At 41.6% G+C, this 57671-nt stretch carries 61 protein-coding genes and 2 tRNA genes (2 of these 63 only partly in view); 30 read left to right on the forward strand and 33 right to left on the reverse strand.

Features of this window, described 5'->3' with window-relative positions; genetic code table 11:
- Window positions 1-546, forward strand: partial view of an excinuclease ABC subunit UvrC gene (gene uvrC, locus J2128_RS02990; RefSeq protein WP_209689528.1) — the final stretch only. Its footprint begins 1011 nt before the window's first position; the window shows 546 of its 1557 coding nt (coding positions 1012-1557); the start codon falls outside the window, past its left edge; it ends in the stop codon at window positions 544-546.
- On the forward strand, window positions 546-2489 hold the full coding sequence (uvrB, locus tag J2128_RS02995; protein ID WP_209689529.1) for an excinuclease ABC subunit UvrB: 1944 nt from the start codon (window positions 546-548) through the stop codon (window positions 2487-2489). Before uvrC ends, uvrB begins: the two co-directional genes overlap by 1 nt.
- 6 nt (window positions 2490-2495) lie before the next feature.
- Here uvrB and J2128_RS03000 read toward each other — a convergent pair whose 3' ends face one another.
- The 3 genes from J2128_RS03000 to J2128_RS03010 all read right to left on the reverse strand — a co-directional run bounded on the left by J2128_RS03000 (window position 2496) and on the right by J2128_RS03010 (window position 5539).
- Complete coding sequence (locus tag J2128_RS03000) at window positions 2496-3137, reverse strand: DUF5591 domain-containing protein (protein ID WP_209689530.1); 642 nt, start codon at window positions 3135-3137, stop codon at window positions 2496-2498.
- Window positions 3138-3178: 41 nt separating this feature from the next.
- On the reverse strand, window positions 3179-3628 hold the full coding sequence (locus tag J2128_RS03005; protein ID WP_348632354.1) for an FKBP-type peptidyl-prolyl cis-trans isomerase: 450 nt from the start codon (window positions 3626-3628) through the stop codon (window positions 3179-3181).
- Window positions 3629-3742: 114 nt separating this feature from the next.
- A complete protein-coding gene (locus J2128_RS03010) occupies window positions 3743-5539 on the reverse strand; it encodes a chloride channel protein (RefSeq protein ID WP_209689531.1) in 1797 nt (598 codons plus the stop codon).
- A 233-nt stretch (window positions 5540-5772) separates the two neighbouring features.
- On the opposite strand from J2128_RS03010, the gene J2128_RS03015 reads away from it, so the two are divergent.
- The 7 genes from J2128_RS03015 to J2128_RS03045 all read left to right on the forward strand — a co-directional run bounded on the left by J2128_RS03015 (window position 5773) and on the right by J2128_RS03045 (window position 12684).
- Window positions 5773-6444, forward strand: a complete 672-nt coding sequence (locus J2128_RS03015; RefSeq protein WP_209689532.1) for a peptidylprolyl isomerase — start codon at window positions 5773-5775, stop codon at window positions 6442-6444.
- A gap of 337 nt (window positions 6445-6781) precedes the next feature.
- Window positions 6782-8347, forward strand: coding sequence for an ABC transporter substrate-binding protein (locus J2128_RS03020; RefSeq protein WP_209689533.1), 1566 nt, complete (start codon window positions 6782-6784; stop codon window positions 8345-8347).
- A gap of 32 nt (window positions 8348-8379) precedes the next feature.
- Window positions 8380-9147: a class I SAM-dependent methyltransferase gene (locus J2128_RS03025; RefSeq protein WP_209689534.1), complete on the forward strand. Its 768-nt coding sequence runs from the start codon at window positions 8380-8382 to the stop codon at window positions 9145-9147.
- Window positions 9131-10093 carry an ABC transporter permease gene (locus J2128_RS03030; RefSeq protein WP_348632355.1) on the forward strand — a complete coding sequence of 321 codons (963 nt, stop codon included), beginning with the start codon at window positions 9131-9133 and terminating at the stop codon, window positions 10091-10093. The genes J2128_RS03025 and J2128_RS03030 overlap by 17 nt, the downstream gene beginning before the upstream one ends.
- Window positions 10086-10997 (forward strand): ABC transporter permease, encoded by a 912-nt coding sequence (locus J2128_RS03035; protein ID WP_209689535.1) that lies wholly within the window; start codon window positions 10086-10088, stop codon window positions 10995-10997. The genes J2128_RS03030 and J2128_RS03035 overlap by 8 nt, the downstream gene beginning before the upstream one ends.
- Window positions 10994-11974, forward strand: coding sequence for an ABC transporter ATP-binding protein (locus tag J2128_RS03040; RefSeq protein WP_209689536.1), 981 nt, complete (start codon window positions 10994-10996; stop codon window positions 11972-11974). The genes J2128_RS03035 and J2128_RS03040 overlap by 4 nt, the downstream gene beginning before the upstream one ends.
- Window positions 11953-12684, forward strand: a complete 732-nt coding sequence (locus J2128_RS03045) for a dipeptide/oligopeptide/nickel ABC transporter ATP-binding protein (RefSeq protein ID WP_209689537.1) — start codon at window positions 11953-11955, stop codon at window positions 12682-12684. Before J2128_RS03040 ends, J2128_RS03045 begins: the two co-directional genes overlap by 22 nt.
- 146 nt (window positions 12685-12830) lie before the next feature.
- Here the strand turns inward: J2128_RS03045 and J2128_RS03050 are convergent, their stop codons facing one another.
- Together J2128_RS03050 and J2128_RS03055 are read right to left on the reverse strand one after the other, a co-directional pair.
- The gene (locus tag J2128_RS03050; RefSeq protein ID WP_209689538.1) at window positions 12831-14072 is read right to left on the reverse strand and encodes a Coenzyme F420 hydrogenase/dehydrogenase, beta subunit C-terminal domain; all 1242 of its coding nucleotides are present in this window, start codon (window positions 14070-14072) and stop codon (window positions 12831-12833) included.
- Between the two features lie 2 nt (window positions 14073-14074).
- A complete protein-coding gene (locus J2128_RS03055) occupies window positions 14075-15637 on the reverse strand; it encodes a molybdopterin oxidoreductase family protein (RefSeq protein WP_209689539.1) in 1563 nt (520 codons plus the stop codon).
- Window positions 15638-15761: 124 nt separating this feature from the next.
- Here J2128_RS03055 and J2128_RS03060 point away from each other — a divergent pair, with 124 nt between their 5' ends.
- From J2128_RS03060 to J2128_RS03070, 3 genes are all read left to right on the forward strand, one after another.
- A complete protein-coding gene (locus tag J2128_RS03060; protein WP_209689540.1) occupies window positions 15762-16310 on the forward strand; it encodes a DUF6431 domain-containing protein in 549 nt (182 codons plus the stop codon).
- A gap of 55 nt (window positions 16311-16365) precedes the next feature.
- Window positions 16366-16575 (forward strand): molybdopterin-binding protein, encoded by a 210-nt coding sequence (locus J2128_RS03065; RefSeq protein ID WP_209689541.1) that lies wholly within the window; start codon window positions 16366-16368, stop codon window positions 16573-16575.
- A gap of 176 nt (window positions 16576-16751) precedes the next feature.
- A complete protein-coding gene (locus tag J2128_RS03070; RefSeq protein ID WP_209689542.1) occupies window positions 16752-17669 on the forward strand; it encodes an HdeD family acid-resistance protein in 918 nt (305 codons plus the stop codon).
- Between the two features lie 74 nt (window positions 17670-17743).
- On the opposite strand, the gene J2128_RS03075 is transcribed toward J2128_RS03070, so the two are convergent.
- Both J2128_RS03075 and J2128_RS03080 read right to left on the reverse strand, forming a co-directional pair.
- Complete coding sequence (locus J2128_RS03075) at window positions 17744-18547, reverse strand: pyrroline-5-carboxylate reductase (protein ID WP_209689544.1); 804 nt, start codon at window positions 18545-18547, stop codon at window positions 17744-17746.
- 129 nt (window positions 18548-18676) lie between these two features.
- The gene (locus tag J2128_RS03080) at window positions 18677-19495 is read right to left on the reverse strand and encodes a sulfite exporter TauE/SafE family protein (protein WP_209689546.1); all 819 of its coding nucleotides are present in this window, start codon (window positions 19493-19495) and stop codon (window positions 18677-18679) included.
- A gap of 205 nt (window positions 19496-19700) precedes the next feature.
- Here J2128_RS03080 and J2128_RS03085 point away from each other — a divergent pair, with 205 nt between their 5' ends.
- Window positions 19701-20111, forward strand: coding sequence for a DUF6508 domain-containing protein (locus J2128_RS03085; RefSeq protein ID WP_209689548.1), 411 nt, complete (start codon window positions 19701-19703; stop codon window positions 20109-20111).
- A gap of 169 nt (window positions 20112-20280) precedes the next feature.
- Window positions 20281-21564 (forward strand): deoxyribodipyrimidine photo-lyase, encoded by a 1284-nt coding sequence (locus J2128_RS03090; RefSeq protein ID WP_245323282.1) that lies wholly within the window; start codon window positions 20281-20283, stop codon window positions 21562-21564.
- 61 nt (window positions 21565-21625) lie between these two features.
- Here the strand turns inward: J2128_RS03090 and J2128_RS03095 are convergent, their stop codons facing one another.
- From J2128_RS03095 to J2128_RS03120, 6 genes are read right to left on the reverse strand one after another with little or no spacing between them, the layout of a single operon-like run.
- Complete coding sequence (locus tag J2128_RS03095; RefSeq protein ID WP_209689553.1) at window positions 21626-21997, reverse strand: 4Fe-4S dicluster domain-containing protein; 372 nt, start codon at window positions 21995-21997, stop codon at window positions 21626-21628.
- Window positions 21998-22002: 5 nt separating this feature from the next.
- Window positions 22003-23085 carry a nickel-dependent hydrogenase large subunit gene (locus tag J2128_RS03100; RefSeq protein ID WP_209689556.1) on the reverse strand — a complete coding sequence of 361 codons (1083 nt, stop codon included), beginning with the start codon at window positions 23083-23085 and terminating at the stop codon, window positions 22003-22005.
- Between the two features lies 1 nt (window position 23086).
- Complete coding sequence (locus tag J2128_RS03105) at window positions 23087-23479, reverse strand: NADH-quinone oxidoreductase subunit C (protein ID WP_209689558.1); 393 nt, start codon at window positions 23477-23479, stop codon at window positions 23087-23089.
- Entirely contained in the window at window positions 23476-23919 is a 444-nt protein-coding gene (locus J2128_RS03110; protein ID WP_209689561.1) for an NADH-quinone oxidoreductase subunit B family protein, read from the reverse strand. Before J2128_RS03110 ends, J2128_RS03105 begins: the two co-directional genes overlap by 4 nt.
- Window positions 23920-23929: 10 nt before the next feature.
- Window positions 23930-24802: a respiratory chain complex I subunit 1 family protein gene (locus tag J2128_RS03115; RefSeq protein WP_209689563.1), complete on the reverse strand. Its 873-nt coding sequence runs from the start codon at window positions 24800-24802 to the stop codon at window positions 23930-23932.
- The gene (locus J2128_RS03120; RefSeq protein ID WP_209689565.1) at window positions 24799-26733 is read right to left on the reverse strand and encodes a proton-conducting transporter membrane subunit; all 1935 of its coding nucleotides are present in this window, start codon (window positions 26731-26733) and stop codon (window positions 24799-24801) included. The genes J2128_RS03115 and J2128_RS03120 overlap by 4 nt, the downstream gene beginning before the upstream one ends.
- Window positions 26734-27255: 522 nt before the next feature.
- Here J2128_RS03120 and J2128_RS03125 point away from each other — a divergent pair.
- Window positions 27256-27837: a nitroreductase family protein gene (locus J2128_RS03125; protein ID WP_209689567.1), complete on the forward strand. Its 582-nt coding sequence runs from the start codon at window positions 27256-27258 to the stop codon at window positions 27835-27837.
- A 455-nt stretch (window positions 27838-28292) separates the two neighbouring features.
- Here J2128_RS03125 and J2128_RS03130 read toward each other — a convergent pair whose 3' ends face one another.
- From J2128_RS03130 to J2128_RS12675, 3 genes are all read right to left on the reverse strand, one after another.
- Window positions 28293-28919, reverse strand: a complete 627-nt coding sequence (locus J2128_RS03130) for a hypothetical protein (RefSeq protein WP_209689568.1) — start codon at window positions 28917-28919, stop codon at window positions 28293-28295.
- A complete protein-coding gene (locus J2128_RS03135; RefSeq protein ID WP_209689570.1) occupies window positions 28919-29161 on the reverse strand; it encodes a hypothetical protein in 243 nt (80 codons plus the stop codon). The genes J2128_RS03130 and J2128_RS03135 overlap by 1 nt, the downstream gene beginning before the upstream one ends.
- 436 nt (window positions 29162-29597) lie before the next feature.
- Window positions 29598-29942: a transposase gene (locus J2128_RS12675; RefSeq protein WP_245323283.1), complete on the reverse strand. Its 345-nt coding sequence runs from the start codon at window positions 29940-29942 to the stop codon at window positions 29598-29600.
- Window positions 29943-30594: 652 nt separating this feature from the next.
- Here J2128_RS12675 and J2128_RS13005 point away from each other — a divergent pair.
- On the forward strand, window positions 30595-30723 hold the full coding sequence (locus tag J2128_RS13005) for a transposase (RefSeq protein ID WP_209690195.1): 129 nt from the start codon (window positions 30595-30597) through the stop codon (window positions 30721-30723).
- A 509-nt stretch (window positions 30724-31232) separates the two neighbouring features.
- Here J2128_RS13005 and J2128_RS03150 read toward each other — a convergent pair.
- Complete coding sequence (locus J2128_RS03150; RefSeq protein ID WP_209689572.1) at window positions 31233-31736, reverse strand: isoprenylcysteine carboxylmethyltransferase family protein; 504 nt, start codon at window positions 31734-31736, stop codon at window positions 31233-31235.
- Between the two features lie 633 nt (window positions 31737-32369).
- Between J2128_RS03150 and J2128_RS03155 the strand changes: the two genes are divergently transcribed.
- Window positions 32370-32753, forward strand: a complete 384-nt coding sequence (locus J2128_RS03155; RefSeq protein WP_209689574.1) for a hypothetical protein — start codon at window positions 32370-32372, stop codon at window positions 32751-32753.
- On the opposite strand, the gene J2128_RS03160 is transcribed toward J2128_RS03155, so the two are convergent.
- Genes J2128_RS03160 through J2128_RS03170 form a run of 3 tightly spaced genes read right to left on the reverse strand, consistent with a single transcriptional unit; the run spans window position 32737 to window position 34441 of the window.
- Entirely contained in the window at window positions 32737-33306 is a 570-nt protein-coding gene (locus J2128_RS03160) for a hypothetical protein (RefSeq protein WP_209689577.1), read from the reverse strand. The two genes, J2128_RS03155 and J2128_RS03160, sit on opposite strands and share 17 nt — an antisense overlap.
- 18 nt (window positions 33307-33324) lie before the next feature.
- Window positions 33325-33975: a hypothetical protein gene (locus J2128_RS03165; RefSeq protein WP_209689579.1), complete on the reverse strand. Its 651-nt coding sequence runs from the start codon at window positions 33973-33975 to the stop codon at window positions 33325-33327.
- On the reverse strand, window positions 33914-34441 hold the full coding sequence (locus J2128_RS03170) for a hypothetical protein (protein ID WP_245323284.1): 528 nt from the start codon (window positions 34439-34441) through the stop codon (window positions 33914-33916). The genes J2128_RS03165 and J2128_RS03170 overlap by 62 nt, the downstream gene beginning before the upstream one ends.
- Before the next feature lie 237 nt (window positions 34442-34678).
- Between J2128_RS03170 and J2128_RS03175 the strand changes: the two genes are divergently transcribed.
- On the forward strand, window positions 34679-35389 hold the full coding sequence (locus J2128_RS03175; RefSeq protein WP_245323285.1) for a radical SAM/SPASM domain-containing protein: 711 nt from the start codon (window positions 34679-34681) through the stop codon (window positions 35387-35389).
- 250 nt (window positions 35390-35639) lie between these two features.
- On the opposite strand, the gene J2128_RS03180 is transcribed toward J2128_RS03175, so the two are convergent.
- The 10 genes from J2128_RS03180 to J2128_RS03225 form a co-directional block, all read right to left on the reverse strand.
- On the reverse strand, window positions 35640-36089 hold the full coding sequence (locus J2128_RS03180) for a NusA-like transcription termination signal-binding factor (protein ID WP_209689581.1): 450 nt from the start codon (window positions 36087-36089) through the stop codon (window positions 35640-35642).
- A 4-nt stretch (window positions 36090-36093) separates the two neighbouring features.
- Complete coding sequence (locus tag J2128_RS03185) at window positions 36094-36381, reverse strand: 50S ribosomal protein L30e (RefSeq protein WP_209689583.1); 288 nt, start codon at window positions 36379-36381, stop codon at window positions 36094-36096.
- Window positions 36382-36421: 40 nt separating this feature from the next.
- A complete protein-coding gene (gene rpoA2 / locus J2128_RS03190; protein WP_209689585.1) occupies window positions 36422-37588 on the reverse strand; it encodes a DNA-directed RNA polymerase subunit A'' in 1167 nt (388 codons plus the stop codon).
- Window positions 37585-40236 carry a DNA-directed RNA polymerase subunit A' gene (locus J2128_RS03195; protein WP_209689587.1) on the reverse strand — a complete coding sequence of 884 codons (2652 nt, stop codon included), beginning with the start codon at window positions 40234-40236 and terminating at the stop codon, window positions 37585-37587. The genes rpoA2 and J2128_RS03195 overlap by 4 nt, the downstream gene beginning before the upstream one ends.
- Window positions 40237-40251: 15 nt before the next feature.
- On the reverse strand, window positions 40252-42078 hold the full coding sequence (rpoB, locus tag J2128_RS03200; protein WP_209689590.1) for a DNA-directed RNA polymerase subunit B: 1827 nt from the start codon (window positions 42076-42078) through the stop codon (window positions 40252-40254).
- The gene (locus J2128_RS03205; protein WP_209689592.1) at window positions 42075-43634 is read right to left on the reverse strand and encodes a DNA-directed RNA polymerase subunit B''; all 1560 of its coding nucleotides are present in this window, start codon (window positions 43632-43634) and stop codon (window positions 42075-42077) included. Before J2128_RS03205 ends, rpoB begins: the two co-directional genes overlap by 4 nt.
- A 27-nt stretch (window positions 43635-43661) precedes the next feature.
- Window positions 43662-43913, reverse strand: coding sequence for a DNA-directed RNA polymerase subunit H (locus J2128_RS03210; RefSeq protein ID WP_209689594.1), 252 nt, complete (start codon window positions 43911-43913; stop codon window positions 43662-43664).
- Between the two features lie 96 nt (window positions 43914-44009).
- A tRNA-Lys gene (locus J2128_RS03215) sits at window positions 44010-44083 on the reverse strand.
- Window positions 44084-44264: 181 nt separating this feature from the next.
- Window positions 44265-44882, reverse strand: a complete 618-nt coding sequence (locus J2128_RS03220; RefSeq protein ID WP_209689596.1) for a response regulator — start codon at window positions 44880-44882, stop codon at window positions 44265-44267.
- Window positions 44882-45262, reverse strand: coding sequence for a roadblock/LC7 domain-containing protein (locus J2128_RS03225; RefSeq protein WP_209689598.1), 381 nt, complete (start codon window positions 45260-45262; stop codon window positions 44882-44884). Before J2128_RS03225 ends, J2128_RS03220 begins: the two co-directional genes overlap by 1 nt.
- Before the next feature lie 349 nt (window positions 45263-45611).
- Here J2128_RS03225 and minD point away from each other — a divergent pair, with 349 nt between their 5' ends.
- From minD to J2128_RS03265, 8 genes are all read left to right on the forward strand, one after another.
- Window positions 45612-46403 carry a cell division ATPase MinD gene (minD, locus tag J2128_RS03230; RefSeq protein WP_209689600.1) on the forward strand — a complete coding sequence of 264 codons (792 nt, stop codon included), beginning with the start codon at window positions 45612-45614 and terminating at the stop codon, window positions 46401-46403.
- Entirely contained in the window at window positions 46404-46610 is a 207-nt protein-coding gene (locus J2128_RS03235; RefSeq protein WP_209689601.1) for a hypothetical protein, read from the forward strand.
- Between the two features lie 72 nt (window positions 46611-46682).
- A tRNA-Pro gene (locus J2128_RS03240) sits at window positions 46683-46757 on the forward strand.
- Between the two features lie 363 nt (window positions 46758-47120).
- On the forward strand, window positions 47121-47987 hold the full coding sequence (locus J2128_RS03245; protein WP_209689603.1) for a DUF89 domain-containing protein: 867 nt from the start codon (window positions 47121-47123) through the stop codon (window positions 47985-47987).
- A 68-nt stretch (window positions 47988-48055) separates the two neighbouring features.
- Window positions 48056-48511, forward strand: coding sequence for an NfeD family protein (locus J2128_RS03250; protein ID WP_209689604.1), 456 nt, complete (start codon window positions 48056-48058; stop codon window positions 48509-48511).
- A gap of 3 nt (window positions 48512-48514) precedes the next feature.
- On the forward strand, window positions 48515-49606 hold the full coding sequence (locus J2128_RS03255; protein WP_209689606.1) for an SPFH domain-containing protein: 1092 nt from the start codon (window positions 48515-48517) through the stop codon (window positions 49604-49606).
- Window positions 49607-49908: 302 nt separating this feature from the next.
- Window positions 49909-50088, forward strand: coding sequence for a hypothetical protein (locus J2128_RS03260; protein ID WP_209689608.1), 180 nt, complete (start codon window positions 49909-49911; stop codon window positions 50086-50088).
- 3 nt (window positions 50089-50091) lie between these two features.
- Complete coding sequence (locus J2128_RS03265; RefSeq protein WP_209689609.1) at window positions 50092-51372, forward strand: metallophosphoesterase; 1281 nt, start codon at window positions 50092-50094, stop codon at window positions 51370-51372.
- A 15-nt stretch (window positions 51373-51387) separates the two neighbouring features.
- Here the strand turns inward: J2128_RS03265 and J2128_RS03270 are convergent, their stop codons facing one another.
- The 3 genes from J2128_RS03270 to J2128_RS03280 all read right to left on the reverse strand — a co-directional run bounded on the left by J2128_RS03270 (window position 51388) and on the right by J2128_RS03280 (window position 53221).
- The gene (locus J2128_RS03270) at window positions 51388-51705 is read right to left on the reverse strand and encodes a sensor histidine kinase KdpD (RefSeq protein WP_209689610.1); all 318 of its coding nucleotides are present in this window, start codon (window positions 51703-51705) and stop codon (window positions 51388-51390) included.
- 92 nt (window positions 51706-51797) lie between these two features.
- Window positions 51798-52010 carry a PAS domain S-box protein gene (locus tag J2128_RS03275; protein WP_209689611.1) on the reverse strand — a complete coding sequence of 71 codons (213 nt, stop codon included), beginning with the start codon at window positions 52008-52010 and terminating at the stop codon, window positions 51798-51800.
- A gap of 197 nt (window positions 52011-52207) precedes the next feature.
- A complete protein-coding gene (locus tag J2128_RS03280) occupies window positions 52208-53221 on the reverse strand; it encodes a phosphate uptake regulator PhoU (RefSeq protein WP_209689613.1) in 1014 nt (337 codons plus the stop codon).
- A gap of 137 nt (window positions 53222-53358) precedes the next feature.
- Between J2128_RS03280 and J2128_RS03285 the strand changes: the two genes are divergently transcribed.
- The 4 genes from J2128_RS03285 to phoU all read left to right on the forward strand — a co-directional run.
- A complete protein-coding gene (locus J2128_RS03285) occupies window positions 53359-54246 on the forward strand; it encodes a phosphate ABC transporter substrate-binding protein (protein ID WP_209689615.1) in 888 nt (295 codons plus the stop codon).
- Between the two features lie 185 nt (window positions 54247-54431).
- Window positions 54432-56387, forward strand: coding sequence for a phosphate ABC transporter permease PstA (gene pstA / locus J2128_RS03290; RefSeq protein ID WP_209689616.1), 1956 nt, complete (start codon window positions 54432-54434; stop codon window positions 56385-56387).
- A 5-nt stretch (window positions 56388-56392) separates the two neighbouring features.
- The gene (gene pstB, locus J2128_RS03295) at window positions 56393-57157 is read left to right on the forward strand and encodes a phosphate ABC transporter ATP-binding protein PstB (protein WP_209689617.1); all 765 of its coding nucleotides are present in this window, start codon (window positions 56393-56395) and stop codon (window positions 57155-57157) included.
- A gap of 16 nt (window positions 57158-57173) precedes the next feature.
- Window positions 57174-57671, forward strand: partial view of a phosphate signaling complex protein PhoU gene (gene phoU / locus J2128_RS03300; RefSeq protein ID WP_209689618.1) — the 5' portion only. Its footprint extends 153 nt past the window's final position; the window shows 498 of its 651 coding nt (coding positions 1-498); it begins with the start codon at window positions 57174-57176; the stop codon falls past the right edge of the window.

Consider the following 57671-nt stretch of genomic DNA (forward strand, 5'->3'; position numbering starts at 1 on the left):
AATGTCAAAACCGTCTTCTTCGGCGGGGAGATTAAAGTAAGTGAACTTAAAAAACGTCTCCATCTCCCTGAAAATCCGGACGTAATAGAATGCTTTGATATATCTCATCTTTCAGGAACAAATACCGTAGGTTCGATGGTACAGTTCAGGTACGGGCGCCCTGACAAAAGGAACTACAGGCGTTTCAGGATAAAAACAGTGGATAAGATAGACGATTTCGCTTCAATTGCAGAGGTAGTAAAGAGACGCTATTCAAGACTGAAAAATGAAGGAGACACATATCCCGACCTTATAATCATAGACGGCGGGAAGGGTCAGCTCTCCGCCGCAAAAGGCGCTCTTGACGAAGTGGGCGTGAAAATACCCCTCATATCCGTTGCGAAAAAAGAGGAGGAAATTTTTGTCCCCGGGTTTTCGCATCCGCTTCCACTGAAAAGGACTGAAAAAGCCTCCCTTTTCATACAGGAGATACGCGATGAGGCGCACCGTTTTGCAATAACCTACAACCGTCTTTTAAAGTCCAAAGAGATAGAAGAGGATAAATAATGCATAAAACTGACTACCGGTTTAAACTTGTCAGCGGCTTCAGTCCGAAGGGCTCCCAGCCCGATGCAATAGAAAGCCTTTCGGACGGGTTAAAGGACAATAAAAGGTTTCAGACACTCCTTGGCGTCACAGGCTCAGGGAAAACGTTTACCGTTGCAAACATTATCCAAAACTACCAGAGGCCGACTCTTGTCCTCGCCCACAACAAAACTCTTGCAGCCCAGCTTTACAACGAGTTCAGGGAATTTTTTCCGGAAAACAGGGTGGAGTACTTCGTCTCATATTACGACTACTACCAGCCTGAGTCATACATCCCGCAGAGAGACCAGTACATAGAAAAAGATGCCCAGATAAATCCGAAAATAGAGCAGATGAGGCTTTCTGCCACGGCTTCGCTTTTATCCAGAAAAGATGTCATAGTCGTCGCATCAGTTTCAGCGATATACGGTCTCGGCAACCCTGAAAATTTTGAAAAGCTTGGTTTCGAGCTTAACACAGGCGACACCATAAAACGAAAAACAATTCTTAAAAAACTTATAGATATCCAGTTCGAAAGAAACGACACCGAGCTTATGCCGGGAAGGTTCAGGGTCAAAGGGGACACTATCGATATAATACCCGGGTATTATAACAACATAATAAGAATAGAGCTTTTCGGGGATGAAATAGAGAATATCTCGGAAATAGAAAAGGTCTCCGGAAAGAAAGTCGAAAGTCTTGATTATTTTTTCGTGTATCCTGCAAGACACTATGTTGTTCCAGAAGACGAAATAAAAGGGTCAATAGCCGGGATTAAGGCAGAACTTGAGGAAAGGCTTAAGGACCTCGGCCCGGTGGAAGCGCACAGGCTGAGACAGAGGACTCTTTACGATATGGAAATGATAGAAGAAACAGGGTTCTGCAAAGGAATCGAGAACTATTCCCTCTATTTTGACCACAGGAAAAAAGGTGAAAAACCTTTCTGTCTTCTGGATTATTTCCCCGGCGACTTTCTGATGATAATCGACGAAAGCCACCAGACCCTTCCCCAGGTCAGAGGGATGTACAACGGGGACAGGTCCCGAAAAGAGCCGCTTGTAAACTACGGATTCAGGCTGCCTTCGGCGTTTGACAACAGGCCGCTTGTCTTCGCAGAGTTTGAGCAGTACATGCACAGTGTTATATTTGTCTCAGCAACTCCGGGAAAATATGAATCAGAGCATTCCGAAAATACGGCTGAACAGATTATAAGGCCAACCGGACTTGTAGACCCCGCCGTCTTTGTAAGACAGACGGAAGGCCAGATGTCTGACGTTCTGGGAGAAATAAAAAAGACAATAGCAAGGAAAAACAGGGTCCTTATTACAACGCTCACCAAAAAACTTGCCGAAGAGCTTACCGACTTTCTTGCCGAAAAAGGTGTTAAAACCAGATATCTTCATTCCGATATCGACACAATCGAAAGGACGGAAATAATAAGGCAGCTGAGGCTCGGCAAGTTCGATGTTCTTGTCGGGATTAATCTTTTGAGGGAGGGTATCGACATCCCTGAAATCGGGTTCATAGGTATACTTGACGCTGACAAAGAGGGATTTTTGCGGGACGCAAGAAGCCTCATCCAGATAATCGGGCGTGCGGCAAGAAATTCGGATTCATACGTAGTTTTGTATGCAGACAAAATGACCGACTCCATGAAGACTGCCATCGGGGAGACTGAAAGGCGCAGGAGAATTCAGACTGAATACAACAGTGTCCACGGGATTACCCCAAAGACCATCGTAAAACCTGTCCGAGAAAAAGAGGTCGACATAACAGACGCAAAGCACGTCCCGAAGAAAGAAATTCCAAACCTTATAATAGAACTCGAACAGGAGATGTACTCGGCAGCGGACTCCCTTGATTTTGAGAGGGCAATAAAGCTAAGGGACAGTATAAAGAAGATTAAAAAGGAATCAGGAATTTAGAACAAATTATTTCAGCGACAAAAGACCTTCACGGAATTCGCTTATATATTCATTCATCGAAAGGCTCCCTTCAGGAAACGGGCAGTCTATATCATACATTTTTTCTATCATTGGATCAGAAGGCAACAGAATCATTTCAGTACCGGTTTTTCTGCATGCCTCAACAAGAGCCTTTCTGAAAGGCCCGATGCAATAGGCGATTCTTTTACTGTATGTGTCTCTTGTCTTCTCAAGATAACCTTCCAGCCTGTAGACCTCTATCCTGTGAAAATCCTTTCTTTCCCTGTCGTCCGTGCACTTGCCGAGCATATAGTGATAGTTTGAATAAGGATACATTAGTTCAAGCTCGGCGGGGACAGTCCCGCATGTACCGAATATTACAAGGTGATATCTTTCTTTTGTAAAGACATCATCGATTATCCTGTGAAATAGTTTATGGCTTGGGCTCTGGCTGTACGGTTTTCTCAGTGCGCACGGTATGAATATCGCAATCTCTTTTTCGGGAATTACATAGTCATTTATTATAAACCTGTATGCGTCCTCGAATTCAGTGCGGTAGAAAGGGGGATCATATATCTCAATTTTCTCTCCTTTTTTATCTAAAACGTATTTTCCGGTTTTATAGTCATTGTCCCTTATGTTCTGCATTTTAAAACCTGTATTATCCCCTGCAAATCTGCGAATAAACTTTATCTCTTCTCACTCACAATTTCTACCAGTTCAAGTTCATATATGAGGTCTTTTCCGGCCATAGGATGATTTGCATCTACTTTTATTGATTTGGTGGTTATATCAAGAATTTTTACAAGAGACTTCTGTCCTGTCGGAAGTTTTATTGTAACCAGATCCCCCGGTTTCGGGTCACACGTAAGATTAAGCCCGGATTTTCGCAGTTTGAAAACAAGGCGTTTTTTATATTCTCCGTATGCCTTATCGGCAGTAAGGACTACCTCTTTCTTCTCACCGGGTTTCATCCCGGTAAAAGCTTTTTCAAACACGGGATTTATCCGGCCTTCTCCAAGACATATTTTCTGGACATCACCGTCTTCAGAAGATTCAAATATTTCCCCGTCAGGAGTTCTGCTTGTAAATCTGACCAGTATAGTATCTTTCGGGCCTGCGGATTCTATAGAAAACACATCCTTTCCATTAAATTACCAGCGGCAAAAAAATAAAATTTGCCATTGAGACTGTTATAAGTCCAATTTTATACCTGCCGGAACCATCCTTCCCGGCAAAAAAAGGATAAGAATCTATTTTGATTTTTTCGTAAGGTTTACCGCTTTCGTATAAGAACGCATTATGTCGGTCGACGTAATAAATCCCAGTACTTTATCCGGGTTGTCTTTGTCTGTTACCGGAAGGTGATGAATGTCTTTTTCCATCATTATGATAAGCGCCTTTTCAAGGTTTGAATCCGGAGGTATCGTTATGACAGGATATTTCATAATCTCTCCGATACTGGATAATTTGTTGTCCTCAGGCCAGACGTCCCTGTATGTAACTATTCCGACAAGTTTTCCATTGTCAATGACCGGGAATCCTGTGTGATGCGTACTGTCCATCAGGTTCATTACTTTTTCCCAGGAATCCTGTGGTGAAAGACATATCAGTTCACCGGCTTTTCTCATTGCGCTTTCAGCAGATATTTCGTTAAGAATCTCAATCTGGTATTCACCCCTGTGGGCAGGAGACTGGGCCTTTGTTCTGAGCTGTTCACGAAATATCGTGCTCTCGCCGGTGAGAACTGTTGAAACCGCAACTGCACCCATCGCAGGCACAAGGAGGGAAAAGTCGCTTGTCATCTCGACTACCATTATCATTACCGCAATGGGTGCATTAGCTATCCCACCAAAAAGAGAGATCATCCCGACGATGACAAATGCCGGAATTGTAAACAGGGGGACTATCTGAGGCAAGAATATATGAAGTATCATTCCGAAGGCTCCTCCTGCGGCTCCTCCTATAGCAAGACCCGGAGCGAATACACCTCCACTTCCTCCTGAGCCTATTGTAAAAGAAGTAGTAAATATTTTTGTAAAAGGAAGAAGAACCAGAACAGCAAGAGGCAGCATATTGTAGATTGCAAGCTGCATAAAACCATATCCTGTCCCAAGGCTTGCAAGGGCGGTGATCATCGTCTCAGGACAGATATACGAGAAAACAATAACAAAGACTCCGATAAAAAAAGCACCGGTAACAGGCTTCAACACAACAGGAAGGTGTTTTTTTTCAAAAAAGTCAGCAAATACTTTCTTCGTCCCGTAAAAAACCCTTATGTATAAAAGCCCGACCAGAGCACAGATTATTCCAAGGACAAGGAACAAAGGTATCTGTGGGATTTCCCAGTGAATTGACGCTGTACCGAATATCGGGTCATATCCTTCAAAAAAACCGAATATCGAATAACCTATAATTGAAGCCAGAAATGAAGGCATAATCACATCAGATTCAAAGTCCCTCGTATAAAGGATCTCAGCTGCAAGAATTGCACCACCAAGAGGTGCCTTAAATATAGTGCCTATTCCGGCTCCAATTCCAGTAGCAAGTGCAATTCTTCTCTCACGAGGAGAGAGTTTAAGTGCATCGGCAGCAATTGAGCCAAAACCGGCGGAGATCTGCGCGGTAGGTCCTTCCCTTCCGGCGCTTCCACCCGTTGATATTGTAAGAATTGATGCCAGCGCTTTTATTATTGGGACACGCCATCTTATTCTTCCCTCGCCATGAAACGCCTTTATCGCTGCGTCAGTACCGTGGCCTTCGGCTTCCGGGGCAAAATTGTACACAAGAAGTCCCGATAAAAGAGCACCCATACAAATTATAGGAAGAATCAGCCATATTGTTGCGGGCGGCGCCCATTCAGATATCGATTCGAGAGACTGACCTTCAATAGGATAATGGTAATTCATAAGGTTTTCAAATACGAAATGAGTCCCCAGCTTCAGTCCGCTGAAAAACAAAAAAGCTCCTATTCCGGAGATTACACCTACAACGATTCCTATTATCATCGTCTTCTTAAAAGAAGAGGCATTCTCCACCATCCAAAACATTCAGGAAATAGTTTTGTTTTTTTGATTAATTAGATATACCATTCCAGACGCTGTCACTGTAAGAAGATAAGAAACATTTTTTGCTTATATTTAGTTTAGTACAGCAGTTATAGAGAATAAAGTATAATACAGTACATTAATTAGCAGAAAGAAAATAAGATTAACCGGTATAACTGGATACTAAAGTTCAGTTTATTATCAGGCTTGATTTTTAAAGCAGAGGCAATGTAACTATGAAAAAAACTACTCTTATGGTGGTACTGGTTTTTGCAGTAATACTGTCTGTTATTGCTGCGGCAGGATGTACCCAGAAGGATAATCCAGGAGGGCCGACAGACAACAACGCAACTCCCGGAGAAAGTCTTACATTAATGCAGACGACTTCAGCAACGGCAACACCGGGTGAAACTCTTTCCGGGCAGGATAACGGTACATCAAACGGAAACTTTACTTCCGATGAGTCGATGACTGCCAAAGCAGGTGATACCGTGTATGTATATTACAGGGGCACTCTTGACAACGGGAGCGTATTCGATGAAAGCATAAACGGAACCGACAGCCCGTTTACGTTTATTCTGGGAGAAGGTCAGGTAATATCAGGTTTTAATGAAGCAGTAACAGGCATGAAAGAAGGTGAAACAAAGACTGTCAGTCTTTCACCGGATGAAGCATACGGTGAATACAACCCAAGCCTTGTGTTCTTCCTCAACCGCAGCAAGTTCCCTGAAAATACTACTCTTAAAGCCGGGACCACGGTTTACCTTTCAGGCCAGGACGGTACGGTATTCCCGACAACAGTAGTAAATATTACAGATTCTGATGTCCTTCTCGATGCAAATTCACCTCTTGCAGGAAATAACCTTACATTTGAGATAACACTTGACAGAATAGAAAGACCAGAATAATTTTTTATCATTTTAATTTTTTAATCTGACAGGCAACAACTGTCATATATATTTTTCAGGATTCCGGAACAGAACAGGGCTAAAAATTTTACAGGCATAATCAATAAAAGTTAAAACAATATTTTTGATAATTATCAGTTTTTTGTATTTATTGGTAAATACAAGTGCATACAATTGGTGTTGAAAACCTGATTAAAATGGTACTTTGCATCAAAACACAACTTTATTAAGATAATTTTACATAACTAAAGTTAATCAGATTTAAGAAATGGGCATGACCTAAAAACTGTTATGTACAAAACTGGTTGAATCTGAGATGGTTTTTAAAAGGTGAATCATGAGAAATCTCTATCTAATTTTGGCTGTATCAGCGTTTGCTGCATCACTTTTTATTTCAGGATGCACTTCCACGACGCAGACGGAAAACAGCTCGGACAATATTCTTAAGGTCGGGGATATGTGGGACATATCATCAATAAATCCGGCCACATCAAGTCTATCAGGAGTTCTTGTTACAGAAAAATCTCTTATCACAGAAACTCTTGTAAGCGCTAACGACAATTTTGAACTTGTGCCCAACCTTGCCGAAAGCTGGGAACAGATCAATGATACCACATGGGAATTCAAATTAAGAGAAGGGGTAAAGTTCCATAACGGCAGGGAGATGACTGCCAAAGACGTTGTGGTCTCACTTGATGACACAATGGAGCTTTCACCAAGCACTGCATCTCTTATATCATATGATCATTCGGATGCTGTTGACAATTATACAGTAAGGATATATACGACTGAACTTAATCCGCTTGTCCCCGGTGCTCTGCACTACCCATGTACTGCAATTGTAAGCCCGGATTCATATGATTCGGACGGAAACTTTGTTAAACCAATAGGAACCGGACCGATGAAATTCAAATCATATGATGAGCAGACAGGTGAACTTGTCGTAGACAAGAATACAGACTGGTGGAAAGAGGAACCCGGATTTGACGGCATAGTAATCAAAGGTTATGAAAACTCTGAAACAAGGGCAATGCTCATTGAAAACGGAGATGTTGATTTTACATGCGACCCTCCGTACAGCGAAGTAAAACGCCTGAATGAAACAGACGGGATACACGTCGAAATATACAACACACCAAGAATTTACAAGCTTGACGCAAATCTCAAAAATCCGGATATGGCTGACCTCAATATGAGAAAAGCAATCTCATATGCAATCGACAGGGACGGTATTGTCAAGAATGTTTTATACGGTGTCGGAAGTTCAGCAGGCGGCGTATTTCTGCCTTCAATGGAATGGGCAAACAAAAGCCTGTCGCCTTATCCGTATGACCCGCAACTTGCAAAAGAATATCTTGCAAAATCCGGCTGGACTGATTCAGACGGAGACGGAATTCTTGACAAAGACGGAGAAAAACTTAAACTAAGACTCTTCACGTACACCGAACGTCCCGGGCTTTCACCAATGCTTGAAGCGATATCTGCAAACCTGAGAGACATAGGTTTTGAGGTTGACGAGACGGCAATGGAATACAGTTCCCTGTCTTCAGTAATGTCTGATGACAACTGGGACCTGTACCTGTCCGCACCGACCCTTGCATTTGTACCTGACCCTGAATATGTGCTTAAAAGCTGGTATACAACAAACGGGACATCCAACAAGGCAGGATACAGTAATCCGGCCGTTGATAAAATGATCGAAGAAGGTCACCATATAAACGATGTTAATGAGCGTTATGATCATTTCGGTAAAATCGAGGGGATTGTCTATAACGATCTCCCTACGATAAACGTCGCCTATTACGGCGTAGCTGTTGTTATGAAGGACAATGTGAACGGCTACAGGTTTGATCCTACTGCCCATGACTACAGAATTGATCCGTTTATGATAATTTCATCATAACTTTTTTTGAAGAATAATCCTGTGGTGAAAATATGGATGACATATCAATAAAATCAGAAATTGAAAATTCATGGAACACTGAAGCGGACTATTACGATTCACGTGTATCGCACGGTGTCCTGACAGGCGAAGAGAAACAGATGTGGATAAAGGCCTTTGAATCCGTTCTTCCAAAAAGCAGCCCTCCCCTCAAAATTCTTGACGTCGGCTGCGGTACCGGTGCAATGGGCCTGCTTTTGTCTGAAATGGGCCACGAAGTGACAGGAATTGATCTCTCGGTAAATATGATGAGTGTAGGCAAAAAAAAGGCGAAAAAATTCAATTCCAAAATGATTTTTCAAAAAGGTGATGCTGAAAATCCACCTTTTGAAGACAACACTTTCGATGGTGTCGTAAACCGCCACCTTCTCTGGACTCTGCCTCACCCAGATACGGCCCTGAAAAACTGGTGCAGGGTAATTAAACCCAAAGGCAGGGTTTTTGTAATTGACGGGGTCTGGAACGACCAGAAAATCTCCACCCGGATGAAAATGAAAATAGGCCTTTCTCTTGAGAACCTAATCGAGAGAAGCCCACACGGGGAAAGCCTTTACAGCAAAAATCTTAATGAATCCCTCCCAAACTGCGGCGGCGTACCTGAGGATAAAGCTAAGGAGTACTTCTCAAATGCAGGTCTTTCGGATATTAAAGTTATTGACCTTTCCCATATACGCAGAAACCAGAGAAAACGCCTTGAGTGGTATGAAAGACTGTACACATCATTGAGTTATTATTTGATCTGCGGTGAGAAAAGAGGCTGAAAACATGCACTACTATATAATTAAGAGAACATGCTATCTCATCCTGACTCTTTTGGTAGCATCTGTTTTCACTTTTGTAGTAGTAAATGCAATACCCGGGGAACCGGCTTTAGTCCTGACACAGCACCTGTTTATAGGATTTGATGAGGCAGCATCACCTGAACTTGTGTCAGACGTATCAGAACGTTTCGATCTTGACAAACCGCTGCTGCAGCAGTACACAGACTGGATATGGGGAATTTTGCACGGAGACCCCGGAAAATCCATACTGTTTAACAAGCCCGTAATAAAACTGCTTGCTTTGTCAGTGCCTCCTACAATAATCCTGACCACATTTTCCATGCTGTTTGCAGTCGCAACAGGTCTTTGCCTGGGAATTTACTCGGCAGTCCGCCAGAACAGGATAAGCGACCACATTATTCGTGCATTGACAGTCTTTTCAGTGTCAATGCCAGGATTCTGGGTTGCTGTCATGCTTATCCTTGTTTTCAGCGTATGGTTAAAGCTGACGCCGGTTGCAGGCTATGGCGGAACACAGTACATTATTCTTCCTGCAATAGCTCTTGGTCTTCACACAATGGCTTCAGTCACACGAATAATGCGTACAAGCCTCATTGAAACACTGGACAAACCATATGTAGTCTTTGCACGCGCAAAGGGACTCCCTGCAGGAAAAGTGCTTTTCAGCCACGCTTTTAAAAATGCAGTCCTTCCTGTGCTCACTGTAATAGGGATGTCATATGGTGCACTGCTTGCCGGGTCTGTTGTAATAGAAACAATATTTGCATGGCCCGGTGTCGGTGCTCTTTTGATGAAAGCTGTATCTGCACGCGATACAGTTCTTATCGAAAGCACTATTATGGTTATTGTATTTATGTTTTTGGTCGTAAACTTTGTAATAGATATTTTATATCACGTAATTGACCCGAGGATAAACTATGAGTGAATATCCCGGAAAAAAAAGAAAAAAAGATTTAACCTGTTATTTTAATCTGGATGAAGTAAAAAAATCGGACTGGTACTTCAGACTGAAAAAGCGCCGGGGTCTCCAGATTGTATTCGTCCTGATTGGAGTTTTGATTCTTTTAAGTGCCATAGCGCCGTATCTTGCTCCGCAGGACCCAAATGCCGCTGACCTTTACAGCAAAAACCTCGGCCCTTCACCGGGGCATATATCTGGGACAGACTACCTCGGACGGGACCTGTTCAGCCGTGTAGTCTTCGGACTTCAGACCTCAATGAAAATAGCCCTTACGACAGTTGCATTATCGTTTGTCATCGGCGTTGCAGTAGGAAGCTACTCCGGGTACAAAGGCGGTCTTGCCGACAATATAATCGCCAGAATCATTGACGTTTTTCTTGCTTTTCCGACTGTTATCCTTGCACTTGCACTTATAGCTCTTATAGGACCGGGAATTCTGAACATGGTGGTTATGCTTTCAGTTGTCCAGTGGGCATCCCTCGCACGTCTTATGAGAGGTCAGGTCCTGCATGAAAAAAACCAGGAATATGTGTTATCAGCACGTGCTTTTGGGTTCTCTGATTATTGGATTCTGACAAGGCATATTATCCCCAACTGTGTTATGCCTGTTGTTGTTCTCGCGACAATGGACATCGGTCATACAGTCCTTATGATATCGACACTTTCGTTTCTCGGCATGGGTATCCCATCTACAATCCCGGAATGGGGCTCTATGATAAGTTCAGGAATTTCATATATGCGTATAGCTCCTTTAAACGTAATTGTTCCGGGTATCGCAATAACGATTGTGACCCTTCTGTTCAACACGGCAGGCGAAGGCATACGTGACATAACAGATCCGAAATCAGACGGAGAAGGGTCGCTATGAAGCACGCCTCAAAAAATTCCGGGTATATTCTTGAAGTATGCGGACTTAACGTTACATTCAACACGAAAAGAGGTCCTTTAAGGGTATCACAGAATATAAATTTCAAAATACGCAAAGGCGAGATCTGTGTTCTGGTTGGTGAGACCGGGTCAGGAAAGTCGGTCATAGGTCAGGCTATTCTTCATCTCCTGCCTCCCGGTGCAGTCGTCAGTGGAAGTATAAAATATAAAGGAAATGAAATTCTCTCCCTTTCTGAGAAAAAATATTCCAGACTCCGGGGAAAGGAAATTTCACTTATACCGCAGAACCCGTCAGGCTCCCTTGACCCTGTCATGAAATGCTCAGACCAGATTTCCGAAGTCCTTGAGTACGTAAGAAAAATCCCTCATAATATGCACCATGAAAAGGTCATGGACATACTGCTGAAAACCGGTTTTTCAAACCCTTCATCAGTCGCGGAATCTTACCCCCATGAACTGTCCGGAGGCATGCGGCAAAGGGTTGCGGCAGGAATAGCACTTTCATCAGAACCTCATTTTCTTGTAGCGGATGAACCAACCAGGGGACTGGACTATGAAGCATGGAAATATGCCATCAGGATGTTTACCGGTTTGAAAGATAAACAATATGATTCAATCCTTCTGATAACCCATGACCTGGGACTTGCCCGTGCAGTAGGAGATATAATAGGAGTTATGTATTCTGGAGAAATAATCGAATTCGGGAACTGTAAAGAAATACTGGACAACCCGGACCATCCGTATACAAAAGGACTTGTTGCAGCCCTCCCTGAAAACGGAATGAACGCGATGCCCGGAATGTGCCCCGGATTTGACAGCCTCCCGAAAGGATGTTATTTTTATGAACGCTGTAATAATAAATGCGAAGCCGGCAAAAATAAACATCCTGACCTGAAAACGCAGGATTCCCGCGAAAACGAAAAGAGGTGTGTCAGATGCCACAGGTCCTTGAAGTGAATAATCTATACAAGACATATGGTCACGGGGATATCTTCCGCGATGTTACTTTCAGTCTTGAAGGCGGAGAGACTCTCGGGATATTCGGTATGAGCGGATGCGGAAAGTCAACACTTGGGAGATGTATAACCGGGCTTGACAAAAAGTTCAAAGGTGAAGTCTTTTTTGAAGGAAAAAGCATAAAGGAACTTTCCAAAAAGAAAAACGGTCTTAAAAGAGCCCTTGTGCAGATGATATTCCAGCACCCGGAGATATCCTTTGACCCTAAAAAAACTGTTGCAGAAGCCATAACAGAACCTGTGTACTATCATTTCGGGAGAAAGCCTAAAGAAGTCTTCAAAGAGCTTTACCCGCTTATAGAAGCCGTCGGATTAAAACCGGAACAGCTTTACTGCTATCCTGACCAGCTCTCCGGCGGAGAAATCCAGCGGGCGATGATGGTAAAAATATATTCCTTATCTCCAAAACTGGTTGTTGCCGACGAACCTACTTCAATGCTTGATATGTCGGTTCAGGCGCAGGTGCTAAACCTTATGAAATCCCTCCAGGAAAAGAGGCAAAATGCGTGCATCTTCATCTCTCATGACCCCGGGGTCATGCAGCTTATGTGTGACAGGGTGGCAATACTTGAAAAAGGGAATTTCATGATACTAAATAAACCGGAATACAAAAGTTACCTGGACAAATTCAATAAAAAATTTGAGATTTAAATGTTATTCTTATTTTTTTAGTTTATCTACAGATTATTCCCCTGTAAAATGGAGGAGATAATGCAACAGTTGACAGCTTAAATTATATTATTACGACATCAGAAACAATTCACTTTGACTGCCGGCAAAAAAATGTATTTATAAATTTACTCTTCTGCAAAGATGTTGAATATCTGATCAGAACCTGTGTCCGAAAGACGCTTTCTTTCTGTCGGCTCTTCAACAAGAGACAGAATAGGAAGGTCGAGGTTTACACCAGGTTCATATCCAAACATATCCTGCATCTCAAGCTGCAGGGCATGCATATACAGTGCGTTTGGAATATCCATTGCACAAAGCTCCTGGCACTGTCCACAGTTTACGCAGGAATCTGCAATATGCGAGTAGCGTATCAGGTGGAACATGAACGGAGGGTTGACAACTCCGGACTCAACGAGATACGGCTTCTTTGTGGAGCACTCCACACAGTAGCATATCGGGCAGTTCTCAATGCACTGGTAGCACTTTATGCAGCGTGAGGTCTGGTCCATTATGAAATTAAGGCGGTCTTTGCCGTTTCCAAGTTTTTCAAACTGTGCGTCACGGCATTTGTCACCGAGCTTAAGCATGGCATTCTCAACTTTGCCACGGATAGTTGTTGCAGGACCTTCAGGTGCGGCTGTCTCGATTGCCTTTCCGGCTGCCTTTGTGACAAGGTCGGCACCTTTGTCTGAACAGACTTCGATAAATGTAGCTTTCCCGGATTTGTCACCGATAACTCCCCAGTTACCACATGCAAGGTCACACTGGCGCGGAATTTTTGTCTTGCAGCGCTGGCAGTTCAGACGGCGTCCGTAACCTTCCTCTTCAAGTTCGTCTATCTTGATTCCCTTGTGTTCACCGTCTTTTGTAATTACAATGAACTGACCCTTATCTATCTCTTCTTTTGCGATATCATCGGGGTTTAGGCCAAACTTCTCCTGGATCATCTCGCGGGCCATGATTGGGCTGACTGAGCCACCGCAGTTAAGGCCTATTGTTATGATGTTGTCAAGATTGACCTGCTGTCTTTTTGCAAGTTCATAAAGTGCTTTCGCATCGCAGCCTTTCATTGTAACTGCTATCTTCATGTTCCTTGCGCCGTCAAAGTACTTCTTTATGAGTTTCGGCATGAGGAGCGTACCACAGTGAAGTGATCCTGCACACTCTGCAATCTTCTCAGGGTCTGTTATCAGAACAGGCTGTGCATCGTAGAGGTCAACACCTTTTTTCACTGCAAGAACTGCGTCTACTGAACCACTTTCAAGTGCAAACTTAAGAAGTGAAGTTACTGCTCCACCACACTCTCCTCTCTTGAGCGCTTCTTCATCTTTTGCCCATGCCCAGAGCATATCTCCTTTAGCTACCATATTCAGGCCTCCACTTTCTCAATTTTCGCAGCTATAGCCTTCTCGCCAGCCATAAGCATGCATACGCAGGTCTCACCTATGCACATGGACGGGACGAACACAACCCCTTTCTCCATGTCCTTGGTAATCATCACAGGCATAGTTAGTGATCCATTTTCTGTTGTGATTTTTACTTTATCTCCTGCAAGAATTTCTTTTTCCTTTGCATCTTCGCTGCTTATCTTGGCAAAGATCTGGGGAACCTCACGCACCAGAGACTTGCAGTTCTCGGAAAGTGTTCCCATACCACCAAAACCGTGCCAGATTGTTGCACCTGTTGCAAGTGCAAACGGATATCCCTCGGAAGTTGCAACAGCTGTCTCAGAAGCGTCTGCAATAACAGCTTCTTTTTCAGGAAGCACATATCCGTCTTTTTCCAGTGCCTCAAATGAGAGATCAGAGTATATCGTCTTGAAGATTGACTCTGCAGACTCAAATCCGAAATCGGCACCAAGTTTTGCTGCAACGTCAGCGATTATCTGCCAGTTTGCCTTTACGTTTTCAGCGGGCTCCTGTGCCTTTCTGACAAGCTGAATACGGCGTTCCGCATTTGTAACTGTACCGTCGACTTCTGCGAACACTGCTGCAGGAAGAACCACGTCTGCTGCTTTTGCTGTTCCAGTAAGGAATGAGTCCTGTACAACAACAAATTCTGCATCAAGCGGACCAAGGTCTTCGCCCATAACATAGTATGCCTTAATCGATTCCGCGAATGCATCAGTGTATGGCTTGTCTGCACCGAGAAGAAGAGCGCCGCGTCCGTTGGACTGTGCAGGAAGAGCGCAGAACACTGCATTTTTGGAGTCTGCAAGTTCTTTTGCAGCCTTTGCAACAGCTGCTTCGGCGGATGTCATTCCGATACCGTAAAGAACAACTCCGGCCTGACCTTCAACGAGTCCCGCAGCCTCAGAGATTGCAGCCGCTTCCGCACCGGGTGCAGCCTTGACAAACTCTGTCGCCATCTTTGCCATAGGGCTTGCATAGTTGTCTATGACGATTACCTTCGCACCTTTGTCTTTTGCATTTGCAATTCTTCTTGCAACGAGCGGGTGTGACTCGACGATGTTTCCTATTGCAACAATGCAGTCTGCTTTTGCAATTGCCGCAATATTTCCGGCTGAAGCGTCAACGCCGACTGCTGCCGGACTTGTAAAGTTTTCGGTCTTGAAAACTTCCTTTGCAAGCTTTCCAAGTGCATAAATATCTTCGTTTGTAGCATTTGCCGAAGCTACAACCATTACTTCCTCAGGCTTGAACGATTTGCACTTGTCTGCAATTACACCAAGTGCCTCTTCCCAAGTCGCCTCTGCAAGTGCATCTCCTTTTTTTATCATAGGAGTTGTAAGCCTTGCCGGGCTGTTGACAAGTTCATATGCAAAGTGTCCTTTCTGGCAGGTCTTTCCGTCGCATACCGGTGAGCGGTGGAAAGGTGCCGAACCCACAACTTTGCCGTCTTTCACGACAAGGTTAAAGGAGCAGCCTGTTCCGCAGAAGGGACAGACTGTTGGTACATATTTGAATTCCATAATCTAAACCTCTAACACAGAAATGTTTGGTATTTGTGATATATAATAACAATGTTTGGCTTTCCTAAACATACACAATAACGGTGGAAAATATTATATCTGATTGTAGTTTTATAATCAGGATATGAAAAAAGTTGCAATCCCGCCTATGGTCTCTGATATCATAGAAAACGGGGTTATAAACATCAACGGCTTTCTGTTCGATTCGCACGACATATGTCCTCACTGCGGGGGAGAGCTCAAAAATCACGATATAAAAAAGAAGAAATTTGTGACTATGCAGAAAAACGGTGAACCTGAAAATATTACAGTCAATATAAGAAGATTGAGGTGCAGAAACTGCAAAAAGCTTGTATATGCAGATTCTCCTTTCTATGATAATATACGTCTCGGATCGCCGATAGTTGATTTCTGCACTTTAAACCTGAGAATTCACCCTGCTAACCACATATCAAAGATACTGAGGAGTTTAAACATTCTGGTTAACCCTTCAACTATAAGAAGCCTTAAAAAAAATTCAAATCCAGGAGATATTCCTTATATAGAATTTCATGGAATCCTGTTTCCTTTGTCTCTTCTGAACATATCTGAGAGCCTTCGTAATGAAGAGATTTCTGAAGGAAATATGCTGATTTTCCAGATGACGGGAAGAAATACCGGGACAAAAAAGTAGTTAACCAAAATTATATATCCAATTATCCACGATAGATAGCTTAGAGGTAATTCAAATGAAATACAGCGCAAGAAATGTTTTGAAAGGAACAGTAAAGGAAGTTCACATCGGAGAAGTTGCAGCTGAAGTCATAATCTCACTTCCCGGCGGTTCTGAGATTGTATCAATGATAACAAAGGAATCCGTTGAAAAACTTGGCCTGAAACCGGGAAAAGAGGCATGCGCAATAATCAAGGCATCCAACGTAATTATCGGCACTGACTGACTTTTTCATAATTCAACACTTTTTATAAGCTGTTTTTGGGGATTTCCAAAAGAATAATAAATAAATAAGTATCCGGCTTTGATCCAGTCTTAAAAACATAACCTAAAAATAAGAATTTGGTCCAAAATAATATATACAATAACCCTTACCATGTTAATTTGAGGAGACATTCTGATTTGCCTAAGCTAGATGATTTTCTGGAACCCTTAAACAAAGGAGTATGGGAGGTAACCGTGCCAAAGGAATCTGTCACAGAACCTTTAAGCAAAGAGTGGAAAAATTCTTCAATTAATGTGCCATCTCCCGGGACAATAGCAAGCTACCGAAACGGTCAGTATCATGTCCATGAAACAGAGATGGAATGGAAAGTCCACCTTGACAGGCATGACCCTGAAAAACACCCGTTTCTGCACCTTGTCGATGACGCCCCCCTTCTTCTCATGATAGGAGACACGTTTATAACTCTTATTTCAAGCCTGAAGATAAAGAAGACTGACACTACAAATGAAATACTGGAAAAACAAAGCAGGGAATGGCGTCTTCAGGTAATATCAGGGTTATTTCTTATTTTAATAGGTGCGGACATTATATCTGATCCAATCGGAGTGTTTGCGCAGATAACTTCTGTCGTAATACCCCTGATACTGATAATATTCGGAGTTGCCGTAATAATAGGCGGTATTTTCAACCTGAAAAAAGAAAAATTCCTTGAGGGGGATGTTCCGGGTGGTATAATTATAATGTCTGCCGGCGTAATTGCATCTTTTCTGACACTGAAATTGTGGATTTTCATTCTTACAGTCGTTTTGTCAATATGGATGTTTGCAAGTGCCGTCTTTTTGCTGTGGCGTGTCCGGAAAGGGCGTTCAGCTGTACCTGAAGGATTTTACAGTCGCATGGTTATTGGAATTTTTTCACTGGTGCTTGTAATCTCTGTTTTTTATGTTCCCGGTTCAATCATCAGTATACTGATGATGACTGTAGGTCTGATAGTAACTCTTATCGGAATTGTTCTTACAGTAAACGGACTGCATCTGAAGTATATTATGAAAAAAAATGCAAAAAGACAAAAATATCTTAGAGAGAAAAAATAAATTCAGATTAATAAAATTTTTATCATCCGGAAATATTAATTAGCTGCCATTCCACAGAATCAGTGCAATTGCAACTAAAGTTTTTGTCCAAGATATTTATGCTTTAAATCCATACTCTGAAGGATTTCATCAAACAAACGTGGGGACTTTTCTTTTACGACTTTTACACCCTCATATGTTATTCCGCCCTCTGTGGAAACTGCCGAGACCAGTGATTCAGGAGTCTCTGCTTTTTCAGAGATAAGTTTTGCTGTACCAAAAAAAGCTTCTGTTAAAAGGCACTGTGCATCGGATACAGATATTTTCCCGCTTCTTGAAACGGCAGACGCATATTCCCTGATCAAAGAGGCTATTATTGCAGGAGAACTGCTTGTAAGATCTGACAAAAGCGGCACCAGGCTTTCATCCGCTCTAAAAGTTTTTCCTATATGGCCAAAAAGTGTTATAATGTCTTCTCTTGTTTTTGTGGGTACATTTTTCGGAAAAGTCAGGACTGTAACTCCGCATCCACATTCTGAAGTAATGCTTGGTATAACCCTGACCGCATCAAAACCGGACCAATTTTTGATCTTTTCCATTGAAACATCGGAAGCAATTGATACAACCGTTTTTTCGCTGTTCATGACTGATTTAATGTCCTCCAGAACTTTCTTAACTTCTCCCGGCAGTACGCATAAAAAAACCATCTCCGAATTTTCGGCAACATCTCTGCTGCAAAATGCAGTTTTTACTCCGGTATTTTCGGCAAGAAGGTTCATTTTTTCAGGAGTACGGTTGAAAACGATAATATCTCTGGGCAGCAGCGCTTTTGATTCAACAAATTTTCTTACCAGCATACTCCCCATACTTCCTGTGCCTATGAATCCTGCTTTAAACATATTCTCTTTTAAATGTTTGCCATTTAAACAAGATAAAGAATCAGTGAAAAGCAGTTGCAGGGCAGAGACTGATTCACCTAATGAAATACTACTGTAGGATACGGTTATAAAATAATAAAATAGCTTTTTTCAGATAATTCCAAGCATATCTGTCGTAAGGAAAAGCAGAAGGGCAATATAAACATATTTCACATAGTTCTGGTTGATTTTGTGCAACAGGTGCACACCGACCTGGGCCATAGGAACAGATATTAAAATAAGAATTACCCACCATGTCAGGTTTATATAACCCAAGGTAAAAAACGGAGAAATGTCTGCAATTCCTCCAAGTGTTATATATGACAAAAGACCCCCTACTGAAACTCCGATCACAAAAACGGATGTCGTTGCAGATGCTGTCTTTGACGGAAATCTGCAAAAAAGCATAAGAAGCGGGGCTAAAATCACCCCTCCCCCTATTCCTATCATGCTTGATACTACCCCTACCGAAAATCCTGCAATAATATATCTGCTTTTCTGGCATACGCACATATTAATGTCGGGATTTAATTTAACCGAAAAGAGCAGAAATGCCATTAATATCATAACTACTGCAAAAAACGGTGCAAGTACTGAAGAAGAGAGGTTCGAAGAGATTATTCCTCCGAGAATCCCTCCAAAAAATCCGCAAACAGCGGTAATTACTCCTATATCTTTTAATATGACCCCTTTTCTGTAGTGACCGTATGCACTGGACAAAGACGTCGGAAGGGTGACCGCAAGACTTGTCGCTATAGCGAATCTTAATGCTGTATCTGAATCCAGTGCAAAGGGACCTGACAAAAGGCTGTACTGCACGGGGACAAGTACAGTGCCCCCTCCTATTCCAAGCATTCCTGAAAAAAGACCGGCAAGAGCTCCTCCTATGCACAGAATAAAATATGTTACTAACCCGGAACCAAAGTCCATAGAGAAAACCTGACCTGTTAACACTAATTTGGAAGTACAAAACTAAATAATGCATGTTCTGACGAAATTCCCTTAAGCACAAAAAATTCATGGCATTTTCTTTATTATAGTTTTTTTAAAGTGATGATTCTTTATAAAACAACCAAAAAAACTCATTCTATAAATAAAAGATATTTACCATAAGACCCAAAACTTTAATCTGTAAATGAACAGAGAAGGAGAAATCCCTGCAAAAGAAAACTTTGAAGCAATAATAAAATGCACGAGTTCTCTCAAAGAAGGCTTAATTACTGAAAAAAACAGGGAAGAGATTGAAAATTCAGGAACATGCCGGGAAATTATGGAATTTACAAAAACACTTTATTATAATAACTGGCTGATAAACACCCGCTGGCAGGACTGGACTTCTGAAGCGGAATTTTATTTTGGAAATCCTGACAGGATATCAACGGCAGGTATTGAAACCCTTAGAAGAATTCTCACGGTTCACGTAAGAATAGACAGACTTTTTCCCGGAGAGATAGCCGATCTTATAAGCAGGGGTTATATCCTTTTGATTCTTGAAAGAATAAATGAGCTTTATGCAACAGAGTATTCCGATATCAGGGATAACTAAAAGATACAAACTAAAAACACAATTTGTTTACACTTTTTTTTAACTTCAGAATAATTATATTCATATTCAAAGCATAACACCAGGTTTAATGCTTTCGCATGAGAACTTACCCCGGGTAGCATACCTGAATAACAAAACTGTCAGAGAAGGTAAATATATCCTTTACTGGATGCAGTCCTCTGTCAGAACAGAATACAATTTTGCCCTTGAATATGCAAAGGAGATGGCATACAAAAAAAATCTTCCCCTTATTGTTTACTTTGGAATATATACTGGATACCCTGAATCAAACTTAAGGCACCTGAATTTTCTTTTATCAGGTCTCAGGGAGACTGTTGACACCCTGAAACAGGATAATATACAAACTTTTCTCAGGATAAACTCTCCCGAAAAAGGTGCAGTTGAACTGGGAAAAAATGCGTCAGTTGTCGTCACAGACTGCGGTTACCTGAAAATCCAGAGGAAATGGAGGGACTATACCTCAGAAAATCTTGAATGTCCTGTAATACAAGTCGAATCAGACGTAATTGTTCCTGTAAAAGAAGCATCGTTAAAGGAAGAATGGTCTGCTGCAACATTCCGGAGAAAAATAAACAAAAAAATTCCCCTATACCTGAAAGATTACGAAATAAAGAATTATCCTGTTAAAAGCTATAAATCCATACAACCAGAAAATTTTTTTGAAGACCTGAATATCACAGATATATTAAGTCTACCTGAAGTCAGAAAGGATGTAAAGCCGTCCAAATTTTTTCATGGCGGGTATTCCAACGCAAAAACAGTTCTTGAAAAATTTATTTCAGACAAAATTGAGTGTTATTCAGAATTCAGGAATTTTCCTGAAAAGAGCTGCCAGTCAAGCCTCAGCCCTTACCTTCATTTCGGCCAGATATCACCTCTTGAAATAGCACTTGAAATAATAAATTCGGGATTTTTGAATCCCGAAGAATTCCTTGAACAGCTCATAGTAAGAAGAGAACTTGCGATAAACTATGTCACATATAACAAAAACTATGATACGATAAAAGGCATTCCTGACTGGTGCAAAAGGACGCTAAATGAACATATTTCGGATAAAAGAAAAATTCTTTATTCTGTTAACGAAATGGAGACGGCAGAAACTCATGATCCTTACTGGAACGCAGCCCAGGAAGAGATGAAGATTACAGGTAAAATGCACGGCTACATGAGGATGTACTGGGGCAAAAAAATTATAGAATGGTCACGGTCACCAAAAGACGCTTTTAACACAGCCGTTTACCTGAACAACAAGTACTCGCTTGACGGAAGAGACCCGAACACTTACGCCGGTATTGCATGGTGCTTCGGAAAACACGACAGGCCCTGGAAGGAAAGAGAGATCTTCGGAAAAATCAGGTACATGAATGACAAGGGACTTGAAAGAAAGTTCGACATGTCAAAATACGTTGAAAAAGTTAAAAAATACCGGTAAGAACAAATTGTTCATTAAAAAAATCAAAAAAATAAGCTTTTAAAAAAATATTGGATTAGTCTTATTCCTCTGACTTTTCGGCTTGGGCCTTTGGAGTCCCCTTAAAGCTTTCAACGAGCGGACCGGAAATTACAGGCTCATGATACACGTTATTCAGTTTAAGACAGCTTTTAGGGCATGTTTCAACGCATGAATTGCATGATATGCACCTGAACCTGTCAATACTCCACGTAGCAGAACTCTTGTCAACAGTGATGGCGTCTGCCGGGCAGTGCATCCTGCACAGACCGCAGAAGATACAGTCATCTATGTTTATCTCGACCTGCCCTCTGGAATTCTCATATCTCTTTGCCGGCTCACTCGGGTACCTTAATGTTGAAGGACCTCTTCCGAGAGTCTTCAAAAGGATTTTTGTAATTGAAAACAACTGCATACATATCACCTCTCAGCGCATCCGATGCAGGGGTCAATAGTAAGAACTATCACCGGGACATCAGCCATCTCACAGCCTGCAAGCATCTTTACAAGGGCCGGAATATTTGCAGAAGTCGGTGTCCTTACACGATCACGCTGAATATTCTTTTTACCGTTGGCTTTGATGTAATGAATGCATTCCCCGCGGGGCTGCTCAACCCTTGAGAAATACTCTCCGTTAGGATTGCCTTTAACTTTTACATCAACGTCTCCGTCGGGAATATTGGCAACTGCCTGCCGGATTATGTCAACCGACTGCAGAAGCTCCTTTGCACGGACATTGCACCTTGAATAACAGTCGCCGCCGGTCTCAACCACCGGTGCAATGTCAAGATCGTTGTAGGCCGCATATCCGGTTTTTCTTACATCATATGATATCCCGCACCCTCTTGCAGTAGGACCTACGGCACCAAGTTTGTATGCATCGTCCTTTGACAGGAAACCTACACCTTTGGTTCTGTGGCGGACAGTATCATCATCGAAGAATACATTGCACAGGTCTTCCATCTCGGATGAAAGTATATCAAGGTCTTTTACCATTTCAGAAAGCTTTGAGTTGGAAATATCCTTTCTTACTCCGCCTACCTTGCATACGCCCTGGATTACACGGCCTCCTGTAGTCTCCTCCATTGCATCAAGTACCTTTTCCCTTAGTCTCCATGAGTTCATGAAAAGGTTTTCAAAACCCATTGCATCGGCAAAGAGGCCAAGCCAGAGCAGGTGACTGTGAAGCCTTGAATACTCGGACCATATAGTCCTCAGATAATCTGCTCTTCTCGGGACTTCAAGATTCATTATGTTCTCAATACCCTGGCAATAGGCGACGCTGTGGATAAAACTGCATATACCACATATCCTCTCTGCAATATAGACAAAGTCCTTATAGTCGCGTTTTTCAACAAGCCTTTCAAGACCGCGGTGAACATAGCCGATAGAGGGAATAGCCTCCACTACATGTTCATCTTCAAGGACAAGGTCAAGGTGAATAGGCTCAGGCAGAACGGGATGCTGGGGACCGAAAGGAACCACAATTCTTCTTGACGACATTTCAGTTTGCACCTCCTTTGGGTTCTGATTTTTTGACACGCGTCACGGATTTTACGTTAAACGGTGCTTTTATGCTTGTTTTTATCAGATTCCCGTTATAATCCAGGTTAATTCCTGTAATCTCAATACCGTAAAGGTCGTGAATCTCGTTTTCGTATATAAACGAACATGAATATACCCCGGAGATGCTTGGGACCTTTGTACCTTCTGTAAGCTTTATACGAAGATTTTCAAACATGTAGTCCTTGTCGAAGGAATAGTTTATCTCAAAGGTGTCGTCAAATTTTCCGCATCCGATTTGTACAAGGCGGTATCCTTTATCGGACATCTCCTGGACGCACTTCAGCAGACTGTCGATCTCTATCTCCATAATCTTTTCTTCTTCTATCGTCAATTTGACCCGCCTCCTTCCTTGAGAGCCTTGTATTTTTGATCAAGTATTCCAAGAGCCTTGACAACCCCGTCAATTATGGCTTCAGGTTTTGCAGAACAACCGGGGACATATACGTCGACTGGGATTATCTCACCGACACCCCCTGATACGTTGTAGCATTCCCTGAAGACTCCTCCGGAACATGCACAGATTCCTACTCCGACAACGACATTGGGTTTTGGCATCTGGTCATAGATGTTTTTTATAACTTCCTTGTTCTGCTCATTCACGCTCCCGGTTACAAGAAAGATATCCGCATGTTTGGGGTTACCTGTATTTATTATACCGAAGCGCTCTACGTCATAAAGTGGTGTGAGACTTGCAAGAACCTCAATATCACAACCGTTGCAGCTCGACGCATCGTAATGTATAATCCATGGAGATTTTGTTAAGTATGACATTCATTTCACCTCATATCAGATACAGTGCAAACAGGTTCACACACCCCAGTACAACAGTAACTATCCAGCAGCTTTTCAATGCAAGCTGCCATTTTACCCTTGACGTCGCATTGTCAATGAATATTTCAAGAACATAAACGACGATTACCGCCAGTATTCCGATTAAAGGCGCCGCCAGACCAAAGAACAGGAACAAAAATCCCAGCAGGAATATAAGCTCGTATAAATGGGCAAGTTCAGTCATCGCAAATGTCGAGCCTGAAAACTCAGTGGTCAGACCTTTTACAAGCTCCTGGTGGGCATGGTGTGATGTTGCAAGGTCAAACGGTGATTTTCCAAGCTTCATCGTGAGAATGTACACCATTCCGACAAAGATTCCCGGGAGAAATATTATCGGGGCAACCGGACTCTGGATGATTCCAGCAGTATCAAAGGAACCAGTTATCTCATAAAGTCCTATTGCAGCGATTATAATCATAGGCTCAACGGCCATCAGCTGTATAAGTTCTCTTTCAGCGCCGATATGCGCATATGGCGAACCTGTGGAATATGCACCAAGGACCACAAACACGTGTGCAAGCGTAAGTGCAAATATCACAAGAAGAATATCGCCTCCTGCAAAGAACAGCACTCCCGTTACTATCATGAATACCAAGTAACTGAATACCCAGAAATTCTGTGATCCGTGAACGACAATATTCTCCTTCTCAAAAAGTTTGAATATATCATATAAAGGCTGGAGTACAGGCGGACCTACCCTTCCCTGCATCCTTGCCGTCAGTTTTCTGTCAAGCCCCATTATTATTCCGCCTACAAGCGGGGAGAGAATAACAAAGAGCACTGCACAGATGAATGAATAACTTGTGAATATATCTGAAATCATGCTCCAATCACCACTCCTGTAATATTTAAGACGACAACTACAGCAAGGACTATCAGGAGGAATATGGTAAGCACTACCGAGAAATGAGCAAGGTCTTTCTCTCCGAACATATTTTCGATATAATAGTTTGAAAGAGTAACCTCTTTTGTTACGCCCATACTTCCTGCAAAACTAAGTCCTGCATTTGCAGGCCTTGCACCCATATACTGGCTCTTTATGGTTCTACCCTTCCCAAAGTGCCCGATAGACAACGGAAGCAGCAGGATTAAAACCATCATTATCAGCATGATTAAAATATTATTCAGACTGAGAAGTTCGGAAACCGATCCGTATACTCCGCCGATATAAGGCTCGATAAGATATCTTGAGATCAGCGGGAATGCCAAGCATGTGAAAACAGTCAGTCCGGCCAGGCTGTATAGAGTGAACATTTCATTTGACGTTGCCTCATGCTTTAAGGGTTTGTCCGAAGTGCCCTGGACTTCTATCAGTCTTCCCATCCATTTTGCCCAGAAGAATACTGTGATTCCGCTTCCGAAAGCTATCATCGCAATGAGGAGCACTCCAAAAGGCGGAATGGCGTTTACAAATGCATGTATCGTCGCCCATTTGGAGATAAGCATACCAAACGGAGCAAGGAACATTCCGGCCATTCCGATAAGCATCATGACTGCAATCTTTGGCATTGTAGAGATAAGACCTGACATGTCCTCAATATCCCTTGAATGCTTCTGGTGCTCGACAGACCCGACCGAAAGGAACAGAAGGGACTTTGCAACGGCATGGAATATTATCAGAAGAATTGCAGCCCATACAGCTTCCTGGGTACCAATTCCGGCACAGGCTACGATAAGCCCGAGATTTGCGATTGTAGAATACGCAAGGACTTTCTTGCCATTGCTCTGGCCGATTGCTATAGCTGAGGCCAGAAGGAATGTTGCACCTCCGATAACCGCTATTATTGCACCGGTAAGACTTGCTTCAAAGATAGGAGCGAATCTGACGATAATATATACACCTGCCTTGACCATTGTGCTGGAATGCAGAAGTGCCGATACAGGAGTCGGTGCCACCATTGCACCAACAAGCCATGATGAAAAAGGCATCTGTGCGGATTTTGTCAGACCGGCAAAACCTATCAGGGCCGCAGGCACCATTGCAACACCAGGGCCTGCAGCAATCAGGTCATTTAAGTAGATATAGCTGGCATCTCCGGTGTACAGCATTATGAACATGACCGCAACAGCAAAACCTACTCCGCCAACGGTGTTCAGAAGAAGTGCCCAGAAAGCATTTTTCCAGGCGATTTTATCTCTTGCATATCCTATCAGCAGGAATGAACATACAGTTGTAATCTCCCAGAAGAACAGTAACCAAACTATCTGATTCGAGAAGACAACACCAAACATCGCCGATAAAAACAGAAACACAATGAAGAAGAAAAGTTTCCTGTGATCTTTGATTTCCGGGTGCATTTCATGATATCCACGCATATAACCGACAGAATAAACGCAGATAAGACTTCCTATTATGCCTATTATCAGGGCCATTATCACCGAGAACTCATCAACAAAAAACTCGTGAGAGAGTGCGGCATCAAAAGGCGTAAAATGTTCAGAGTATGTAAGTATTGCAGCCTGAACAACAGCAAGGACTGCAATAAGATAATGCTTGAACTTAATACTTATACCGATAATAAACAAGGAAAGCGCAAGTTCAGCAACAATCATTACCGAACCCAGTAAACTGGATCCAATAGAGACATAAGTTATACCTTTTCCGAAACTCTCCACAAAAAGGTAAACCGATCCTGCTGCCGTAATTAAAGCAGCAATTTTTACAACTGTATCCCGAACTTTTCCGTTTGGGAGCAGAAGCATAAGAATTGCCGCTATTAGCGGAAACAGGATTAAAAAGATTAGTACATCCACATAAATCCCTCTAACTAATATTCAATTTTAACTCTATATATCACTTACAATCTTTGCAATGTAAACCCCGTAAATCATAGCTGATTCGTAATAACTGCCAATATTTAATCCTATTTTTAGGAACAAACATTTTTTTGCACAAAACTATCACACGTTAAACCACAGACATAGTCTTTCATATTTGAATATTTTATTAACGATTAAGTTATCTAATTTATTAGATCTCAACTAAAACAGTCATACATTTTGTTTTTTAAGATTTAAAGCACAATCCTGAGAGAGATATATCTTTTTTTGAAGTTTACAACGACAGCTATAAATTCCTGTTGATATGCCGGAGAACCAAATCAACTAAAAAATATTGTGTATGTGATATGTCTTATCAGGGCCTGATGGCTTGAAAAACAAAACTCCTCTCCGAAAAATCTGCGCAATGAAAACCCTTGTTTTTAATCTTACACTTTTTTCAGGAATAGCCGGATCACTTTATGACCATAAAATGACTATTAGAAAAAGGTTATCATGACTGCTGAAAACGAGGTAATATATGCAATTAAAAACCGGAGAAGCATCAGGTTTTTCAAAGAAAAGGAAGTCCCTGATGAAATTATCAAAGAGCTTATTGACTGCGGGATACACGCACCTTCAGCCCTTGCACTCTACCCGTGGAGATTTGCTGTAGTAAAAGACAAAAAACTGATGAAAAAAATTTCCGACTACGTAAGACCAGTTATAATCGACAGTCTTAAAAACGCTAAAACAGGTGGAATGACAAAAAAATACCTTGAGATGGCCGGTGAAAAAAACTTCTCCATATTTTACAACGCTTCCTGTCTTCTGCTTGTTCTCGGAAGGGACGATGCAATAAGAGCAGATATCGACTGTTCACTGTGCGCACAGAATATTATGCTTGCCGCACATTCCATCGGCCTTGGCACATGCTGGATAGGCTCAGCTGGTCATCTTGAAAAAAGCCGGGATTTAATGTCCAAACTAAAAATTCCTGAAGGTTATCACTTAGTTGCATCCATTATCCTCGGTTACCCTGACGAAAAAAGGGAGATGCCAAAAAGAGAGAAACCTGAAATTGTCTGGATCAAATAAAAAAAATTGAATGACATCCCGTGCCCTGCAAAGATCCTACAACAACTGAAAAACAGCGGTTAAAAAGCAAAATCCTGTTTTTGACCTCGTATAAAACATTACAGAATTTATCAGGATTTACATTGCCATTCCGTCTTTAAATAAGATAACCAGCTCCAGTTTTCCTTACTCCAACGTTTTAATAGTTCTTCTGTTTATATATCCTCCCCTTTTGGACATTCCGTGCGGTCAGCTCTCTCATATGAAGGTTGGACAGGCTTTTATCTGCTGAAAAATTCAGAAAAGAGCCCTGACCACAAAGGTCCGAACATTTATCAGTTAAAAAAGTCCTCTTCATATAAAATCACTTTTAATTCTCTATTCTCTTCAGCGATATCCAGCAGCAGTTCCTTCTTATACTTAACTTAAGAAATACTCCGGCACCGTGTTGGCAGGGTTTACATGATCTCCACATTTCAGTAAACCTGCCAAGTTGAAAAAGTTCCTGCAAATGCAAGGAACATGGCATATATTATCAGAACTGACAGGACAACAATTCCAATTGAAAATAACAGGCTCTTTTTAGAATAATCACGGAGAATATAGGATGCAATAAAAACCGACCAAATCAACCCGTATAATTGAAAAAAATAATTTATCACTGCAACTTCATAAGAAAGCCATTTCACAAAGGATACTATTAAGATGGCAATACTTTCTCCCACATACATAGGAATGACAAAGGCAGGAAAAGCAACACAGGAAACTTTAAGAGCCTTTTCAAAATCAAGGTTTATTTTGAACACCCTCATCAGACTATAGATTAAAACAGGAAAAACCGCTGAATAAAGTAGATATTTCAGGTGATCAACGAAGAATACACAAGAATGGAATGGCGCTAAATACGCATTTGGGAACGGCCCAAAATAGAATGAACAGAAAAAAATAGAGATCATGACTCCGAATGCAATAAATCCTGCTATTATCCAGTAGAGAACGGACTGTACCAGTCTTTCATTCCTGACTATATCAGCAGTCCGGGCCGGAGAGAAAAAAAGAAGAAATGTCCTCTTTAAAGCATTTTTGACAGATAATAAGATCATTATTCTTCCTCATGACAGGGACCCCAGACGGGATCCCAGTTTATTACGCCTGCAACCGTGAAGTCGGAGTCATCACTAATCTTATCCTGTTCCAATGCTGACTCTGAAGATCTCAATAATATTTGATATGGTTCTATCTTGTCAACAATATTCCCTAATCCTGTAACCCGGGGGAGCCTTCCTCCTTTAGGTATTAAAGACAGGACATCAGATGAATAAACAACAGCACCAGCAATTTTCATTCCACCTGATGGATAGCCCCAATGATATGTAAAAGCATTGACTTTTTGGCAATCAGTATTGATTCTGAATCGATAATCTAAATCAAATGATAATGTGTAGGTATCATCCCGATAATTTTCCAACATGAACTCAGATACTTCAATATCTGTATGTACTAAATATCCAACTGAATCAGGATGAATTCCTGTTGAATTTAAAATATTTCAAAAATCGGCTCTGTAGAAACCCTTAATGACTTTTTTCAATGAGCATATTGTGAACGATAATTCTTGTCTTAATTTCTTTGAGTTGATTGTAATATTTCCTTGAGCGTAAAGTCTCTCCATACTTACGTTTAATCATCGAAAAAACGCATTCGACAAGATTTCTCTGCCCATATTTATTTAGATCAATATTTTCAACCATTTCAAACCTGACTTCTCCGGAGTGGATCTTTCAGTCCCATTTTCTTACAGGAATTTGAGAATCTGCGCCGATATACCCCCTGATATATTCATGAATCCTTTCTGCATCATAGCCTTTATCCATCGTAAAACATTGGCTTTTTGTTACTCTTTGAGTCTGGTTGATCAATGATTTTACATGTTTTCTGTCATTTACCGGGAATTTTGAAAATTTCCAGCCCAGAACCAGCAAACTCTTTGAATCAACTGCAATTGACGTTTTTACAAAGCTCTTACGTGTTTTTCCGATGCGCTTTGAATAATAATGGCTCGCATAATCACTGGTAAACCCGGTTGCATCAATTGATGTAATTGAGACTTTTTTCCCTTTCTGCAACAATTTTCTGATTGTTTTCGTTAAAATTTTAGCAAAAATCCGGGTAGGAAATCTTGAAAAAAATTTATGGAGAGTCGTGAAAGGAGGGATTTCCTGTAAGTTTAATAATTTCCGTATCGGGGTTAAAATCTCCAAAATGTCACAAAAATCGCGATAATTAACTCCTATTTCTTCCTTTAAAATGATTAGTGAGAGAAGCTGGTGATGGTTAAATTTCTTCCGGGAAAAAACAGATGACCGAAGAGGTACATTTGATTCCCTTATTATCTCCTGAGAGATTTTCACAAGATTGATGTACCTGTTCTGCGACATTTATTACGGAGTTCCTCTTTTATTTGTGGTTAAATAATATTGGAACTCCTGTACGATCGATCTTTCGGTCGCTATTTTATCAGAGGATTTCTACAAAGCCCTAATTTTGCAATTCAAAATGAATATGAATGAATTGTTGGATTAGGAGATCGTTTGGGTGAAGTCTGTAAGATGATTGACTGGGAAAAATTTCGTCCTATTATAAAAGGATTATACGCCAACAATACAGAAATGGATGGCCGACCTAATCTCGATGAAGTTCTGATGATCAAAATGATGGTTCTTCAGCAATGACACGGAATCTTCAGAACCGGAACTTGAAAGACAGACTAATGACAGGATTTCATTCAGACAGTTCTTAGGATATCCGGAAAAGACCCCCGACAGATCTACCGTCTGGCTCTTTCGTGAAAGATTATCTGAATCAGGAAAAGACTCTTTTATCTCGAATGAATTACAGTACGGGTGAAAAATAAGTTCTCAGCATTTTGCTTTAACCTGTATCAGTTGAAGACAGTTAGTAAAAGAGCACTCTGGAGCGATAGCTGTGTAAAATTGAAAGATATATTCACAGAATAAGAGAAAAACTCAGAAGAAGGAAATCTTTGTATTTATTGAATCGTTAAAATTGGGATAATAGTAATCCTCATTAGGTTTTATTTAGAGTGATTCTTATAAATGGTAGTTCGGGGTATTCCATAATGTTTAGTTATTTTTGATATGGGAGTCCTCCAGCTTGAAGTCATTTAATTTCATCTGATGAGATATCCGCTGATGGACTTAAGGCATCCTTAGGAATTATTGGTTTTAGCTTTGGGTTCTTCGGAGGTTTATTAGATGCTTTTTAGCAAACCCGCATGATGGGCGATCCCCATCACTCAAAGCCGATAAAAATCTAAAAAGTTTGTTGGAATCAGGACAAGAGATCTAAGGATCTGGATCCTGACTATTATAGCAAGAAGGAGCAGCAATAATTCTCTACCAAATTTTTGGGATTAGTCTCCATGTGTTCTTACAATAGTCCTGATATTGCTTCCCAAAATGCTTTAATAACGATTTTTCTTCAATAAATATTCTGTATCCGTATGTGCATATACAAATCGCTAAAACTGCAAAAGGAGCTAATAATGTTCTCAATACAAAAGCAAATCCTAAAAGGGTGAGAATAGAACCAGCGTAGGCTGGGTGCCTTATGTATTGGTATGGACCATTTCTTACCAGTGATTGATTTGTTTTTGTCATGACAGATAGTGTGAATGATTCTTTTAGCATCCAGATGGAAAAACACCTTAATGCAATTCCTCCAGCCATCAGAAGAATACCAATCCAATAAAATATAGCCGTTAAACTAATATTGTAATTATCATGTATGAAAATGGCAGCATAGATACTAAAGAAAACTCCAAATATTACAACATACATAGAACCATTATCTGAGCATTTTATTCTTTCTCCGGAATGTCGACTAAATGATGTCGTCATCAACCAGATCAACATTTCGGAGTCAATCCATATTATCAAAAGAAAATTCAATAGAGGATCATTTGTGAGTCGAATTACAATGCACAACGCTGATATCATGAATATTACTGAAAATAATAAAAGAAATTCCAGTTTATATTTTGTAAGACTTTGAGCCACTCTTTATTATTCCACATAAGTATTTATATATTAAACCCACATGATAGTAATCTCATTGCACAAAGCCGATAAAAATCTACAAAGTTTGTTGAAATCAGGACAAGAGATCTAAGGATCTGGATCCTGATTTTCATAGCAACCAGTCAACTCCTGAATACAAAGCTGTTGTCACTGAACACGAATAGTAAATTACCTTCCAGGGGGACTCTGCCCCCGCTTAAAATGGATAGTGAATAATGGTATCTATTAAAATAGGAGTTACACGGTTTGCCTGCGACCACAAGATCTATAATTCATTAAAAGTGGAAATGTCCCGATGTAATTCTTTACATATTCCTTCCGGAGGATTGATTGTTCATCTAAAGGCATATGGATTTATCAGAATTTTTGTAAAATTCAATAACGAAGTTCCACAATTCCGGGCAACGAGTGTTCCTGATATGAGTCCGGAAGAAAGGAACAGAATGAATAAATTTGCATGGAAAATTAAAAACTTATTACAGAGCATTAAAACAATTCTGTGGAGTGGACAAATGCCAGGCCGGAAAGGAAGTCTCGCAGAAAAGAGAAAACCTCAACTTTGAAGTGTTTAAAGAAGCTGTCAATAAGCATGGCTTCAGGTACCTCTCCCTTCATGGGTGGGGAGAACTGCTCCTCAACCCAAATCATGCCAATATGATAAAATACGGTTCAGAGAAAGAAATTTTGGTTAATTTCACCACAAACACAACACTCATCAGGGAAAACACAAACTGCCCGGCTCAGGATCTGGAATTACCGCCTTCAGCCTCCCCGGCATTTCCATATTCACCCCGGAAAAAGAGTGCTGAAAGATTATTCATCAAACCTGTTCGGTAGGAGGCGGCGTAGGAGATGTGCATATAAAAATCGTCCAACCGCGGATAACTTTTCCGTGTAGCGCTTTATTTTCAGGTGTGTAGTTGCGGATCCATACTACGACTCTTTTTTCACTGCTGTCAAGCTGAAAAGCTAAAATTTGCAGTTCAGGATCTTTCTTAAGTTCATCGATTTCATCCATTACAGCCTTTCTTTCATTTATATAATCCGTATCAGGCTGTACCAGGACATTCCAGCCACCAATAGTTTTCCCTTCCAGCTCAGCGATCTGGTCATCATTCATATAAATCTCATAGAGAGTAATTTCTTTGTTTTCCTCATCTATTTCCCATCTCCTGACATTATACCCAAGTTCCATCGATTCAAGCTCATCATTTATCGTTTCATTCAGTTCTTCAAATGTCATATTTTCAACTACCTCCTCATTTTTATAGTTTTTATTTTCATAGAAAAAACCTGACAAAAACAGTACAATACAAATAACTGCCAGTATCGCTACGGCTGTGACGATCGCAAGATGAGGATTTTTTTTTATTTCCTGTGTAAATTTCATTTATTACTCATCCCCCACTTACCCGACAGTAACATCGCCATTTTTATCGATCAGAAAAGTTACAATAACATCTGAAGGCTCATACGTATCACAACTCCTGATCCCTATCACTTTATATATGATCACTTTAGTATCACACACATCCGATCCCTTTGGCATCTGCCAGTTGCCTATTTGAATATCGGGGTTGTCATACTGGAAAAATGTCCAATTACCCCAATCCTTTTTACTTCCACTACCTGTATTATCATTATATTCGGCGCAAACCTCATGACCGAACGTTTTATCGGGATGGTCCGGATCAGGGCAGTCATTTTCTATCAAAACACAATAGATGTCCAGCTCATAAATCTTGGTATTCAGGTCCAGGTAACAATACTCCGGGCAACCAGACTTCTCCATCCAGTAGCAGCTACTAAGCGTATTGGCAAAGTCCGTACTTTTACCTGCCCAGGCATAGCGTATTATAGCATTCTCAAAGCATACGGCATCATTCCATGAACCCGAACCTCCGCCACAGTCTGAACTACCACAGCGGTAATAGAGAATCTGATTAAAAGCCGTAAGGTATGGACCGCAGTTAGACGGAACATGACAATCCGGCACCTCAGAGACATCCCAGTCCCACCAAGTGCTTCCTGCCCCGTTTCTCCATCGCCCCAATAGCAACTCTCTGAATATTCCTGTCATGGAAATAATCCCTGAAATCCATAGGGCTGCACTCGCTCTTTCCGCCTTCAGGAATCCAGTTGTCTTCAAAGTATTTGAGAATGTAATCATCCCATGAACCAAGATGCTCCGAAGAAATAACCTCATTGACATTATCAAAGAGTTGAAGATATGCAATATCCACGGGTGATTTGCCAAGAGTTATCTCCATCAGATAAATGTCAAACCCTGTCGGGACCCATCTCTCAAACTCCGCCTTGCTTGCCGCCGCTTCAAGAGGAATGGAATAGTGGTAGATATTTTTCTTAATATAGGGCTTGAAATCATTCTGCCCTTTGTTTGCCTGAATGCACGCTACTTTGTATCCCTTACCGCTGAAATGGTTGTACAGTTTGAGTATCAGTTTCGTTTTCCCCTGTTCAGGGACTGAAGAAAATACGTAAATTTTTGGATATGATAACGTCATTTTGCCCCACCACAGATTATAATATATAATAAAATAGTAATATTAATTATTACTTTAGTTATAAAAATTAATTTAACAAGACACGCTGATACCCTGGGGACACATGATGATGAGTGATGTATAATATAAATAATAAAATACCCCCAATCCTGCAGGTCGAACCCTCAACGGACTGCAACCTCGACTGCCCGTTCTGCCTAAGAAAGAAATACTCACAAAAAGGAGAAAACCTCAACTTTGAAGTGTTTAAAGAAGCTGTCAATAAACACGGTTTCAGTTACCTCTCTCTTCACGGGTGGGGAGAGCCCCTTCTCAACCCGCGCCTTTTTTGATATAATAAAATACGGTTCAGGGAAAGGGATCTCTGTTAATTTCACCACAAACGCAACACTAGTTAAAGAAAATACAAATGAACTGCTCGGTTCAGGACTTGAGATCGTCGCATTTAGTCTCCCCGACATATTAATGTTCACCCCTGAGATCAGGCATAACATAGAACATTTCATAACATGCAGAAACAGCAGCAGAAAGCCTGATTCTCCAAAAACATACATCAATGCCGCACTGATGGAGAGGAACTTCGACACCGTAGAGAAGGTTCTCTCTGTTTCAAAGGAGCTTGGTGTGGATGCCATAAACTTCGAGAGGTCGTATCCGTGGAGACCGGAATATACCGAAAAAGAAGAGACAATCTTTAAGAAGATAACAGATGCAGCAGAAAAAACTGATTGTAAAGTCGTAGTTCCACTGCCCCATACCCTCCCCTGCAGGCTCTTCAATACTACCCTCTTCATGAGGTGGAACGGCGACATAACGCCGTGCTGCTACAGGCCGGATCACGTACTGGGTAATATAATGAAAGACGATTTTGATGACATAATATCCAAAAGAGAAAAATTCTGGAAAAACATGGCCACAGACCAGGTGTGCACCTCATGCGGGATTTAAGATCTAATCTCATGTAAATCCGGCATCATACAGTTACTCCACCGGGGCAAAATGAAAAAATCCATCAAAGGTAAGCTTTAGTGTAAAACATGGGCTTTGAATCAGTGAAGTTGACACCTGCCCGCCCCTGGAAAATAACAATAATTCTCAGAACTTTTACAGAAAGCTTCAGACTACAATAAATAAGTTATTCAGACAGCTCTCCTTTAAAACTATTCTGAATATTCAAAAAAAAAACTAAAAAGAAAAATTACAGAGTCTCATCTGTAATTATCTGGACACTCACAATATCATGCTGGCGTTCGGCAAGTTTGTTTGCCTTAAAGATATTCTTTCCGCCCTTGCCTATTGCGATTCCCCTGTCTTCTTCCTCAACATCGACAGTTGCAACATATTCGCCGTTTTCATTCTCTTCGATGTTTACGGTAAGAACACGTGCAGGCAAAAAGCAGTTCTTTATAAACTGCTCGGGGTCGTTTGAAAATTCAACGACTTCTATCTTTTTGCCGAGGTCTTCGGATGCCTTCTTTATGCTTGAACCCTGCTTTCCTATAGCACGTCCCATATCCCCGGGGTTGATGACAAAAATAAGACGATCGTTTCTTTCGTCAACTATACAGTCACGGCTTCCTGCACCGGTGATATCCTCAAATTGTTTCATCAACTGAAGACTCTGTTCGTTTAATACAATTTCTCCCATGTAATTAAACCCTCTTCAATGACAGGATATCGGAATCTCCTGCATCAACAATTGCAAGAGCACTTACAAAATGCGGTCTTCCACATGACATTCCAAGTGCCTTACTGGAGTCTTCGTATGTATATGAGAATACATCCTGATCTTTAAGATATGAAATAAATTCATCAGGACAGTTGTCTGCTACGACAACCATCTGTGCTTTACCCTCTGAGATACAATCTTTTGTTTCTTTCTGGCCGATTACTACATTGCCAGATTTAATTGCGCGTCTGAGAGACGTTTCGAAATCCATTGAAATTCTCCTAAATTTTAGTTGGTTTTGATTTTTTTAGTTAATTTGTTCTAGATTTGGCTATAAGCTTCACATCACCAGTACCCAGCTGAATAGGCTGACCGACAATTACGTTTTCAGTGACTCCTTCAAGGATATCGACTTCATTTGCAACTGCCGCATCAAGAAGGTGGTTAACAGTGACTTCAAAGGAAGCACGTGAAAGGACACTCTCCTTTTCACCTGCTATTCCGTGACGCCCTATCTGTTTAACCTCTCCTTCTATGCACATCATATCAGCAACCAGCATAATGTGGCGAACATCAACTGCAATACCCTGCTCGCGAAGTGTGCTTAACGCTTCATCTATGATTGCATTTCTTCCTGCTTCAATACCCAGCACTTCGGATATTTCAGCAATGTTATTTGTCCGGGTTCTGGTGGTATCCACACCTTCAACCTCAAATACACCTTTTAGATTAGAGCCTTCAGTATATAGAATATACTCTCCGTTCTCCTTTCTGACCACAACACGCTCGATATCATCAATGCCCTGGACAATTACTTTTCTTACATGTTCTGCAAGAGTGAACAGGTTCTGGTAGCTCTCCCTGTCCTTTGGAATAAATGATATTCTCGCATTGTTTACATCGTCTTCATATTCAAAGTCACGGTAGTGATTTTTATCCCTTATTTTCTGGGGAGCACGTTCGATGATTTCCTGAATTGTAATCTTTCTCTTTTTGCAGACCTCACGGTTGAGCTGGACATTTACACGCATGTCAAGCATATCTGTTGTGATGTCTCCAAACTCATGCAGAGGTGCCGCCTCTATCTGCCAGCTTACCTCACGCGCCATATCACGGTTGGTGGAATATTCGCCTGCAAGGTAAATTGTCATTGTAGGAGTACTCGGGGTCTTCCTTGCGTCCATTATCTCAATAAGACGCGGCAGACCAAGAGTTACGTTAATTTCAGCCACACCGGCGTAGTGGAATGTTCGCATTGTCATCTGTGTACCAGGCTCACCAATGGACTGTGCAGCTATAATCCCGACAGCCTCACAGGGTTCAATACGTGTATTTGCGTATTCCTCCTTTATGCGGCCCATTATAGTTTCGAACACTTCATCTGATATGTCCCTGTCTTCAAGGTCTTTTTTAAGATCATTCTTTGTCTTATCCGGAAGATCGGTTTCGTCGATCTTTGCCACGAGTTCGGGTCTCATTTTCCACCGACCTCCTCTTTTAAAACACTTTCAACAATTCCCTCGACATCCACAGGGTCTCCAAAGCAGCTTTTTGCAGGGTCTGTCGAATCTTCACCGTACTTGAACTGGATAATCTTTCCGCCTGATGTCCTGACAGTCCCGTCATAACCGACCTTTAAGTCCTGAAGTGCATTTATCATACGCCTCTGGAGATAACCGCTCTGTGATGTACGGACAGCAGTATCTACAAGACCTTCACGACCTCCTATTGCATGGAAGAAGAATTCCGTAGGGGTAAGTCCGCTCTTGTAACTGTTTCTCACAAAACCATGTGCAGCCGCACCACGATCGCCTTTCTTGAAGTGCGGCAGAGTCCTGCCCTCATAACCACGGGTGATACGCTCACCTCTTACTGCCTGCTGACCAATACAACCTGCCATCTGGGTCAGGTTAAGCATAGAACCACGGGCACCACTGACTGCCATTACCACAGCACTGTTGGAAAGACCCAGGTGTCTTCCTGCAATGTCTCCTGTACGGTCACGGGCTTTCCCCAGTACCTGCATAATTTGCATTTCAAGCGTTTCTTCAAGGGTCCTTCCGGGCATCGGTTCAAGCTGGCCGTCTTCGTATATCTTTATACGGCGCTTGACATCCTCTTCGGCGTTGTCCAAAACCTCGTCTATCTGACCGTATTCTATTTTTGTCAGGTCCTCGTCGTCAATACCAAATGAAAACCCGTCATACATGATTCCACGGATAGAGAGCTTTGTGACGTCGTCAACGAACTGCCTGCCGCGGTTCAGACCTTCCGTACGGATTATCCTCTGGAGAATCGCACCGTCAAATGCACCTATCGACTTTTTATCGATTGTACCGCAGATGAGATTTCCGTCAATAATTTTTACGTATGCATCCCTGTCGCAGTCCTCATATTTGCACTTGTCACAGTTGATGCAAGAGCTTGCCCTGTAGACCATGTTCAGGTCATCGGGAAGGATCATCGAGAATATCTGTTTGTTGGACCAGTATTCCTTTCCGTCCTCAACCTTTCCGGGGGCGTGAAGGTGTTCGGGCAGGCTTGCCCTGAGAAGGTACAGCGTCCCGGATTTGTCAAACCACCGAAGAGTATGCGTCAGAATGAAAATACCGGATATATGATCGTGGATACCGCCGATGATAGGACCGCCGAAACGCGGTGACATAATGTTTTCAGTGACACTGCACAAAAGCTCAGCTTCGGCTCTTGCCTCTTCTGTCTGGGGGACGTGCAGGTTCATTTCATCACCATCAAAATCAGCGTTGTACGGCGGACACACCGCAGGGTTAAGGCGGAATGTCCTTCCGTCCATAATCACAATGCGATGGGCCATAATGCTCATCCTGTGAAGAGAGGGCTGACGGTTGAACAGTACCACATCATTGTTTCTAAGCTGACGGTCAACTGTCCACCCGGGCTCAAGCATTTCGGCAATATTCTCCTTGGTCTGATCTGTCAGCCTGACACGTCTTCCGTCAGGTCTTATGGCATAGTTTGCACCGCAGGGTGAATTAAGTGTCGGGCGTACAGGACCTGTAAGAACCATTTCGCGGACTTCATCAATATTAAACGGAGTTACGCGTATCGGAAAACTCATCTCATTTGCAATTGCAAGAGGAATTCCAACCTGACTTATCGAGAGGTTGGGATCAGGGGATATAACAGTACGTGCCGAAAAGTTTACACGTTTTCCTGAAAGTGAACCCCTGAACCGTCCGTCTTTTCCTTTAAGGCGCTGTGAGATTGTCTTCAGAGGCCTTCCACTTCTGTGACGTGCAGGAGGACATCCGGCAACTTCGTTGTCCATATATGTTGTAACATGATACTGGAGAAGCTCCCACAAATCCTCTATGATAAGTTGCGGTGCTCCTGCGTCCTGGTTCTCCTTAAACCGCTGGTTAATGCGTATAATATCAACAAGCTTATGTGTCAGATCATCCTCTGACCTCTGACCGTTTTCAAGAATAATGGACGGACGCATCGTAACAGGTGGAACGGGAAGAACTGTAAGGCATGTCCATTCAGGTCTTGCAACCTTAGGGTTAATACCAAGAAGTTTTAAGTCCTCATCAGGTATCTTTTCAAGGCGTGCGCGGATATCTGCCGGTGTGAGTTTGTGCTCGATCTTCTTTCCGGCATCGTCAGTCATAACCTCTGAAAAAGTTGTAGGCTTTTCAAAGTTTATCTTAAGCTGCTGTTCTCCGCAGTAAGGGCAGACACGCTCTTTTTTGATATCCTTTTCAGAGACAAAATCGTCGTTTCTTTCGTCTTCCGGACCAAGTACCTTTGAAAGCTCATCAGGGCTTAACAGAAGACGACCGCACTCGCGGCATGTTACACGCAGAAGCTTTCTTATAAGCCTTGTATATCCTACATGAATTACAGGCTTAGCCAGTTCAATATGTCCAAAATGACCCGGACACTCACTTGCCCTGTTACCGCAGGTTTTGCAGCGCAGACCCGGGTCAATGACACCAAGGTGAAGATCCATTAAACCCTGTGGATATGGGAATCCGTCATCATCATACGTATCAGCCCAGATGATTTTCCTGACACTCATCTTACGGATATCTTTTGGAGATAAAAGACCGAATTCTATCTTTCCAACTCTTTTCGGACTTGTCATTTACTATTTTCCTCCTTATACCTGATCCTCAAGGTGCATTCTTGGCGCAATGCACATACTCTTCATCTCATCCAGAAGCAGTTTAAATGCATAACTCATCTCTACCGGGTAGATGTCTGTCTCGTTTCCGCATGCAAGACAGCGTGTGGTATTACGGTTTCTGTCAAGGAATGCAATCATGCCGCATTTTGCACAGACATACTGCTCAACTTTATCAGATTCATCAAGAAGGCGCTCCTTAAGAGCCATTGCAGCACCGTGACCAATTAAAACATCACGCTCCATCTCTCCGAACCTGAGACCTCCCTCACGGGCACGCCCTTCTGTAGGCTGACGTGTAAGAACCTGAACCGGTCCGCGTGAACGTGCATGCATCTTGGACGATACCATATGATACAGTTTCTGGTAGTAAATGACACCAATATAGATATCAGCCTTAAACTGGCGCCCGGTGATTCCGTCATACATGACTTCACGACCATTATGCGAGAATCCCAGTGCCTTAAGAGATTTTCTGAGCCTTTCTTCAGGTTCACCGCTGAAAGCCGTCGCATCAATTCTTCTGCCTTCAAGAGACCCGACTTTTCCTCCTATCATCTCAAGCATATGTCCTACGGTCATACGTGAAGGTATTGCATGCGGATTTATTACGAGGTCGGGAGCGATTCCGGCTTCCGTAAACGGCATGTTCTCCTGTGGGGTAATTAGTCCCACAACACCCTTCTGCCCGTGACGTGAAGCGAATTTATCACCGACTTCAGGGACACGAAGGTCACGTGTCCTTACTTTTACAAGACGTGAGGAATTCTCACCTTCAGTTACAATAACAGTATCAACAATACCATGTTCATTGCTTCTCATAGTAACTGAAGTATCTCGACGTTTTTCAACAGATATAAGTTCTCCTGATGGTTCCTCAAGGAAACGCGGAGGAGAAGTCTTCCCGATGAGCACATCCTTCTCTCTGACAATGGTTTCCGGATTTATTATACCGTCACTGTCAAGATTCTGATAAGAATCAGCCCCGTGGGCTCCTGAAACCTCTTCATCGGGAACCTCAATCTTATCAACCTGCCCGCCGGGATAACGCCTTTCTTCACCGTCGTATGTCCTGAAGAAGTGGGAACGACCGACACCACGCTCAATGGAGCCTTTATTGAATATCAAAGAATCTTCAATATTAAACCCTTCGTATGAAAGAACAGCGACAACAAGGTTCTGACCGGCAGCCCTGTCGTCGGATCCTATAATTTTTGATGCCTGAGTATGGACAAGAGATTTCTGGACATAATGCAGGAGATGTCCACGTGTGTCAGGCCTCAGTTTCATATTGGATGCTCCAAAACCAAGGGCCTGTTTTATCATACCTGCACCCATTGTTACACGGGGAGATGCATTGTGCTCAGGGAAAGGCACATGAGCCGCACCTATACCCAGAATAAGAGACGGGTCAATTTCCATATGAGTGTGTTCAGGTGTCAGATCCTCTTCCCTGATTGCGATAAGGAGGTCTTCCTCTTCCTCTGCATCAATAAACTCAATAAGTCCCTTTGACACGAAATCCATGAAATCCGCATCGCCTGATTTCAGTTTGGCAATATCCTCATTTGTAAGAACAGGCCTTCCGGACTCAACGACTATGAGAGGACGTCTTGCACGGCCTCTGTCAGTATGGATTATAATGTCCCCGTTATATTCCTTGTATGATATGTTAATTTCAGTGGAAAGTTCACCACGCCTTCTCATCCTGCGGACATTGCTGACCAGAGCCTCAGGGTCATCGCAGAGACCAATAAGGGCACCGTCAACAAAAACCCTGGATTTTTTGTGAATGCTGCTCATAAGACCTCCCTCTTAAGCTCCTCAACGCCAAGATTGTAAAGCATCCTGTTTATTGCCTGCTCGTCCTTGACGCCCTTTGATATCTCTACCATCTGTGCAAAGTTTTTAACAAGACCACAGTTCGGACCTTCAGGTGTTTCTGAAGGACAAATTCTTCCCCACTGTGTAGGGTGAAGATCACGGGCCTCAAAATGCGGCTGTGAACGGGAAAGAGGTGATATTACACGCCTGAGGTGAGACACAACAGCCATATGATCAACTCTGTCGAGAAGCTGCGAAACACCGGTTCTTCCGCCGACCCAGTTTCCGGTTGCAAGAGGATGCAGAAGACGCTCTGTCAGAACATCGGCACGTACAGCAGTTGAGATCGAGAGGTCGCGATGTCTCATACTTGCACGTTCAAGCTGGTATTTGACATCCCTTGTAAGCCTGTTAAGAGATATACGGAACAGGTCCTCCATAAGGTCTCCTGCAAGTTTGAGGCGCTTATTGGAGTAGTGATCCTTATCATCGATTCTCCTTCTGTCAAGAACAAGATCAAAACAGGCTTCAGCCATCCTTCCAAGGAAATGTGCCTTTGCAAGACGTACTCCCTCACATGCAGCCTGGTATCCGGGGTCTTCCTCTTTTATCCCTGTCGGCATCAGTTCATTTAAATGCGGGAGCAGATAGTTGTCAAGTACAAATTCAGCACGTTTTTTCTGGTAGTCACGTGTCTGGTTTGGTGCAAGCTTCTTTCCCACATACATAATGCCTTCCTCGGTGTTGTCGCATTCACTTTCCTCAAGATTCTGGAGCATGAAAGTCAGGATATCCTCATCTGTCGAGACTGCATTTACTATATCATGGTCACCGTTGAGACCAAGCGCACGCATTAAATCGACAAATTTCAGGTGTCCTGCGACTGAAGGAAAGGAAACCTCAAGAAGATTCTTTTTGTTTCTCTCAACAATAACAAGTGCACGGTAGCCACGAAACTGCGAGAAAACCTTGGCAACGTAGATACGTTCGTTGTACCTCTCGGTGAACTCAGTCATTATTTTATTGGACGCAAGGTCCTCAAGCGTCATTAATACACGCTCCGAGCCGTTTACTATAAAATAACCGCCCGGGTCATGGGAATCTTCACCGTGATCGATTCTTTCTTCATCGGAGAGACCATACAGGTTGCATGATTTTGACCCGACCATTACCGGAAGCTGTCCGATTGTTGTTGTTACCGGGTCATTTTTTTCGTCTCCCTGAACGAGTGTCATGTCAAGCTGGATAGGAGCTGCATACGTAAGGTTTCGCAGACGCGCTTCACTCGGATAAAGTCCGGACTGTGAACCATCAGCTTCACGTACAACCGGTTTTTCAACACGTATATCTCCAAGTTCAACCCATACAGGCTCGTTGTCTTTACCTCTTTGTGCAATATCAGTCTCAATCACTCTTTGTTCGTTAACAACTTTCTGAAGATTGTAATCCAGAAAATAGTTATAAGAGTCAAGCTGATGACGCGCCACATGTGCACGCGAAAAATATGCTTCGGACAATGTTTTACGATCTAACAAGTAAGACCACCCTTAAACTGTAAAGATTTATTTTTTAGGCCTTTTTACGACCATTCTATATGCTTCAGCCCGCCCTGCTGTCTGGCTTATGCGAACAATTCTAATTACGTCATTGATCTTTGCGCCAACTTCCTTTACCGCCGGATCATCATGGTAAATCTTAGGAAGCTGATCACGGGTGATCTGGTAAGAAGAGAGCAATTTATCGATCTCTTCTGCACTCATGATTTGATGGTCAGGTACCATTACGTGATTTAATACAGAAAAATTGGTGCTCATCTTTAGCCCCTTTTTAATGTTAAAATTTTGATCAGATGCATCACCGTCGAAAAAATACCAAAATACGCCACATTTTGGTTGAAATTTTGTGGCAAGCGGGCCCAAGGGGATTTGAACCCCCGACCACCTGGTTAAAAGCCAGGCGCTCTGCCTGACTGAGCTATAGGCCCTTTTTCCTAGATCTATTCAGCATTATTACAACGCATTAATATGATTTAAACATATCTGTCCATTAATATAGCTTTAAAAAAACATAAAAAAAATGAGATCTCATCCGCGCAAACATTGAAAAATCCCCGTTAAATACAGTTTTATTAAATCTTATCTGAGTTACTGTTAATGGATAGAACCTTACTTAAATGATTTTTTTATCTGCTCAAGGCGTTCTTCCTGAAGTTTTATGCTCATCTGCATACTCTTAATTGCATGGGCGATATTCTCCCCGATTTTAATTTCACCGTCATTCAGATTGTACGTGGATTCAAGAATCTTGAACAGGCGTTTTGAGACATCCACACTTTTACTGAGCCTTTCGTATTCCTCTACAATCTGTTCTTCTATCCCTGCACCCTTTGCCTCTTTTACATCGTCCGTAATATTCTGCCGGCGTTTCAGGATATATTCTATTGCATCATACAGCTGGCGGTGTGTTGTGGGCTTCATCACATAGTCTTCTATGTAGGCTCCATATTCCTGCGCCTCTTCAGGTGTAAGCTGCTTTGCGGTGAGCATCATTACAGGTATATCCTTTGTGGAAGGATTTGTTTTAATTTTTTCCAGAGTTTCCCACCCGTCCATAGGCTCCATCATTATGTCGAGCAGAATAAGGTCAGGTGTAAACTCTTTTAATTTTTCAAGACATTCAGGTCCGCTATAGCATGCGACAGGGTCATATCCCCCACGTTCAAGCATGGCCACAAATACGTCTACTATCATAGGACTGTCGTCGACTACAAGAATTTTATACATTACAAATCCTCCGCTAAATTGCCGGATATGGTATTTATCATTTTACGGATTTCTGCGATACTCTCCATCTTATTAGCTATTATGACGATTAAATTTTTCCGGTTTATACTTTTTACAATAATTAAACCGTCTTTATTTTTGGTTTCCATCAATATATCATCAGGAGCACTCACATGAAATGTGCTGCATGCAGCTTCTGCAGATGCATACATTGTAGCGCCTGTTATGCCAAGAAATGGAGATGAGGCAGAATTGCTTTCAGACTTTCCTATAATCTGACCTTCAGTTGAAACTATCGCACAGGAAATTACCCCCTCAACTGCCATTATATCAGCGACAGAACTCTCTACTTTAGTATTCAAATGATTAATTTCACTCATCTCCAATTGAACCTCCAAAAGCAACTATAATCCTTATGTTTTTCATTCCATATTAATTTTGTAAAGATTACCTTTTTTTCATTGATTTAAGATTTAATACTGTTTGCTTATCTATCTGACCAGCTAAATAGTCTTTAATCATTATAGATAAGGTTATTTGATAACGGAGTATTTTAAAAGTTTAGATATATATTAACGTACATATTGTATATTTTCATAGTGCAACACAGAAAATCTTAATGAAATTGTAGATTGAATATCTAAAAGAAAATAAGTCGTTTGAATTCGAATGATATATATATTGAATAATTTGATAATCAAGATTAAAGTTTTGCAGTCCGAGTGAATTATGGTAGTTACTTACACTATTGCTTCAGGCAAAGGAGGAACCGGAAAAACAACTTTGTCTGTCAATCTGGGAACAATGCTTGCTCATTATGGAGAGGAGACTTATATTCTTGATGCTGACATGGGTATGGCAAATATCAGCATCATACTGGGTCTGGAAAATGTTCCGGTAACTCTGCATGAAGTGCTTGCAGGAAAAGCACATGTCTCAGAAGCAATATATGAAGGGCCGTGCGGCGTGAAGGTCATTCCGAGCGGAATATCCCTTCAGGGTTTTCAAAACGCTAACCCCGAGAACCTGCATGATGTGATGAAAGACATCATAAACCAGTGCGACGTTCTTATTATGGATGCACCTGCAGGAATAAGCAGGGACGGCGTTATCCCGCTTGCAATTGCCGACGAAGTAATACTTGTTATAAACCCGGAACTCTCATCAATGGTTGATGCGCTTAAAACAAAAATTCTGACCGAACTTATCGGGGGACACATCAAAGGAGCCATACTTAACAGGGCAACTCTCGAGAAGACAGAACTAAGCGTACATAAAATAGAGGAGGTTCTCGGGGTGAAAGTTATAGGGCTGATACCGGATGACCCGAATGTCAGAAGGTCTGCCGCATACAAAATTCCAATCGTAGTTAAATACCCCAATTCTCCCGCATCCGTTGAAATCAAAAAAATTGCTGCAGAACTTGCAGGCGTCGAATATAAAAAGTCCGACACCTTATCAGCGTCTGATGATAAATTTCTGGATCGTCTGGCACGTTCAATTACCAGGAGGAAAAAGTAGATGTATCAGTTTGGAGCCGAATTCTTCATAATAGTTCTCTTTGGATTAGTAATCATATTTCTGCTGTTTCTTCTCTACCTGATGCAGAGAAGAGTAAACCAGCTGATGAATGAAGTAAACGACATTAACAGTACAATGAACGTCACATGTTCTGAACTTGAAGAACTTACAAAAAATGTAGAGGAATTTAAAAAAATTAACATATAATCCAAAGGAAACCAGATTAAAAAGAGAAAATAGATATGTGATCCCGTTCAATCTGATATAACACCTATAAAAGGGGCCATAGGGTAGCCTGGACCATCCTAGGAGACTGGGGGTCTTCTGACCCGCGTTCAAATCGCGGTGGCCCCATTATTTTTTTGAAATCACTCTGGTTAATTAATACGATTAATAATTATAATTATTGATTATTATCAAATAGTATTATATTAATAAACAACAATATAACTATCAGGTGAGTTAAAATGACAGTATATCATTGCAACAATCCATTTGAGAGCTTTGTCGAAGGCTTATATCATCTGAAGAATTTAAAGCCAAAGAAAAATTAAATACTTTTTTTGTAGATTTACTTCCCAATATTTTTTTCCGGTTTATTCCACGGGCTAAAAAAAGAAATTTTAATTTCAGATATTCTTGCATAATAATGTCCGAAACCAGTATATCTAACAGAAAACAGACCCAAATAAATGTACCAGTCACGGTAACGATAACATGAAACTGACAGAAAAATGCTTTGAATGCCTTCTTACAAGAATAGAATATGAATGCAGAATTGCAACAAGTGATGAGGATAAAATAAAAGAAATACTTGATGAATGCCATCTGCAGCTTACAGGTATTCTTTCTGAGAATATGCCGTCTCCTGCAGCTTCAAGCAGGATCCACAGGACAGCCTGCCTGATAGTTGAAAATGAAGACCCCTATAGGGAAATAAAGTTCAGATCAAACCTTGAGGCAAAAAAGGTACTTGACAAAGTCGAAGATAAACTTATAACATTCAGAGACATTGTCCTTGCATCAGTCATCGCAAACACTTTTGACTACGGTTCAAAAGAGCACAAGGTGACTGACGATTTTTCAGGTTTTTTCTACGAGGAATTCAAAAAAGGACTGAATGTCGACGATACCGCAGAGATAGAAAATCTCTGTCAGGATGTTGTTTATCTCTGCGACAACTGCGGGGAAATTGTATTTGACAAAAAACTGATTGAATACTTAAAGAGCAGAAACTGCCATGTTACGGTTGTTTTAAAAGGAAAACCTGTTATCAACGATGCCACTAAAAAAGACGCACTTGAAATAGGCCTTGACCGCATCGCAGACAATGTATATACAAGTACTGACGGTATCTCCGAGGTCGGAATCAATTTCAGTCTTCTGCCGGCACAGGTAAGGGATGCAATAAATTCCTCAACGCTGATTATATCAAAAGGTATGGCAAATTACGAATCTTTAAGCGAATACAAGAAGACAATGAATCTTCCCCCCGTCGCATATCTTATGATGGTCAAGTGCGAACCTGTCGCAGAAAATATCAGTATACCAAAAGGATCAAGAATAGCCTGTCTTGAAAGATAAAACCTTATAATTAAGGTAATTCTATAATCATATATATCTATATAAAATCAAAACAATATATTCTACAAATGGTATCTGAAGTAATTGCCATAGGATGGGCCCTTATAGTAATTGGGGTCATTCTTCTTCTGGCAGAAGCTTTTAATCCCGGTTTTTTTCTTGCGGTTCCAGGAACGACACTGATTATTCTCGGTGCAATTTCTCTTTTGTTTCCGGAAATATTCAGTTCTACGTGGATAATTCTGATAGGTATAATAACCGCGCTTTTCTCTGCAGGGGCATCAGTTTTTATCTACAGCAGAATTACTGCAGAAAGCAGTGTTCCATATACCACAAGCAGGGACTCTCTTGTAGGAAAAACAGGAATTGCAACCAAAAAAATTGAACCTGACAATATCAGCGGCAAAGTTGAAATTGATAATGTTGAATGGAGTGCAAAATCTTCTGAAAATACCATTGGAAAGGGGAAAAAAGTCAGGGTAATTGCTTCAAAAGGAGTTCATGTAATTGTTGAGGAGGCATAAATAATGGTTCTTTTAGGAATGGACAATACCGTGGTTACAATAATTCTTGTACTTGCGATTGTCCTTATATTTGCAAAAGGTGTTGTAATAATTCAGCCTTATGAGCAGGCTCTTCAGATAAGACTTGGTCAGTACATAGGAAGACTTAACCCGGGCTTCAGGTGGGTTATTCCGTTCATCACAGAGATCAAAAAAATTGACCTGAGGACACAGGTTATGGACGTGCCCAGGCAGGAAGTAATAACAAAAGACAACTCACCAACAAATGTTGATGCAATTGTCTACGTAAAAATTATTGATCCTGAAAAATCCTATTTTGAGGTCTCCAATTACCGCATGGCAACAGTTGCCCTCGCACAGACAAGCTTAAGGGGCATCATCGGTGATATGGAGCTTGATGAAATCCTGTACAACAGGGAAGTCATAAACAACAAGCTGAGGGATATTCTCGACAGGGAAACCGACCAGTGGGGAGTCAAAGTTGAAAGAGTAGAAATTAAAGAGGTCGACCCTGTAGGTGCGGTTAAACAGGCAATGACTGAACAGACCGCTGCTGAAAGGGAGAGGCGTGCTGCAATACTAAGGGCTGACGGTGAAAAGAGATCCGCGATTCTTACGGCAGAAGGAAAAAGGCAGTCCATGATACTTGAAGCCGAAGGGGACAGGCAGAGCAAAATACTTCGTGCCGAAGGAGACAGAAAGTCAAGAATCCTTCAGTCTCAGGGTGAAGCGCAGGGATTAAGAATCCTGTCACTAGGGGCAAGGCCTCTTGACAAAAAAGCGATTACGGTATTGTCTCTTGATGCACTAAAGCAGATGTCTGATGGTCAGGCTACAAAAATCATATTCCCGTTTGAAATTTCAAGCCTCATAAAACAGAGTGCCAGGTTCCTCGGAGCTGAAGAGGAAGACTTAACAGATGAGAGCTGGAGAGAGACAAAACTTGACGATTCTATTCTCGGCAAGTCTCCTGCAGAAGAAGATATCGGAGATGCATCCGAATATGTAAAAGATATCGAGAAAAAGATTAAAGGACTTGAGGACCCGACAACACCAGTTGAGAACGGGAATAAAGAAGAAGACACTGAAACATAATAAACAGTGTTTTGCCGGCAAAACTCATGAAAATATTTCTTTTTTATTGAAATCTGATTTGATTTTGAAAAACTAACTGTATATTCCTGTTATTACCAAAGTCAAAATTTGACTCTCACCTGGCATACCTTTTACCGGATTGCAGGATATAGCAATACATTAGGATTCTGAAACTAAAAATTTCATAAGTAAATGTTGTCAGACTCGCATATGCAGGATAGGATGTTACATTTTGAAACATCCCCCGATTATGGTCGTTACATATAGTAACATATAACTGCCGGTATGTTTCACAATGTAACATGTCTAAAGTTGTAAGGGTTCAGGAAGACGCAATAGAAATTACGTTAAAATACGGAAATTCGGTAAGTGAAGGAATAAGGACAATGAATAAACTCTTAAAAAAAGAGAAACACGGAATAGACCCTGAAGACATAAGGACTGTAATCAGGGAAGAACTCGAAAACCTTGGGAGATATTAATTTTTGCAGTATAACGTCACACTGTCCCTGAACCTTTCACCGGCACTTGAAAAATTCAGCGACAGAATTGAAGAGATCAAATCAGCTGCACCGTACTTTAAATTTCCTTCACATACCGAAATTGAGCTGTCTGATATAACACTCCCCGACAAAGACAGGCTGAAGACTTTTTTAAAAGCTGTTGAAAATTCATTTGACAGCATCGATTACCTCTCTTTTAATTCATGCGGGTGGAGAAAGAACAGGTCAAATAATATATCCAGGCTTTATTTCTCCGTCGAACCGCTGAACGAAAATTCCGATATCGCAAAAGCATTAATAAAACAGATTGCCATATCAGGACTTAAGGAGAGTCATGTAATGATAAATTCCAAAAATTACTATGACATTCCCGCGGCGGAAAGTAAAGGCATTGCCGAATTTAAAAACCTGTGGAGTGTGACCGGAGGGAAAAACGAACTCTTTTCAAAAATTTTGTCAAAAACAGTCTTCGCAGGTTATCACCGTCCGCTGTACTCACCACGTATCCTCTGCCTTCATTTTGATGTTCTTTTTATAGATATTCGCGTAGATAAAAATGTCTACAAAACTTTCAGCATCCCGTGCAAAGAATGGCTGAGACCAAAAGATGACGCAGCCAGGAAAAAAGCCTTTGAAAAATACAGGATATTAAAAGGATATCATGCAGAAGTAAATTCTGATAAGAAAAAAGAAGAAGAAAACAAAAGCAAAATATATCTCTGCTCTGACCTCCACCTCGGCCACACTGGAATAATAAGTTCTGCCGCACGCCCGTTCATAAAAAACGACACTAAAACAATGGACAATGTTCTGATTTCAAACTGGAACAATACGATAGGAAATAAAGACAGCGTGATATTTACCGGAGACCTCACATACGGCCAGGAAAGTAAATCCGCACAGAAATGCCTTGACAGACTCAACGGGAATATAATATTTGTAAAGGGAAATCATGACACTGTAAAATGCAGTGTTTACGACAATTATGAACTCAGATACAAAGGTTATTCCTTTTTTTTCATCCACGATCCGAAAAAGGCCCCTGAAAATTATAAAGGGTGGATTGTTCACGGACATACGCACAACAGCAGAATGAACAAATTTCCGTTTATTGATTTCGAAAAAAGACACGTGAATATTTCATGCGAACTCACGAAGTATTGTCCAATAGAGATTGACAAACTTGTAAAAATTCTGGATATTTACAAAACTTCCGGGTATAAACAGATTTACAGTCTTGACGAAGTTCACCAGAACATCTGATTATGTTCAAAAAAATCAGCATCTGGTTCTCCAGTACCTGTTTGGGACAGATATTTCAAATACTGCCCCAACGTGATATTTTCCGGTCTCCTCTATGGTAATACCGGTAATATCAAGAATCTTCTTTGTAAAGTAAAGTCCAAGACCCGCATTTGATCCACCTCCTTTTTCAAAAACAGCCTTTTTCATATTATCGGCAACACCTTCCCCGTTGTCTTCTATAAACATAACTCCACAGTTTTCCTTCAGAGAAAAAGAGATCCTTATTTCCGTTGTATTTTTGCCATGACGAAGCGAGTTTTCAAAAATATTATAAATGACTTTGTTTAGCATAGAGTCAGCATAAACCTCAATCCATGGGATATCCGGAGTAAACCTGATTTTGTTAAAAATGTCATTCCGGATTACCCTGTTTATTATATCGTTTATGTCCTGCCATGATGCAGACTCAGATCCAGCATTTTTTCATTGGTATACCCAAGAGACCTGCAAACAGCGTTATTTGCATAATATATAGAACCAGAATCATCAGTGAAATAAATTTCTTCAGGGTCAGTGTCTATTGAATGTTTTGTCAGTAAAAGTTCTTTTTCAGCGGTTTTTTGTTTAATCCTAAGGAAGACAACAATTACAGGCACATAATAAATATGCGGGAATATGATGCTTACTCCTCTGCTGAGACATACGAAAGAGACAAATACTGTGGTAATGCCAGATAAAAGCGTCCAAAAACCAGAATATTATTATTAGCAAAAATTTTTAAAAAGCCGTAACTGCTTTTTTTAGTACCCTGAATAAAAAATTATCAGTAAATATATTGATTCACAATCAGTAATTACATTTTATTATTTATACCTACAACGGCATTTATGACATTTTCACAGATGTCTTCGGAATAATCGGCAACCCTCTTTATGCTGTCGGAAATATTTACGACATTTATGGCAACAGACGTCTCAAAGTCCATAGAGCAGGCATTTAATTTTTTGCAGTGCTCTTCAATATATTTTGAATCGATAATGGTCTGGTTCGCTCTTATTATATCAGCGTTAAAAAATGCCTCCATAGCAGAATGGAATATCTTTAATGAGTTTGAGCTTACATCCTCAATATTTGCCACAATCTCCGTGGGTATCTTTTTATCAGACAGTCTTTTTACATTTTTTGCAATTTTACTCGCGTGATCTCCCACACGCTCTATAATTCTACTTGTAAGGAAGAAATGCACTGCGTCATCTGCAGAAATTCCCATCTTACGTGAAAGATTTACGTCATTCAGGATAAGATTTGCCTGCCTTCCTATAAGCCAGTGAAGTCTGTCGACATCATTGTCCCTTGATATTACATTTTCGGAAAGTACAATGTCATTTTCCTTAAGGGCCAGAAGAGCGTCCTGGTGCATTTTAATTACAATTACCGACATCCTTGAAATTGTATTAGAAAGAGGCATCTCGGACGGATTAAGAAGATCTTTTATGACAACAGTGTTCTCTGTCTCTTCAACAACCTCCTGCCCGATTGCCATATTGGTAAACTCACGTATAACCTCCATTGCAAAGGAAGGAAGCCTGCCATGGGCCCATATTTTCATAGAGGTATAACCGGAGATATAAGCTCCTATCATGCACCTTAGGAAGAATGTCCTGTCAGTTGAGGCACTGACCTCGCATTCCCATATTTTCTGAATCTGGTCACCACTTGTATTCGGGGTTATAAGAAGTGTTCCGTCATCCTGAATTATAAGACCTACAGGGTCATTTTTTTCTATTTTGCTCTTTTTAACCCAGTTTTTCGGCAGAGACACTATATATGACGATCCGCCGCTCATCTGAACTTTTCGAATATCCATATGTAATGGTTTCTATAGTTTAACATATAAAAGATATTTTAATCATATCCGGATATATATAGTCGTAATCCATGTATTTTATTTCGGGAATTCATTTATATGCACTTTACAATTTTTATAGTGGTGAATTAAAACCAATGAATTCAGGAAAGAAATTTGGTCTGACTACTGTTGCACTGGCAGCAGTCGTGGTTTTTGCAGTGTTTATATGTGGATGCACCGGGGAAGGCAGTTCATCAGCAACACCTTCTTCTACAACAGGCGCAACAAACGCTGTGTCAGGTACGCTGACAGTCACAGGCTCCACAACAGTTCTGCCTATTGCACAGGCCTCAGCTGAAGAGTACATGAGTGAGAACCAGAATGTTGACGTTCAGGTATCAGGCGGAGGTTCAAGCGTTGGTGTTCAGGCTGTCGGAGAAGGCACAGCTGATATCGGTATGGCATCACGCGAACTGAAAGATTCGGAAAAAAAGCTTTATCCAAACCTTGTCCGGCACGTAATTGCAAGGGACGGAATAGCACTTGTGGTATACCCGGGTAACACTGTGTCTGACATTACATTGGATTCTATCAAAAAGATCTACACCGGTGAAATAACCAACTGGAAAGAACTCGGCGGCGACGACATGACTATAGTAGTAGTCGGCCGTGACAGCTCGTCAGGAACAAGAGAGTTCTTCTCCGAAAAAATAATGGGTGAAGATGACTTCGTCTCAACAATGCTTGAAAAGAATTCAAACGGTGCAGTTGCACAGACAGTTGCACAGACACCGGGTGCCATAGGTTACCTCAGTATGGGATACCTTGATGGTTCCGTTAAAGCCCTGAACATTAACGAAGACGGAACGATTATAAAAGCTAACATTGACAACGTGTTAAACGGTACCTATCCGATTGCAAGAGGTCTGAACATGTTCACAAACGGTGAAGCGACAGGTCTTGCAAAAGATTACATTGACTTCATTCTTGGATCAAAAGGACAGGCAATTGTAACGAAAGAAGGTTACGTGACAGTAGCCTAAACCGGCACCGGATGGTGCAATGTCTGACTGAGTAAGAACATGTTATTAAAAAGTGCCGGAAGATTACTAAAAGATAATATTCAAACACCATTTTTTTATGGCACCTTTTTATAAGCCATAAAAATTCCATTTAATGAAATTATCTGAAAATTTCACGGCATTTTTTATTTAGGATTTTGAAAAAAATGAGCAGTATAATAAGGTCTGCAGGTACATATGGCGGAACAGGCCGGTTCAAAAATTTATCTGAAACCTCAATAAGGGCAGTGCTTTTTATAACCGCAATTTTTGCAGTTTTAACTGTCTTTTTTATTCTGGTGTTTCTGTTAAAGGATGCTGTTCCTGCATTCCATACTATTAACCTATTCGAATTTTTGTTTGGGGGAGTATGGAATCCAACGGGGTCTAATCCCAGTTACGGGACAATGCCTTTATGGGTCGGAACGATTCTTGTGACAATCGGTGCGATGGTTATTGCAACGCCGCTCGGGATAGGGAGCGCCGTATATTTGTCCGAAATCGCTCCATTGAAAGTTAAAAAGATTGCCAAACCTGTAATTGAGCTTCTCGCAGGAATTCCGTCGGTTGTTTACGGCTTCTTCGGGCTTGTCGTCCTTACGAACTGGATAAGAATTACTTTTGACGTCCCTTCTGGAGAGTGCTGGCTCGCGGGGTCAATTCTTCTGGGAGTTATGGCTCTGCCTACAATAATCAGTGTTTCCGAGGATGCCATCAGCGCCGTTCCTTCATCATACAAGCACGGTTCACTGGGCCTTGGCGCAACACACTGGCAGACAATAAGCAAAGTCCTGATTCCTGCTTCAATTTCAGGTATAACGGCAGCGGTGATCCTTGGTATGGGAAGGGCCATAGGAGAGACGATGGCGGTGCTCATGGTCACAGGTAATGCAGGAATTATACCTGACCCGATAACAAATATCCTGTCGCCTGTAAGAACACTTGCCGGGACACTTGGTATCGAAATGGGTGAAGTCGCTGTAAACAGCGAACATTATTACGCCCTCTTCGGCGTTGCGGTCCTTCTGCTTGCTATAACCCTTATAGTAAATATAGGCGCCAGAAATATCCTGAAAAAACTGAACAGCTCTTCTTCAGGAACAAACACAAAAAAACATAACATTCTGAAAAAATGTCTGTCAAATGTAAATATAAATAAAAATCAGATTCAGTCTGTATTTTTTGTTGTTTCCGTAATTCTCGTTATACTGCTGTTCGGGATATCTACCGCTATTGCATACTGTGCGGTGGTTGCTGCAGCATATATTCTTCATAACAGGCTGAGTCCGTCAGCTTCACAAAAAATAGCTTTCATTTTGCTTTACCTGTCTATTGCAGTCGTCCTCCTGGTTCTTGCAATAATACTTTACGACATAGTCTCAAAAGGCCTGCCGGCATTGTCATGGGAATTTTTAACACAGTCACCCAGAGACCTTGGAAGAGAAGGCGGAATATTCCCTGCAATTGTAGGCACACTGTACCTTGTTGCAGGATCAATCATCTTTGCCCTTCCGGTTGGTGTAGGTGCGGCCGTATATCTTGTCGAGTATACAAAGGAGAGCAGACTTACCGCAATAATACGTTCGGGTGTCGACCTATTAAACGGGACTCCCTCAATTGTTTTCGGTCTGTTCGGCTTTGCCTTCCTCGTAATTTACCTGAACCTCGGAGTATGCCTTCTTGTAGGACAGATTACTCTGGGACTTATGATTCTTCCTACCATAATCAGGACTACAGAGGAAGCCCTTAAGAGCGTACCCCAGTCAGTCAGGCACGGAAGCCTTGCTTTAGGGGCGACAAAATGGCAGACAATAAGAAAAGTTGTTCTTCCTCCCGCGTTTCCGGGAATAATAACAGGAACAATTCTTTCAATAGGAAGAGCGGCAGGAGAGACTGCACCGATTATGTTTACGGCAGTTGTATTCTCCACAAAATATCTGCCTTCATCCGAATTTGATCCCGTTATGGCGCTGCCTTATCACCTGTACATTCTTTCAACCAATATTCCGGGGGCCAGGACAAACCAGTACGGAACGGCGCTTGTTCTTGTCGGGTTCGTAGTGATAATATACCTCATTGCAATTGCTCTAAGAAATCATTATCAGAAATCTATAAAGTGGTGACAAAAATGGTCGATGCAGAAACGATACTTGAAACAAAGAATTTAGATCTTTATTACGGCGAAAAAAAAGCCCTGAATGAGGTTAACATAAAGATTTACAAAAACAGGGTCACAGCCCTTATAGGCCCTTCGGGATGCGGAAAATCAACTCTTCTCCGCTGTTTCAACAGGATGAACGACCTTGTTGACGACTGCAAAATAACAGGAGAGATTCTGTACCACAAAGAAAATCTCTACTCTTCAGGGGTGGACGTTGTAAATATGAGAAAGAAGATAGGGATGGTTTTTCAGCACCCGAATCCTTTCCCAAAGACCATATATGACAATATTGCATACGGCCCGCGTGTCCACGGAATAAAGGATCGCAAAACCCTTGATGAAATCGTGGAAAAATCCCTTGAAAGGGCAGCATTGTGGAAAGAAGTCCATGACAGGCTGAACGACTCTGCGATGGGACTTTCAGGAGGGCAGCAGCAAAGACTATGCATCGCAAGAACCCTTGCCGTGGAACCCGAAGTGATCCTGATGGATGAACCGTGTTCGGCACTGGACCCCATAGCAACAGCCAAAATAGAATCCCTGATAGACAAACTGAAAAAAGAGTACACAGTCATAATCGTTACCCACAGCATGCAACAGGCGTCAAGAGTCAGCGACTATACCGGGTTCATGTATCTCGGAGAGCTCATTGAATTTGGGGATACTGAAAAGATATTCTCGTCACCGGATGAGGAACTTACAAACAATTACATTACAGGCAGATTCGGATAAAAAAAGGAGGCAAAAAATGTCTGAAAAATTTCATGAGGAGATTGATTCACTAAAAACGCTTACTGTGGAGATGGGGCACTTTTCAATACACATGTTCTCCGATTCCCTTAAGGCTTTGAATACACTCGACGACAAACTCGCAGAAGACGTATACTCAAGAAAAAGAAAACTTCATGACTACAACAAAAAAATAGATGACGAAATAATGAGAATTTTGTCTCTATTCCAGCCTGTAGCCGATGACCTCAGGACGATTACCTGCATAAGCCAGATGAACACATCTTTCTACAGGGTAGGAAGAAACGCTAAAGAAATAACGAATTTCGTTGATCTCCTGCCGCAACTGTCACATCTGGGAATAATGAATTCAATCTGCCATATGGCTGAATGTGTCGTTTCAATGCTTTCTGACTGCGTCAATGCATTTGAGAACAATGATGCAGATATTATATGCACCTTCTCCAAACGCGAAGAGGATATTGACAACCTTCAAAAGACAATATTCCGGGAGAGC

The sequence above is a fragment of the Methanomicrobium sp. W14 genome (genome assembly GCF_017875315.1).
Lineage (GTDB): Archaea > Halobacteriota > Methanomicrobia > Methanomicrobiales > Methanomicrobiaceae > Methanomicrobium.

What these genes read in the sequence shown, in the direction of transcription:
- uvrB (WP_209689529.1), top strand. Translation starts at nt 546, where the DNA reads ATGCATAAAACTGACTACCGGTTTAAACTTGTCAGCGGCTTCAGTCCG.
- J2128_RS03000 (WP_209689530.1), bottom strand. Translation starts at nt 3,137, where the DNA reads ATGCAGAACATAAGGGACAATGACTATAAAACCGGAAAATACGTTTTA.
- J2128_RS03010 (WP_209689531.1), bottom strand. Translation starts at nt 5,539, where the DNA reads ATGTTTTGGATGGTGGAGAATGCCTCTTCTTTTAAGAAGACGATGATA.
- J2128_RS03015 (WP_209689532.1), top strand. Translation starts at nt 5,773, where the DNA reads ATGAAAAAAACTACTCTTATGGTGGTACTGGTTTTTGCAGTAATACTG.
- J2128_RS03020 (WP_209689533.1), top strand. Translation starts at nt 6,782, where the DNA reads ATGAGAAATCTCTATCTAATTTTGGCTGTATCAGCGTTTGCTGCATCA.
- J2128_RS03025 (WP_209689534.1), top strand. Translation starts at nt 8,380, where the DNA reads ATGGATGACATATCAATAAAATCAGAAATTGAAAATTCATGGAACACT.
- J2128_RS03035 (WP_209689535.1), top strand. Translation starts at nt 10,086, where the DNA reads ATGAGTGAATATCCCGGAAAAAAAAGAAAAAAAGATTTAACCTGTTAT.
- J2128_RS03040 (WP_209689536.1), top strand. Translation starts at nt 10,994, where the DNA reads ATGAAGCACGCCTCAAAAAATTCCGGGTATATTCTTGAAGTATGCGGA.
- J2128_RS03045 (WP_209689537.1), top strand. Translation starts at nt 11,953, where the DNA reads ATGCCACAGGTCCTTGAAGTGAATAATCTATACAAGACATATGGTCAC.
- J2128_RS03050 (WP_209689538.1), bottom strand. Translation starts at nt 14,072, where the DNA reads ATGGTAGCTAAAGGAGATATGCTCTGGGCATGGGCAAAAGATGAAGAA.
- J2128_RS03055 (WP_209689539.1), bottom strand. Translation starts at nt 15,637, where the DNA reads ATGGAATTCAAATATGTACCAACAGTCTGTCCCTTCTGCGGAACAGGC.
- J2128_RS03060 (WP_209689540.1), top strand. Translation starts at nt 15,762, where the DNA reads ATGAAAAAAGTTGCAATCCCGCCTATGGTCTCTGATATCATAGAAAAC.
- J2128_RS03065 (WP_209689541.1), top strand. Translation starts at nt 16,366, where the DNA reads ATGAAATACAGCGCAAGAAATGTTTTGAAAGGAACAGTAAAGGAAGTT.
- J2128_RS03075 (WP_209689544.1), bottom strand. Translation starts at nt 18,547, where the DNA reads ATGTTTAAAGCAGGATTCATAGGCACAGGAAGTATGGGGAGTATGCTG.
- J2128_RS03080 (WP_209689546.1), bottom strand. Translation starts at nt 19,495, where the DNA reads ATGGACTTTGGTTCCGGGTTAGTAACATATTTTATTCTGTGCATAGGA.
- J2128_RS03085 (WP_209689548.1), top strand. Translation starts at nt 19,701, where the DNA reads ATGAACAGAGAAGGAGAAATCCCTGCAAAAGAAAACTTTGAAGCAATA.
- J2128_RS03090 (WP_245323282.1), top strand. Translation starts at nt 20,281, where the DNA reads ATGCAGTCCTCTGTCAGAACAGAATACAATTTTGCCCTTGAATATGCA.
- J2128_RS03095 (WP_209689553.1), bottom strand. Translation starts at nt 21,997, where the DNA reads ATGCAGTTGTTTTCAATTACAAAAATCCTTTTGAAGACTCTCGGAAGA.
- J2128_RS03100 (WP_209689556.1), bottom strand. Translation starts at nt 23,085, where the DNA reads ATGTCGTCAAGAAGAATTGTGGTTCCTTTCGGTCCCCAGCATCCCGTT.
- J2128_RS03110 (WP_209689561.1), bottom strand. Translation starts at nt 23,919, where the DNA reads ATGTCATACTTAACAAAATCTCCATGGATTATACATTACGATGCGTCG.
- J2128_RS03115 (WP_209689563.1), bottom strand. Translation starts at nt 24,802, where the DNA reads ATGATTTCAGATATATTCACAAGTTATTCATTCATCTGTGCAGTGCTC.
- J2128_RS03125 (WP_209689567.1), top strand. Translation starts at nt 27,256, where the DNA reads ATGACTGCTGAAAACGAGGTAATATATGCAATTAAAAACCGGAGAAGC.
- J2128_RS03130 (WP_209689568.1), bottom strand. Translation starts at nt 28,919, where the DNA reads ATGATCTTATTATCTGTCAAAAATGCTTTAAAGAGGACATTTCTTCTT.
- J2128_RS03135 (WP_209689570.1), bottom strand. Translation starts at nt 29,161, where the DNA reads ATGAAAATTGCTGGTGCTGTTGTTTATTCATCTGATGTCCTGTCTTTA.
- J2128_RS03150 (WP_209689572.1), bottom strand. Translation starts at nt 31,736, where the DNA reads ATGACGACATCATTTAGTCGACATTCCGGAGAAAGAATAAAATGCTCA.
- J2128_RS03160 (WP_209689577.1), bottom strand. Translation starts at nt 33,306, where the DNA reads ATGAAATTTACACAGGAAATAAAAAAAAATCCTCATCTTGCGATCGTC.
- J2128_RS03170 (WP_245323284.1), bottom strand. Translation starts at nt 34,441, where the DNA reads ATGACGTTATCATATCCAAAAATTTACGTATTTTCTTCAGTCCCTGAA.
- J2128_RS03180 (WP_209689581.1), bottom strand. Translation starts at nt 36,089, where the DNA reads ATGGGAGAAATTGTATTAAACGAACAGAGTCTTCAGTTGATGAAACAA.
- J2128_RS03185 (WP_209689583.1), bottom strand. Translation starts at nt 36,381, where the DNA reads ATGGATTTCGAAACGTCTCTCAGACGCGCAATTAAATCTGGCAATGTA.
- rpoA2 (WP_209689585.1), bottom strand. Translation starts at nt 37,588, where the DNA reads ATGAGACCCGAACTCGTGGCAAAGATCGACGAAACCGATCTTCCGGAT.
- J2128_RS03195 (WP_209689587.1), bottom strand. Translation starts at nt 40,236, where the DNA reads ATGACAAGTCCGAAAAGAGTTGGAAAGATAGAATTCGGTCTTTTATCT.
- rpoB (WP_209689590.1), bottom strand. Translation starts at nt 42,078, where the DNA reads ATGAGCAGCATTCACAAAAAATCCAGGGTTTTTGTTGACGGTGCCCTT.
- J2128_RS03210 (WP_209689594.1), bottom strand. Translation starts at nt 43,913, where the DNA reads ATGAGCACCAATTTTTCTGTATTAAATCACGTAATGGTACCTGACCAT.
- J2128_RS03220 (WP_209689596.1), bottom strand. Translation starts at nt 44,882, where the DNA reads ATGTATAAAATTCTTGTAGTCGACGACAGTCCTATGATAGTAGACGTA.
- J2128_RS03225 (WP_209689598.1), bottom strand. Translation starts at nt 45,262, where the DNA reads ATGAGTGAAATTAATCATTTGAATACTAAAGTAGAGAGTTCTGTCGCT.
- minD (WP_209689600.1), top strand. Translation starts at nt 45,612, where the DNA reads ATGGTAGTTACTTACACTATTGCTTCAGGCAAAGGAGGAACCGGAAAA.
- J2128_RS03235 (WP_209689601.1), top strand. Translation starts at nt 46,404, where the DNA reads ATGTATCAGTTTGGAGCCGAATTCTTCATAATAGTTCTCTTTGGATTA.
- J2128_RS03245 (WP_209689603.1), top strand. Translation starts at nt 47,121, where the DNA reads ATGAAACTGACAGAAAAATGCTTTGAATGCCTTCTTACAAGAATAGAA.
- J2128_RS03250 (WP_209689604.1), top strand. Translation starts at nt 48,056, where the DNA reads ATGGTATCTGAAGTAATTGCCATAGGATGGGCCCTTATAGTAATTGGG.
- J2128_RS03255 (WP_209689606.1), top strand. Translation starts at nt 48,515, where the DNA reads ATGGTTCTTTTAGGAATGGACAATACCGTGGTTACAATAATTCTTGTA.
- J2128_RS03260 (WP_209689608.1), top strand. Translation starts at nt 49,909, where the DNA reads ATGTCTAAAGTTGTAAGGGTTCAGGAAGACGCAATAGAAATTACGTTA.
- J2128_RS03270 (WP_209689610.1), bottom strand. Translation starts at nt 51,705, where the DNA reads ATGCTAAACAAAGTCATTTATAATATTTTTGAAAACTCGCTTCGTCAT.
- J2128_RS03280 (WP_209689613.1), bottom strand. Translation starts at nt 53,221, where the DNA reads ATGGATATTCGAAAAGTTCAGATGAGCGGCGGATCGTCATATATAGTG.
- J2128_RS03285 (WP_209689615.1), top strand. Translation starts at nt 53,359, where the DNA reads ATGAATTCAGGAAAGAAATTTGGTCTGACTACTGTTGCACTGGCAGCA.
- pstA (WP_209689616.1), top strand. Translation starts at nt 54,432, where the DNA reads ATGAGCAGTATAATAAGGTCTGCAGGTACATATGGCGGAACAGGCCGG.
- pstB (WP_209689617.1), top strand. Translation starts at nt 56,393, where the DNA reads ATGGTCGATGCAGAAACGATACTTGAAACAAAGAATTTAGATCTTTAT.